The organism is Flavisericum labens (assembly GCF_045446075.1).
Taxonomy (GTDB): domain Bacteria; phylum Bacteroidota; class Bacteroidia; order Flavobacteriales; family Flavobacteriaceae; genus Flavisericum; species Flavisericum labens.
This window is the reverse complement of record NZ_JBJJBQ010000002.1, coordinates 504,003-561,673: the sequence shown is the minus strand read 5'-3', so window position 1 is coordinate 561,673 and position 57,671 is coordinate 504,003. Positions and strand designations below refer to the sequence as shown.

The 57,671-nt window shown below is 37.1% G+C and carries 49 protein-coding genes (2 of these 49 cut by a window edge); 16 read left to right on the top strand and 33 right to left on the bottom strand.

Annotated elements, in window-relative coordinates:
* The 10 genes from ACIEHO_RS06140 to ACIEHO_RS06095 all read left to right on the top strand — a co-directional run.
* Positions 1-2,344, top strand: partial view of a DUF4450 domain-containing protein gene (locus ACIEHO_RS06140; RefSeq protein WP_406969719.1) — the 3' portion only. It extends 1,097 nt beyond the left edge of the window; 2,344 of the gene's 3,441 nt are visible here — the last part of the coding sequence; its start codon lies off the left edge, out of view; its stop codon occupies positions 2,342-2,344.
* Between the two features lie 2 nt (positions 2,345-2,346).
* Entirely contained in the window at positions 2,347-3,423 is a 1,077-nt protein-coding gene (locus ACIEHO_RS06135; protein ID WP_406969717.1) for a glycoside hydrolase family protein, read from the top strand.
* Positions 3,424-3,438: 15 nt separating this feature from the next.
* A complete protein-coding gene (locus tag ACIEHO_RS06130; protein WP_406969715.1) occupies positions 3,439-5,604 on the top strand; it encodes a hypothetical protein in 2,166 nt (721 codons plus the stop codon).
* A 76-nt stretch (positions 5,605-5,680) separates the two neighbouring features.
* Complete coding sequence (locus tag ACIEHO_RS06125; RefSeq protein WP_406969713.1) at positions 5,681-6,553, top strand: AraC family transcriptional regulator; 873 nt, start codon at positions 5,681-5,683, stop codon at positions 6,551-6,553.
* Between the two features lie 148 nt (positions 6,554-6,701).
* Positions 6,702-7,484 (top strand): SDR family NAD(P)-dependent oxidoreductase, encoded by a 783-nt coding sequence (locus tag ACIEHO_RS06120; protein ID WP_406969711.1) that lies wholly within the window; start codon positions 6,702-6,704, stop codon positions 7,482-7,484.
* A 27-nt stretch (positions 7,485-7,511) separates the two neighbouring features.
* The gene (locus ACIEHO_RS06115; RefSeq protein ID WP_406969709.1) at positions 7,512-8,369 is read left to right on the top strand and encodes a fumarylacetoacetate hydrolase family protein; all 858 of its coding nucleotides are present in this window, start codon (positions 7,512-7,514) and stop codon (positions 8,367-8,369) included.
* A 9-nt stretch (positions 8,370-8,378) separates the two neighbouring features.
* Complete coding sequence (locus ACIEHO_RS06110) at positions 8,379-9,116, top strand: (Fe-S)-binding protein (protein ID WP_406969707.1); 738 nt, start codon at positions 8,379-8,381, stop codon at positions 9,114-9,116.
* 17 nt (positions 9,117-9,133) lie between these two features.
* Complete coding sequence (locus tag ACIEHO_RS06105) at positions 9,134-10,510, top strand: lactate utilization protein B (protein ID WP_406969705.1); 1,377 nt, start codon at positions 9,134-9,136, stop codon at positions 10,508-10,510.
* 3 nt (positions 10,511-10,513) lie between these two features.
* Entirely contained in the window at positions 10,514-11,104 is a 591-nt protein-coding gene (locus ACIEHO_RS06100) for a LutC/YkgG family protein (protein ID WP_406969703.1), read from the top strand.
* A 321-nt stretch (positions 11,105-11,425) separates the two neighbouring features.
* Positions 11,426-12,133: a hypothetical protein gene (locus ACIEHO_RS06095; RefSeq protein ID WP_406969701.1), complete on the top strand. Its 708-nt coding sequence runs from the start codon at positions 11,426-11,428 to the stop codon at positions 12,131-12,133.
* Between the two features lie 187 nt (positions 12,134-12,320).
* Here the strand turns inward: ACIEHO_RS06095 and ACIEHO_RS06090 are convergent, their stop codons facing one another.
* The 5 genes from ACIEHO_RS06090 to ACIEHO_RS06070 form a co-directional block, all read right to left on the bottom strand.
* On the bottom strand, positions 12,321-13,055 hold the full coding sequence (locus ACIEHO_RS06090; RefSeq protein WP_406969699.1) for a DUF6339 family protein: 735 nt from the start codon (positions 13,053-13,055) through the stop codon (positions 12,321-12,323).
* Position 13,056: 1 nt separating this feature from the next.
* Positions 13,057-13,905, bottom strand: a complete 849-nt coding sequence (locus tag ACIEHO_RS06085; protein WP_406969697.1) for a hypothetical protein — start codon at positions 13,903-13,905, stop codon at positions 13,057-13,059.
* Positions 13,892-14,626, bottom strand: coding sequence for a hypothetical protein (locus tag ACIEHO_RS06080; RefSeq protein ID WP_406969695.1), 735 nt, complete (start codon positions 14,624-14,626; stop codon positions 13,892-13,894). Before ACIEHO_RS06080 ends, ACIEHO_RS06085 begins: the two co-directional genes overlap by 14 nt.
* Positions 14,627-14,689: 63 nt before the next feature.
* The gene (locus ACIEHO_RS06075) at positions 14,690-15,865 is read right to left on the bottom strand and encodes a hypothetical protein (protein ID WP_406969693.1); all 1,176 of its coding nucleotides are present in this window, start codon (positions 15,863-15,865) and stop codon (positions 14,690-14,692) included.
* Positions 15,866-15,875: 10 nt separating this feature from the next.
* A complete protein-coding gene (locus tag ACIEHO_RS06070) occupies positions 15,876-16,103 on the bottom strand; it encodes a hypothetical protein (protein WP_406969691.1) in 228 nt (75 codons plus the stop codon).
* A 169-nt stretch (positions 16,104-16,272) separates the two neighbouring features.
* Between ACIEHO_RS06070 and ACIEHO_RS06065 the strand changes: the two genes are divergently transcribed.
* The gene (locus tag ACIEHO_RS06065) at positions 16,273-17,331 is read left to right on the top strand and encodes a DNA cytosine methyltransferase (RefSeq protein ID WP_406969689.1); all 1,059 of its coding nucleotides are present in this window, start codon (positions 16,273-16,275) and stop codon (positions 17,329-17,331) included.
* A gap of 280 nt (positions 17,332-17,611) precedes the next feature.
* On the opposite strand, the gene ACIEHO_RS06060 is transcribed toward ACIEHO_RS06065, so the two are convergent.
* The 25 genes from ACIEHO_RS06060 to rocD form a co-directional block, all read right to left on the bottom strand.
* Positions 17,612-17,953, bottom strand: a complete 342-nt coding sequence (locus ACIEHO_RS06060) for an L-rhamnose mutarotase (protein ID WP_406969687.1) — start codon at positions 17,951-17,953, stop codon at positions 17,612-17,614.
* A 3-nt stretch (positions 17,954-17,956) separates the two neighbouring features.
* Positions 17,957-19,273 (bottom strand): L-fucose:H+ symporter permease, encoded by a 1,317-nt coding sequence (fucP, locus tag ACIEHO_RS06055; RefSeq protein ID WP_406969686.1) that lies wholly within the window; start codon positions 19,271-19,273, stop codon positions 17,957-17,959.
* 44 nt (positions 19,274-19,317) lie between these two features.
* Entirely contained in the window at positions 19,318-20,109 is a 792-nt protein-coding gene (locus tag ACIEHO_RS06050; protein WP_406969684.1) for an SDR family oxidoreductase, read from the bottom strand.
* A 14-nt stretch (positions 20,110-20,123) separates the two neighbouring features.
* Positions 20,124-20,951, bottom strand: a complete 828-nt coding sequence (locus ACIEHO_RS06045; RefSeq protein WP_406969682.1) for an amidohydrolase family protein — start codon at positions 20,949-20,951, stop codon at positions 20,124-20,126.
* Between the two features lie 44 nt (positions 20,952-20,995).
* Positions 20,996-22,006, bottom strand: a complete 1,011-nt coding sequence (locus ACIEHO_RS06040; protein WP_406969680.1) for a zinc-binding alcohol dehydrogenase family protein — start codon at positions 22,004-22,006, stop codon at positions 20,996-20,998.
* 130 nt (positions 22,007-22,136) lie between these two features.
* The gene (locus tag ACIEHO_RS06035; protein WP_406969678.1) at positions 22,137-22,907 is read right to left on the bottom strand and encodes a cupin domain-containing protein; all 771 of its coding nucleotides are present in this window, start codon (positions 22,905-22,907) and stop codon (positions 22,137-22,139) included.
* A gap of 19 nt (positions 22,908-22,926) precedes the next feature.
* Positions 22,927-24,129, bottom strand: coding sequence for a pectate lyase (gene pelA, locus ACIEHO_RS06030; RefSeq protein ID WP_406969676.1), 1,203 nt, complete (start codon positions 24,127-24,129; stop codon positions 22,927-22,929).
* A 16-nt stretch (positions 24,130-24,145) separates the two neighbouring features.
* The gene (locus tag ACIEHO_RS06025; RefSeq protein ID WP_406969674.1) at positions 24,146-25,693 is read right to left on the bottom strand and encodes a family 43 glycosylhydrolase; all 1,548 of its coding nucleotides are present in this window, start codon (positions 25,691-25,693) and stop codon (positions 24,146-24,148) included.
* A 23-nt stretch (positions 25,694-25,716) separates the two neighbouring features.
* A complete protein-coding gene (locus ACIEHO_RS06020) occupies positions 25,717-28,263 on the bottom strand; it encodes a hypothetical protein (protein ID WP_406969672.1) in 2,547 nt (848 codons plus the stop codon).
* Between the two features lie 11 nt (positions 28,264-28,274).
* Positions 28,275-31,424, bottom strand: coding sequence for a DUF6298 domain-containing protein (locus ACIEHO_RS06015; RefSeq protein ID WP_406969670.1), 3,150 nt, complete (start codon positions 31,422-31,424; stop codon positions 28,275-28,277).
* A gap of 65 nt (positions 31,425-31,489) precedes the next feature.
* Positions 31,490-34,291, bottom strand: coding sequence for a T9SS C-terminal target domain-containing protein (locus tag ACIEHO_RS06010; protein WP_406969668.1), 2,802 nt, complete (start codon positions 34,289-34,291; stop codon positions 31,490-31,492).
* Positions 34,292-34,308: 17 nt separating this feature from the next.
* Positions 34,309-35,889, bottom strand: a complete 1,581-nt coding sequence (locus ACIEHO_RS06005; RefSeq protein WP_406969666.1) for a pectate lyase — start codon at positions 35,887-35,889, stop codon at positions 34,309-34,311.
* 17 nt (positions 35,890-35,906) lie between these two features.
* Positions 35,907-36,590: a LamG-like jellyroll fold domain-containing protein gene (locus ACIEHO_RS06000; protein WP_406969664.1), complete on the bottom strand. Its 684-nt coding sequence runs from the start codon at positions 36,588-36,590 to the stop codon at positions 35,907-35,909.
* A 187-nt stretch (positions 36,591-36,777) separates the two neighbouring features.
* Positions 36,778-37,827 carry an L-rhamnose/proton symporter RhaT gene (locus ACIEHO_RS05995; RefSeq protein WP_406969662.1) on the bottom strand — a complete coding sequence of 350 codons (1,050 nt, stop codon included), beginning with the start codon at positions 37,825-37,827 and terminating at the stop codon, positions 36,778-36,780.
* A 50-nt stretch (positions 37,828-37,877) separates the two neighbouring features.
* Positions 37,878-38,321: a MaoC/PaaZ C-terminal domain-containing protein gene (locus ACIEHO_RS05990; RefSeq protein ID WP_406969660.1), complete on the bottom strand. Its 444-nt coding sequence runs from the start codon at positions 38,319-38,321 to the stop codon at positions 37,878-37,880.
* Positions 38,322-38,347: 26 nt separating this feature from the next.
* On the bottom strand, positions 38,348-40,627 hold the full coding sequence (locus ACIEHO_RS05985) for an extracellular solute-binding protein (RefSeq protein ID WP_406969658.1): 2,280 nt from the start codon (positions 40,625-40,627) through the stop codon (positions 38,348-38,350).
* Between the two features lie 6 nt (positions 40,628-40,633).
* Entirely contained in the window at positions 40,634-41,770 is a 1,137-nt protein-coding gene (locus ACIEHO_RS05980) for a CaiB/BaiF CoA transferase family protein (protein ID WP_406969656.1), read from the bottom strand.
* Complete coding sequence (locus tag ACIEHO_RS05975) at positions 41,771-42,919, bottom strand: CaiB/BaiF CoA transferase family protein (RefSeq protein WP_406969654.1); 1,149 nt, start codon at positions 42,917-42,919, stop codon at positions 41,771-41,773.
* Between the two features lie 4 nt (positions 42,920-42,923).
* Positions 42,924-44,063: an ABC transporter substrate-binding protein gene (locus tag ACIEHO_RS05970; RefSeq protein ID WP_406969652.1), complete on the bottom strand. Its 1,140-nt coding sequence runs from the start codon at positions 44,061-44,063 to the stop codon at positions 42,924-42,926.
* Positions 44,064-44,095: 32 nt separating this feature from the next.
* Positions 44,096-45,256: a four-carbon acid sugar kinase family protein gene (locus ACIEHO_RS05965; protein WP_406969650.1), complete on the bottom strand. Its 1,161-nt coding sequence runs from the start codon at positions 45,254-45,256 to the stop codon at positions 44,096-44,098.
* Positions 45,253-46,281, bottom strand: a complete 1,029-nt coding sequence (pdxA, locus tag ACIEHO_RS05960) for a 4-hydroxythreonine-4-phosphate dehydrogenase PdxA (protein WP_406969648.1) — start codon at positions 46,279-46,281, stop codon at positions 45,253-45,255. Before pdxA ends, ACIEHO_RS05965 begins: the two co-directional genes overlap by 4 nt.
* Position 46,282: 1 nt before the next feature.
* Positions 46,283-47,431, bottom strand: coding sequence for an iron-containing alcohol dehydrogenase (locus ACIEHO_RS05955; RefSeq protein ID WP_406969646.1), 1,149 nt, complete (start codon positions 47,429-47,431; stop codon positions 46,283-46,285).
* A gap of 9 nt (positions 47,432-47,440) precedes the next feature.
* Positions 47,441-48,988, bottom strand: coding sequence for a sodium:solute symporter (locus tag ACIEHO_RS05950; RefSeq protein ID WP_406969644.1), 1,548 nt, complete (start codon positions 48,986-48,988; stop codon positions 47,441-47,443).
* Between the two features lie 26 nt (positions 48,989-49,014).
* Positions 49,015-49,863, bottom strand: a complete 849-nt coding sequence (locus ACIEHO_RS05945; protein ID WP_406969642.1) for a dihydrodipicolinate synthase family protein — start codon at positions 49,861-49,863, stop codon at positions 49,015-49,017.
* A gap of 158 nt (positions 49,864-50,021) precedes the next feature.
* Entirely contained in the window at positions 50,022-51,302 is a 1,281-nt protein-coding gene (rocD, locus tag ACIEHO_RS05940; RefSeq protein WP_406969640.1) for an ornithine--oxo-acid transaminase, read from the bottom strand.
* A gap of 249 nt (positions 51,303-51,551) precedes the next feature.
* Between rocD and rlmD the strand changes: the two genes are divergently transcribed.
* The 3 genes from rlmD to ACIEHO_RS05925 are packed head-to-tail and all read left to right on the top strand — an operon-like array spanning position 51,552 to position 54,299.
* On the top strand, positions 51,552-52,964 hold the full coding sequence (gene rlmD / locus ACIEHO_RS05935) for a 23S rRNA (uracil(1939)-C(5))-methyltransferase RlmD (RefSeq protein ID WP_406969638.1): 1,413 nt from the start codon (positions 51,552-51,554) through the stop codon (positions 52,962-52,964).
* 53 nt (positions 52,965-53,017) lie between these two features.
* Positions 53,018-53,560, top strand: a complete 543-nt coding sequence (locus ACIEHO_RS05930) for a DUF6452 family protein (RefSeq protein WP_406969636.1) — start codon at positions 53,018-53,020, stop codon at positions 53,558-53,560.
* Complete coding sequence (locus ACIEHO_RS05925; RefSeq protein WP_406969634.1) at positions 53,526-54,299, top strand: DUF6048 family protein; 774 nt, start codon at positions 53,526-53,528, stop codon at positions 54,297-54,299. Before ACIEHO_RS05930 ends, ACIEHO_RS05925 begins: the two co-directional genes overlap by 35 nt.
* A gap of 18 nt (positions 54,300-54,317) precedes the next feature.
* On the opposite strand, the gene cmk is transcribed toward ACIEHO_RS05925, so the two are convergent.
* The gene (gene cmk, locus ACIEHO_RS05920) at positions 54,318-55,013 is read right to left on the bottom strand and encodes a (d)CMP kinase (RefSeq protein WP_406969632.1); all 696 of its coding nucleotides are present in this window, start codon (positions 55,011-55,013) and stop codon (positions 54,318-54,320) included.
* Positions 55,014-55,255: 242 nt separating this feature from the next.
* On the opposite strand from cmk, the gene ACIEHO_RS05915 reads away from it, so the two are divergent.
* Both ACIEHO_RS05915 and ACIEHO_RS05910 read left to right on the top strand, forming a co-directional pair.
* Positions 55,256-55,588 (top strand): ArsR/SmtB family transcription factor, encoded by a 333-nt coding sequence (locus tag ACIEHO_RS05915; RefSeq protein WP_406969630.1) that lies wholly within the window; start codon positions 55,256-55,258, stop codon positions 55,586-55,588.
* Complete coding sequence (locus tag ACIEHO_RS05910) at positions 55,578-56,087, top strand: SRPBCC family protein (protein WP_406969628.1); 510 nt, start codon at positions 55,578-55,580, stop codon at positions 56,085-56,087. The genes ACIEHO_RS05915 and ACIEHO_RS05910 overlap by 11 nt, the downstream gene beginning before the upstream one ends.
* Before the next feature lie 159 nt (positions 56,088-56,246).
* Here the strand turns inward: ACIEHO_RS05910 and porQ are convergent, their stop codons facing one another.
* Together porQ and lon are read right to left on the bottom strand one after the other, a co-directional pair.
* Positions 56,247-57,266 carry a type IX secretion system protein PorQ gene (gene porQ, locus ACIEHO_RS05905; protein WP_406969626.1) on the bottom strand — a complete coding sequence of 340 codons (1,020 nt, stop codon included), beginning with the start codon at positions 57,264-57,266 and terminating at the stop codon, positions 56,247-56,249.
* Positions 57,267-57,379: 113 nt separating this feature from the next.
* On the bottom strand, positions 57,380-57,671 hold the 3' portion of the coding sequence (lon, locus tag ACIEHO_RS05900) for an endopeptidase La (RefSeq protein ID WP_406969624.1). 2,159 nt of this gene lie beyond the right edge of the window; the window shows 292 of its 2,451 coding nt (coding positions 2,160-2,451); the start codon falls outside the window, past its right edge; it ends in the stop codon at positions 57,380-57,382.

Genomic DNA, 57,671 nt, shown 5'->3' with positions numbered 1-57,671 from the left:
GCACACCCACTTTGAAAGCTACGGTAATTCTCAGGTTTTAGAACCAGAAACTGGGCCTGTGGTTTTAGATAGCTCCAGAAATTTTGCAAGACAAAAGGAAGTTCTGGGTACAGCCATGTTCAGTCGCGGTTATATCAGTCGCAATCCAAACAACAACACAAAAGCCCATCATTATGATATGAATTCGGTGTTTATAAACCAATTACTTCGTGGGTTTCAATGGACAGGCGATTTAGAATTCATGAAAAAAATGTGGCCAGTTGTAAAACGTCATATTACTTGGGAAAAACGAAATTTTGATGCTGATGGCGACGGACTCTACGATGCCTACGCTACCATTTGGGCCAGTGATGCCTTGCAATATTCGGGTGGGGGCGTTACTTATTCGTCGGCTTATAATTACTCTGCAAATCTTTTGGCTGCCAGTATTGCCAAACTTTTGGGTGAAAACCCACAACCTTATATTGAGGAAGCTAATCACATAAAATCTGCTATTGAAAATAATTTGTGGATTGAGAAAAAAGGTGTTTTTGCAGAATACAAAGATTTATTGGGAAATCAGTTGTTGCATGACAACCCGGGACTTTGGACTATTTATCATAGTTTGGATGAAGGCATCGCCGATAGCTTTCAATCGTACCAAGCCTTACGTTATGTAGATACCGAAATCCCACATATCCCTGTGAAAGCTGAAGGCCTACCTTTTGATGATTTAGAATTAGTTTCAACCAGTAACTGGCAACCTTATACGTGGTCGGTTAATAATGTGGCTCTTGCCGAAAATTTGCATGCTGCCCTAGCCTACTGGCAAGGCAACCGAAAAGAAAAGGCCTATAAACTTTGGCAAAGCGCACTAGTCGAAAGTATGTATTTAGGTGCTTCACCAGGGGGTTTTCAGCAATTATCTTATTACGACGCCATTCGTGGTGAACTGTACCGTGATTTTGCAGACCCTATTGGAATGGCTGCCCGGTCTTTGGTTGAAGGATTATTTGGTATTCAGCCAAATACGATTGAAAACACACTATCCATAAAACCTGGTTTTCCAGCGGATTGGAATATGGCTTCATTGGTAATCCCTGATATTTCAATAGATTTTAGTCAAAATGAAAAAGTTTCAACCTATATTATTGATTCAAAATTTAAACAAGAATTAAAACTTCATCTAGCGGTTGACGCCCGACTTGAAGGTATTGAGCAAATAACTGTTAACGGGAAAGACGCAAAATGGGAACTCGATAATAGTGCTATCGAAAATCCTAAAATCATTATTAAAAATTCTTCCAAAGAGCGTTACAAGATTGTTATCAAATGGAAAGGTTATGCCATAGAGAAGCCGCAATTCCAATTTGAAGGAGCATTAGGTGATAGATTTCAGTTTAAAACATCTAAAGCCGAAATCATAAAGGTTTATAATCCACAAGATGCTATTTCACTAATTGACTTAGCTTCAAAACAGTTGGATTTTCAGATAGATTCTGAAAAAGGAAACAAAACTTTTTTTATTCAATTGAAACAAAACGATATGCTTTGGTGGCAACCTATTCATTTGTATATCCTTGAAGAAGAAAAAAGTGCAAAATTCCATAATTGGGATATAAAGTTTCTAGAAAACACCAACTTTGAAACCATTGATTTACAAACAGTCTTCAATAGCAAAGTAACCAACATTTTTGAAGAAGAATACTTGAGTCCACGACCAACTTCCCCAACACTTCAACTTCCCACCCAAGGGATTGGCAATTGGTGCTATCCGTATGTAAAACCCGCAATCGACGATACGGGATTGCGCCAAAAATCTGGACAAAACAATAATACTATTTTAAGTGCACAAAACATTCCGTTTAAAACACCATCAGAAGCAGATAAAAACAATATTGCATTCGTTTCCCAATGGGATAATTTCTCAAAGGATATTGAAATCCCACTTTCGGGGAAGGCATCGCATGCCTTTTTTATTATGGCAGGAACCACCAACCCCATGCAAAGTAGGTTTGTAAATGGTGAAATTATTATTCATTATACTGATAATACTTCGGAAACTCTTCAGTTAAAAAACCCAGAGAATTGGTGGCCTATAGAGCAAGATTATTTTGTTGACGGTTTGGCATTTACAACCGATGCCCCAAAACTACCACGGATATATTTTAAAACTGGTGAAATTACTAGAAATTTTAATGATTTTACCAAAATAAAAGGTTACAGTGATTTTGGTGTTGATGGTGGTGCCGGAACTATTTTAGATTTACCTTTAAACCCCAACAAAACATTAAAAGCACTCAAATTAAAAGCCGTTGCAAACGATGTGGTTATTGGCCTAATGAGTTTAACTTTAGTAAGGTAAAAATGAACAGAAAAGAGTTTTTAGCATCAAGTGCATTGACCTCATTAGGCACATTACTCCCTTTAAATGCTTTTAATTTTTTAATTCAAAATCAACAGCCAAAAATTTCTGATTTTGAAAAAAAATTATCACCAGTCGGAAGAGCTTTAGAGTTTAAAGGTTATTATGTTTGGTGCAACAGCCCCATTGAAGGTCCCAATGGTAAAATACATGTGTTTTTTTCGAGATGGCCAAAAGCAAAAAGCATGAGTGGCTGGACGCACGCATCTGAAATTGCCCATGCCGTGGCCGATAGACCTGAAGGTCCTTATGAGTATGTCGACACAGTTTTAGCTCCTCGTGGCGAAGGCTATTGGGATGCCACCACGTGCCACAACCCCAGCATCCATTTTGTAGATGGAAAATATGCGTTGTTTTTTATGGGGAATTCCAACGGAAAATTGAATACACAACGTATTGGCTTAGCTACGGCCGATTCACTTTATGGCCCCTGGACACGACCCGATGAACCGTTATTACTACCTGGAAAAGCTGGCGAATGGGACGACCATTGTACAACAAATCCATCGTTTTTTAAACATCCAAATGGTGAGTATTGGTTATATTACAAATCATTTGATACTGAAGGCTATATTCATCCTAAATTTAAAATCAGGGGAAACCGTAAGTACGGATTAGCAACTTCAAAATCACTTTTTGGACCATATAAAAAATATGAAGGCAATCCCGTCATAGATTATCATCACATGGGAAATAACGAACAATGCGAAGATGCCTTTGTATGGTGTGAAGACGGAAAATTTAAAATGCTCACTAGAGATTTGGGCGTTTATGGTATTGATATGGGTCTATACATGGAATCCGATGACGGTAAACTTTGGTCAGAACCTCAAATAGGCTATCAGCAACTCCATGAATACGTTAATCAGCCACCAGCCCCCAAACATTTAAATCGCTATGGCAGAGCCGAAAGACCACAGATTCTATTTCAAAAAGGAAAACCTACATATCTTTTTACTGCCTCGCAGGGCGGAAAATACGAAACAGCATCAAGTTTTATTTTTAAAATCAATTCTTAAAACACACTCTAAATAATGAAAAAAACTAACCTTTATTTACTTTTACTCCTTACGTTTTCTACGATTTTTTCGTGCAATGAAAAAGAAAAAAAACCAGAAAAAGCAGAAAAAATTGATAGACATGCCGTGGTTACTAGGCATAACGTAAACATCACAGAAATAGACACCTTAGGCTCCTTAAACGTAGGTAACGGTAAATTTTCATTTACGGTTGACGCTACCGGACTTCAATCGTTCCCTGAGTTTTACGGAAACGGTGTGCCTTTGGGAACACAATCAGAATGGGGTTGGCATACCTCACCAAATACCGAAAATTTCAAACATTCCGAAACTCTAAAAAGTTATAATTTCAACGGAAACCCAAACAGTTTATATGCCATTCAGAACCGAGCAGATGAACGCGCAATGGCAGCAGCCGATTACTTCAGAGCCAATCCGCACCGACTTCAGTTAGGCAATTTTGGTTTACAAATTTTAAAGGAAGATGGTAGTTTAGCGACTACACACGATATTAAAAATATCAATCAGCAGCTTAATTTATGGACAGGTAACATAGAAAGTAATTTTACAGTTGAAGGTGATCCTATAAAAGTCACCACTTACTGTAATTCTAAAACTGATGCCGTTTCAGCCAAAATTGAATCCCCTTTGTTGGAGCAAAAACGCATCAAGTTGAAATTTAGATTTCCGTACCCTACTAACCAATTTTCAGATAGAGGCATAAATTATAACGACAGCGAAAAGCATCAAACCACAGTTGATAATGAAACAGGGAACCATTTCGTTTTCAGTAGAACGTTAGATAACGACCAGTATTTTGTATCAGCAAACCTGTCTTCGGACGGCGAAATTTCAAAAATCGAAGACCATTTTTACACGATTTCCCCTAATACTAAAGATAACTTTCAAGCTACCGTTCAGTTTTCAGAAACAAAACCTGAAATTACCTTGGAAAGCTTTGCCGCCGTTGAACAAAACAGCCAATTGATGTGGGAAACATTTTGGCAAACTGGTGCTGCTGTGGATTTTTCAGAATGTACTGATTCGAGAGCTTTCGAATTGGAAAGACGAGTAGTATTATCACAATATTTAACGCGCTCTCAATGCGCTGGAAACTATCCCGTTCAAGAAACTGGGTTGACTTATAATAGTTGGTATGGTAAGCCACACATGGAAATGTACTGGTGGCACGGGGCTCACTATCCGCTTTGGGGGCGAACCGACTTATTAGAAAACAGTATGCATTGGTATTTTGATGCTTTTGATGGCGCTAAAGAAATTGCCGAACGACAAGGCTACAAAGGCGTACGTTGGCAAAAAATGACCGACCACAAAGGCGGTGAGGCACCATCAAACGTTGGGTCATTTTTAATTTGGCAACAACCTCATGTTATTTATTTAGCAGAGTTAATATACAGAAACAACCCAACTCAAGAAAATCTGGAAAAATACCAAAAACTTATTTTTGAAACGGCGGAATTCATGGCATCCTTCCCAACTTACGATGAAGAAAATGATAGATATAACCTAGGTAAAGGTGTTATTCCCGCTCAGGAATGTTTTGATAAAACAGAAACTTTTAATCCACCCATGGAACTATCTTATTGGAAGTGGGCTTTGGAAAAGGCTCTAGAATGGCGAAAAAGATTGAATTTAGAACCTAAGGAAGATTGGCAAAAAATAATAAATAAACTATCGCCCATGGCACAAAAAGACGGCGTGTATTTGGTTGCTGAAAGTGTTCCTAATTCGTATTCTGAAACCGGCGAACATAAAATAGATCACCCAGCGGTTTTAGGAGCTATCAGCTATTTGCCACATAATAATTACATCGATATTCCAACCATGAACAGAACCTTTGATGTAGTTGATGAAGTTTGGACATGGAACCATACTTGGGGTTGGGATTTTCCTTTGGAAGCCATGGCGGCTACCCGTTTAAACCGACCTGAAGATGCCATTAAGGCATTGTTCCGTGACGAAACGACAAACACCTATTTACCTGGAGGGCACAATTACCAAACACCAAGGTTAACGTTATATCTTCCGGGAAATGGAGGCTACTTATCGGCCGTTGCGTTAATGTGTGCTGGTTATGATGGCAACACCATCGAAAATCCAGGTTTTCCAAAAGATGGTACATGGAACGTAAAATGGGAAGGATTAAACCCCATGCCCTAATCGATAATACTATTTTTGCTACGATACTGTTTTAATGTTATCTTTGGGCTAATAAAAAAGAATAGTGTTTTGACATATGAAACTCCATTTTTTAGATCGAAGCAATCTAAGTAATAGCTCATTTGCTACAAAAGTTAATGAGTACCCTTATTTTTTAAAAATATGGCACTACCACCCAGAATTGGAACTAGTCGTGGTTTTAAAAAGTGAGGGTACTTGTTTTATTGGCGATAGCGTTGAAAAATTTGGTATTGGGGATGTGGTTTTAATTGGAAAAAACTTGCCGCACATGTGGCAAAATGATGAAGGCTATTTTAAGCAAACTTCAAAACAAACCGCCAAAGCCATTGCCATTCATTTTAAACAAGATTATCTCGGGCCCAAATTTTTTGAAACACCCGAAATGATTCATATTTTAGAATTATTTGAGCGTGCTCGTTTCGGACTTAAGTTTCAAAATATTGAAAGAAAGCTCATTTCCGATATTCAAAACATGCTGGAACTAGAGGGCTTTGAAAAAACCATGGCTTTTTTGAATATTCTTAACGCATTGGCCAAACACAAAGAGACCAAACGACTTTCCAGTCAAGGGTTTGTAAATTCCTTTCAAGCTTCAAAAAGTGATACCCAAGATAATGTTCAGGCCTATATTTTTAAAAATTTCAATCAAGACATCACACTCGATAAAGCTGCCGAAATAGCCAATATGAATCCTTCAGCTTTCAGTAGATATTTTAAACGAGTCAACAAAAAAACATTTTCAAAATACGTTACCGAAATCCGTATTGGTTATGCGTGCAAACTATTGTTAGAAAACAAATTCAACATTTCAAATATTTGTTTCGAATCTGGATTCAATAACATTTCAAACTTCAATAGGCAGTTTAAATTGGTTATGAATTGTACACCGTCAGAATATCTCGAAAATCGAAGTAAAACCAGCGCTTAGATATGATTGAATTTGCTTAATTTTAAGCATAATTTCTATTAGAGCAAAAATAGTATCATATTCCATCAAATTTTAGGAAGTCTGGTGTTCTAATTACATGTAATTTTGTGATAGTCCTAAAACTGGACGGATTCTAAACTAAACATCAATGACAAAATTCAGTTTAAAAAATAAAGTCGCTGTTGTTACTGGCGGTGGCAGCGGTATTGGCGAGTCCATTTCTTTAACCTTTGCCGAACAAGATGCTAAAGTTCATATCCTCGATTTTAATTTAGAGGCAGCGCAACTAGTAGTTTCCAAAATAAAAAAACAAGGTGGGCATGCAGAAGCGCATAAATGTGATGTTGCCGACCAACAAAATGTTTTCGAGATTATCAATAAAATTTCTGAGAACGAGAATATCAGTATCCTAATAAATAACGCGGGTATTGCCCATGTTGGTAATGTGGAAAACGTTGAAGAAGCCGAATTAGACCGACTTTATAACGTAAACATAAAAGGTGTTTACAACTGTGTAAAAGCGGTTATACCTGGCATGAAAAGCCAAAAAAACGGGGTTATCCTCAATTTAGCTTCTATTGCTTCAACCGTTGGAATCAATGACCGGTTTGCATATTCCATGACCAAAGGAGCAGTTCTTACCATGACCTACTCCATCGCCAAAGATTACATAAAAGATGGCATTCGTTGCAATTGTATTGCACCAGGCCGTGTACATACGCCATTTGTTGACGGTTTTATAAAGAAAAATTATCCAGGAAAAGAGGAGGAAATGTTTGAAAAACTTTCAAAAACACAACCCATTGGCCGAATGGGAAGCACACAGGAAATAGCTGATTTGGTACTCTTTTTATGTTCTGATGAAGCGGCTTTTATCACGGGTTCAAACTATGCCATTGATGGTGGATTTGTAACCCTTAACGGAAATTAATAAACTAAAAAAATAACAATATTCAATATGAAATTAATACGATTTGGTGCTGTAGGTGAAGAAAAACCAGGAGTACAATTGGCAAACGGAACTAAAATAGATGTATCTGCTTTTGGCTCAGATTATAACGAAGCATTCTTTGGAAACAACGGCATTGAAAAACTTAAATCTTGGTTAGAAAACAATCATGATAGCTGCCCGGAAATAGACGATAATATACGTTTGGGTGCGCCTTTAACCCGTCCGTCAAAAATTGTTTGTATCGGACTCAACTATGCGCAACATGCCGCCGAAGCCGGCATGGAAGTACCTAAAGAACCCGTATTGTTCTTTAAGTCAACCACGGCTATGGTTGGCCCAAACGATGACATTATGCTGCCAAAAAACAGCACAAAAACAGATTGGGAAGTAGAACTTTCAATCGTTATTGGAAAAAAGACATCTTACATTGAAGAAGATGAAGTTTTCGATCACATAGCCGGTTATGTTTTACACAATGATGTGAGTGAACGTGCTTTTCAAATTGAACGCTCAGGACAATGGTGTAAAGGTAAAGGGTGCGACACCTTCGCTCCTGTCGGGCCGTTTATTGCCACAACCGATGAAATCCCCGATCCCAACAATCTTAATTTATGGCTGAAATTGAATGGTGAAATTATGCAGAACAGCTCTACTTCCGATTTCATTTTTAACGTACAACAATCCGTAAGTCACATTAGTCAATTTATGACTTTACTTCCGGGTGATATCATTTCAACAGGCACACCATTTGGTGTTGGTTTAGGTTTAAATCCGCCTGTTTATTTAAAAGCCGGTGATGTTGTAGAATTGGGTATAGAAGGTTTGGGAACTTCAAAACAAAAGGTAGTGCCTTTTAAAAAATAAAATATTTATATGAAAGTAGGCTTATTTATTCCGTGTTATATCAATCAACTGTATCCACAAGTAGGGAAAGCCACGCTTGAACTTTTGGAAAAGCTGAATATTGAAGTGGTTTATCCATCTGGGCAAACCTGCTGTGGGCAACCTATGGCCAATTCAGGATACGAATCTGAATCCATTGGAGCTTGCAACCATTTTGTAAACAACTTTAAAGACTTCGATTACATTGTAACACCTTCAGGAAGTTGCGCCTACCATGTTAAAAAACACTATGACATTATTCCGCAAACGGATGATGTTACCAAAGTTAGAAACAATGTTTACGAACTTTGTGACTTCATTTTAAACGTTTTAAAGATTAAAGATTTAGGCGCTTCATTTCCGCATAAAGTTGGGGTGCACAAAAGTTGTCACGGTTTACGAGGACTACGCCTAGGCTCTTGTTCAGAACGCGTTACACCTGAGTATTCATACATTGAAGAACTGCTGAAAGAAGTAAATGGTGTTGAGCTTATGCCCCTAAAACGAGGTGATGAGTGTTGTGGTTTTGGCGGAACCTTTGCGGTTACCGAAGAAGCTGTTTCGGTAAAAATGGGCAAGGACAAAATAAATGACCATTTAGAAAGCGGTGTTGAAGTGATAACAGCCACAGATACGTCATGCTTGATGCATTTAGAAGGCTTGGTAACCCGAAACAAACAGCCTTTAAAAATTCTGCATATTGCTGAAATTTTAAATAGTAATCTCTAAACCAAAGACCGAAAACTATGAGCCATCCGGAATTAGCAAGCATATTTAACAAGGACGAAAAGAAAGTCGATTGGCACGACAAAGCCTTATGGTTTGTACGCCATAAACGCGATAAGTCGGTGCATCATGTTCAGGGTTGGGAAGACCTCAGAAATCTAGGGCACGGCATCAAAGCACACATGCTTTCCAATTTGGATACGTATTTAGAAGAATTTGAAACTAACGCCAATAAAAATGGTGTTGAAGTGCATTGGGCTGCTGATGCGGAAGAGCACAATCAAATTGTTCATAAAATTCTAAAGGAAAACAATGCCAAAAAAGTGGTAAAAAGTAAGTCGATGTTGACTGAAGAATGCCACTTAAACCCCTATTTAGAAGCAGATGGCATTGAAGTCATCGACACCGATTTGGGTGAACGCATTGTGCAATTGGCAAAAGAACCACCCAGCCATATCGTACTGCCTGCCATACATAAAAACAAACATGAGGTAGATGAGTTGTTCCAAGAGCACTTAGGTACCAAACCATGTGACGGCGACCCGCAATATTTAACCGGTGAAGCCAGAAAGCACCTTAGGCAAAAATTTATTGAAGCCGATGCCGCTATTACGGGCGTTAATTTTGCCATTGCTGAAACTGGTGGTTTTGTGGTTTGTACCAATGAAGGAAACGCCGATATGGGTGCGCATTTAGCGCCCGTTCATATTGCCTGCATGGGGGTTGAAAAAATTATTCCTAAACAGGAGCATTTAGGAGTCTTTTTAAGGTTGTTGGCGCGATCAGCTACTGGGCAACCCGTTACGACGTATTCATCGCATTTTAAAAAGCCGAGTAAAGGCAAAAAAATGCATATCGTTATTGTGGATAACGGGCGTTCGGAACAATTAAGCCGACCCGATTTTAGAGCCTCATTGCACTGTATTCGTTGTGGTGCTTGCATGAATACCTGTCCTATTTACAGACGAAGTGGCGGCCATAGTTACGATGCTACCATTCCAGGGCCTATAGGTTCTATTCTTTCACCAGGTAAAGATTTAACAAAACATAGTTCCTTACCCTTCGCTTCTACTCTATGTGGCTCATGTAGCGATGTGTGTCCTGTTAAAATTGATATTCATGCGCAATTGTATAAATGGCGACAAATCATCACCCAAAACACACCGCAGCCTTTTATTAAAAAGAAATCGATGCAAATAATGGGTAGCATATTTGCCAAACCCAAACAATTTGAAAAAGTGGGCAAAATAGCGCGTTGGTCACTTCGAAATTTACCAAAATCGGTAATTAACTCGAAACCCAATGCATGGGGTAAAGCACGGGATTTACCTGAAGGGCAGAAACAGAGTTTTGATGATTGGTACAACGAAAGACAACAGAGTAAAAAAGACAATTAAGCCATGGGAAGCAGAGAAAAAATACTAACCAAAATAAAAGCAAACAAACCAGAACGTTTGAACTTACCTCATATCGACACGGCAATATTTAATGAAGGCTTAAATCTTGTTGAGGAATTCACCAAAAAAGTAGAAGTTGTTGGAGGCCATGTTTACCAAGCAAAATCTACTAAAGATATCATTACGCAAATAACGAAGATGTTGCCTGATACCAAAGTAAACTTTTCAACGCTAGAAGGCACATCAGATTTCAATACCGTAGATTTAAACAGTATTAAAAATCCTCATGAATTAGAAGACCTTGATATTCTTATTTTAGAAAGCCAACTGGCTGTTGCAGAAAATGGTGCTGTTTATGTGGAAGACCAGAGTTTACCTATGCGTGTGTTGCCGTTTATAACCAAACATTTGGTTTTAGTACTTTCAAAAGAAAACATTGAACCCTACATGCATCAAGCTTATCAAAAACTTGCCGATAAAACCACCGACTTCGGGGTGTTTATTTCGGGCCCTTCAAAAACTGCGGATATTGAACAATCTCTGGTTATTGGAGCCCATGGGGCGTTAAGTTTAACGGTATTTTTATTGGAATAAAAGAATTTCTTGAAACGAACTATCCTCGAGGCAGAGTCATAGAGGTATTTCGCTCGTTTCATTTTGACTTAAAGGTCAAAAACCGAAATTCTATTATTTGGATTCCTGTTTCCACGGGAATGACAATTTCAACGGAAGCCTAGACGCAGAGCGTCGAGGAATTCTTTTCGATTAATTATTTTAAACTAAACGCTCGAATTCTTAACTAGAGCTTCGGTGCTTTTGGTTAATTCCAATTGTTTCTTTTTACCTTTGCATGCTTAGTTCATGTATGCGTATTCATTTTTTGTTATCTTGTATTGACTCTTAATTTAATTGTCTATGCAAGAGAAAGCCCTTTTAACATCCGATTATAGAATCCGAAAACTCATTGGCACCTTGGGGTTTCTATTACCTATTATTTTGCCCGTCATAAAAGGTGAGTTTTTGGCATCCATAAGTCATTATTATTACGACAGGCTTACCTCGCAAATACTTATCATCATTCTTGCAACCTTTGGCTTGTTTTTAATTTCATACCGAGGTTATGTCATTGATAAAACCACGGAAAAAATTAGTGATGACGTATTGACCAATATTGGTGGTTTTGCAGCTTTGATTGTTGTTTTTGTTCCAACATCATGTTTTAATAGTGCCAGTACGGCAATCAATTTTTTATGCGAGAATTGCGATACCATTCCATTGCCTCTTTTTGGCCATACTTCCGAAACATTCAATACCATTCATTTTATTGCTGCGGGTATTTTTATTCTTTGCATGGGATATATGTCTAAGTATAAATTTACCCGTGATGAAAACGACCCTAACAACCCACTTTACAAATGGTGCGGAAATGCAGTTTTTGTTTCGGTAGGCCTCATCATCTTATTTGTTATTCTTGAAAAGTTCGCCCATGTTACCGTTCCTTTTAAAAACCATTATGTTTATATTTTTGAAACTACGTCCATTTTATCTTTTGGATTGTCGTGGTTGGTAAAGGGTGAAGCCCACAAAGATATTAAGGAGTTAACGGAGAAAATAGTGAAGTAATGACAAGTATCAAAAATATGTAGAAGTACTTATAGATTTTTTAACAGAAAAACGCGAACTTGCTTATCGTCTGATATAAGTCATTAAAACAGACGTATATCATTAAAGTTGGGATTCATACCGACCCACAAGCCCAAACTAAAAAACCAAAAGAACCGTTTCTTTCGAATGTTCGAAAGAAACGAAATTAAATTGAAGAAATTGAATTTGACACTTTTTCTAACTCGGACTTGAAAAAATATCGGTCGTAATATGAAATCGGTTTAACTCCACCTATGACATTCAGATGTTTTGTCACGAAACGGGTTTTGGCCTCGAATTTACTTTTAAATAAATCTTCATTCTCCTGGATAAATTCCAAAATACCCAGAACAGCTTCTTTATGGCGACCAAGTTTATAAGTTCCCAAAGTACGGGTTGGAAAATCTAATTGACGAAACAAAATTTTTGTTAACTCATACTTATTTTCCTTAGAATCGTCAATCGACAAAAAAACTGACCACCATAATCCAGCTAAAGCGTGCCTTAAAAGGCTACTTTGAGCAGAAGAATCTAAAAACCAATGGTCGGATATGTATTTCTTTGGGTTTGACGATTTCCCTTTATATACATCATCCCAACGTTTAACCAAATATGGGTACAAGTCCGCGTGTGCCAGATACAACCATAAACGACTATCTGATGCTTGAATCGGCTCTAATTTTTCAAAGGCTTGATATATTGCAATTGCAGTTTTAAAATCGTCTTTTTCATCCAATTGTCTTACTAAATCTGGAGTTTCTTCTATATTTGGCAACATCAAAACTTGCTTTTTGTCATAGACAAATTCATTCCCTTGATAAAATTCTAATGTATTACCCAAATCAAGGTCATTTTTCAGTTTTTGAACATATTTGTCTTTAAAAATCAGTTGTTTTCCCATATTATTCTTCGTTTTCGGATTCAATAATTACATTCAAACCCTCCAATAAGCGTTTGAATGGATTTCCTAAAAGTCTTTGAGCTATCTCGGGAATATTTTCTTTCTCGGCAATATCCAAAAATTTAAATTGCTTTTCTTCTTTTAAGCGATAATCTATCACTTTTGCCCATAGATAATCCTTATGTTCATCAAGATTGTACAAAGCCGTTAAAAGTGCATTTAACACTATTGAGGAGTGAAAAACCGGAACAAATTTTACATCTTGAGAGATAAAATCACTTCTGTAAATGTTGTACGTTTCTGTTGGAAGCTGTATTTCAATTTTATTTTTCTTTAAATCAAAATTTGTGAATTTCAAATCTTCATTTTCTACAATTTCCATAAAGGAAGAAACCGCTTTGAGCTTCTCGTATTTAATGTCTGCGTTAAACGAAAATTTTCCAAAATAAGCCAAAACATCCCCTTGGTCTAAATCAAAAGTATATCCGTAATAATCTGGATGAGCCTCTTTATTGGAATATTCGAATATATTTTTTTTAGTTACCAAAAGACAGATAAATTCCACTTTACCTTTAACCTCTTTTTTAGGTATTTCAAACTCTATTTTGCCTTTATTGCTTAAAAACAATTTTCGGAAAAGCGTGTTTGTGCAGGTAACTTCAAACAAAAATTCTGCTTTATCCTCAATAATTAGGGCTTTCAGGTCGTTATTATCGTGTTTGCAATTAATTTTTATCTCATAAACATCTTGCATAGAATTTATTTCTGGATTGCCCAAATCTACACTTCCAAAAATCGCGTCTCCCAACCCCAATACTGGATGCGGAAAACTTATATCATTGAATTTCATACGCCTTCATTTTTACGGTGTGTTTTAAATTATCTGCAAAACGTATAGCAATAAGGTTTCTTCCTAAATTTAGATTTACATTTTTCAATTTATTATTAGAAACATTGCCATTATTTGTTGACAAAATTTCAATACTATCGTCTCTGTCATTGTCCGAACCTACAAGCAGTTCCAACTCTGTGTTTTGAATATCACTTTCAGAATTTATAATCAAATGATGAAACACATTTCCATTTTCAACTTGTGAGGCGACTTTAAAACCTACTTTAATCAGGACTTTGCTTTCGGTTTGTTCATCTTTATTCGTTCCTTTTTCAATTTCATCAATAGGTCCAGGTGGTATTGGATGTGGTGGCCCATCTCCTCCACCTCCGCCTCCAGTAGTTATATCCAATTCCCCATCCTCATCTGGAATAACATCTTCTTCTTCCTGAACTTCCTGCTTTTGAGTGATAGTAGGTTTGATTTGTACTGGTTGATTATCGGTTGTTTGCAATCCTGTTTCATCATCGGTAACATCATTACTCATTTCTCCAGAAATATTATTGGTCAAATTACCCTCAAAATCAAATTCTTCTTCTTTTTCTAACAAATCTTCAGGAATAGATAAATATTCTTCTAATCCTTGAAACGCTAACTTTTTTCCAGTCTTAATTTTGGACAATGATTCAAGCGACCTAATAATAAAATCGCTGATTTCATTCTCGGCTTTCCGTGCCATTTTGTGTATTTTTCCTTCATTTTTGGGATGATTTTCCTTTTTCCATTCGTTATGAGCAGGGTTTTACATTAATCGAAGAATTTCATTTCCTCTTTCATTATCGCAAATAAATACAGCTGAATAACCATTTATCTTTCTTCGCGTTTGTTTATAAACTACCATTTTCGGCTTTCTAAAGTAAGAAGTTCGATTTGGCAAACCCTTTTCTAAATAAACGTACAGTTTTACAGTACCAACTGTTTTTAATTCTTCTTCAAATAGATGAAACTGGTCGGTGGATTGTGCATATTTTACAGCCTTTAGGTATGACTTTGGATTCCAACTTTCGATTTCGTTTGCGTTACCGCTTTCAAAACCATCAGAAGAAAAATATTCATCAATAATTTGCTCTAAATTATCTTTAGCTATTGTAACATCATCTACTTGAACGATTAATTTATTGTCGTGAATTGCCAACCAAAAATTATTTAGAACAGATTTAATCATTAGTCTTTTTCGTTTTGGTTCGTCCCATAAACCAATAATGTTTACGTCTGTTCCCGCTTCTGTTCTTTTAAAAAATTCTGGAATATTATCTTCTGACTGAACAGGTTCACCATTATTATTGTCATAATATCCGTATGCAGTCAGCTTATCGTTATCTCTATTTTTGTGAGTTGTCAAAATAGTTGAGCCTTCAAAAAAGAAATCATTAGAATTAGTTTGTGTAGAAACAATAATGGTTTTTATGGGAGAAAGTGTGTAATAAGCTCCTTTACCAAAGCCAAATGACCCTCCTGAACCTTGACTTTTTGCACTTACACCACCAGCTCGCAAAAAAGCATAAAAAGGAGATTTTGTATTATTTTCATCATACCTCATTCCAATCGTATTATAATCTGAAATTTTCAAGCAAGACAGATTTAGCCTTTTTTTTCCATCAACGTTACCATTGAGGTAGTACAACATATCTTTGAACAACCTTTCTGCATTGTCATTATCGTGATAATAAGACTTACATTGTTCTATATTTTTCTCTATATCAAAAAGATTGGGGTAGTCATATCTGTTTAAATCGAAGAACGAAAAGTCAACCTTAACTGGTTTGTTTTCATCATCAACAGCATCTAAAGAATTTTGAATAGCTTCCCTAACAATTGAATAGTAAGGTTGGCCTTTGAATTTCTCGTCAACCGGGTCGTTTGGCCCAACATCTCGACCACCTTCTGCTTTAAAATGCCATTTACATTGTTTTTCCATTGTGATAATTTTAAAAAGAAAATCCTCCTTTATTGTTTTTGTTAAGTTCTTTATCGTACAAAATTCTCGTTTCTTTTAAAGTCCTGTTGATTTCTTTAAACATTAAATCTACATCTTTTTGAGAGTACTCGTAATTATTTTTATTGGCACAATTACCGAGCAAGTTTAGGTAATCTATAACTTTTTGAACCCTGTTAGATGCTACTTTTTCAAATCTATCCCTGCGTTTTGAAGCCATCTTATATTTATTTAAATACAAATATAGGGTACATTTAATTTTAATACAAATAAAATTAACTATATAATTTTTATATAGTATATATTGGCGATATATAAAACACTGTTTAAAGCCAATAAAATTCAGAGAAATTCGTAAATTTGAGTCCAAGTTTCTTTTAAAATATTTAATGCAAAATAGTACGATAAAAGCAGTTGATTTTTTTTGCTCTGGAGGCGGTATGAGCTTCGGAATGCAACAAGCTGGCATAAAAGTTATCGCTGGAATTGATTTTGATGAAAGCTGTAATGAAACCTACGAATCAAATATAAAAGGTGCAAAATTTATTCACGCTGATGTTTTTGAGCTAAAGGAACAAGATTTAGAAAAAAATCTTTCTCTCAAAAAAAATGATGACAAACTTGTCCTTATCGGTTGTAGCCCTTGCCAATTTTGGAGCATCATAAATACTGATAAAACAAAATCTGCCAAATCCAAAAATCTTTTAGTTGAATTTTCTCGTTTTGTAAAGTATTTTAAACCAGGATATGTTGTAGTTGAAAATGTACCTGGAGTTTTGAGAAAGAAAGAAGACAGTGGGTTAAACGAATTTATTGAATGGCTTAAAGCAAACGGATACACAAACCCTCATTTTAAAGTACATAATGTAAACAATTTTGGTGTTCCGCAAAGTAGAAAGCGATTTACCTTAATTGCATCACGTCTAACCGAGGACGAAATTCAACCTATCGAAATAGAAGGAAAAAAGCTTACGGTAAAAGATGTATTGGGAGAAGAAAACGGGTTTCCAAAAGTTAAAGCAGGCCATAAAGACCAAACGACATTTTACCATAGTGTTCCGAGCATTAGCGATATAAATAAAAAACGGTTAAAAAAAGTAGCCAAAAACGGTGGCAACAGATTTGGTTTTGCAAATGACCCTGAATTGCAATTGGATTGTTTTGTAGGTAGAGATAATTCATTTAAAGATACTTTTGGTCGTTTATGGTGGAATAGACCTTCGCCAACCATAACAACAAAATTTTTCAGTATTTCAAACGGTCGGTTTGTACATCCGGAAGAAGATAGAGCACTATCAATAAGAGAAGGTGCTACTTTGCAATCTTTCCCGAAGGATTATATTTTCAAAACAAAAAGTATAGCAAAAACCGCACGAATGATAGGAAATGCTGTTCCACCCAAGTATGCAGAAGCGATTGGTAAGGCAATCATTAATTCCAACGCCTAAAGCCTTACACATTTGCAATTCGCTACAGCCAATGCGCAAGACAAAAATTGCAAAAGAGTATGTCTTTGCCAACGCTGACAAATAGAACGGAATAAAGTACGAAAACATACTGTATAAACGTAATGCTGGCGACAGTGCTAAATTTAAGCGAATTGAATATTAACGAACATATAGGCAAACCGAAAGTGAAACGCCATTAAATCCCGCACTACGCTTATACGTTACCGATAAGCAACCCCCCAATTGTTAAGCAAATATTACAAACCAAAAGATATACTTTTTAAAGCTTAAAAATACGCTCTAACGGAATCCATTTTTCACCATCTTTGGCCCATGGCAGTGCTTGTTGATAATCCCACATCAAGCTTTCCCATTCTTGAACTTTCGGATTTTCGGCGACCATTTTGGCTTTCTTTTCTGCACTAAACGTGTCATCAACCTCCATAATCATAAACATGCGGTTTCCTGTGAGATAAATTTCCATATCTACAATACCAGCACCCTTTATGCTTTTGTTGATTTCTGGCCATGTATTACCTTCAGCGTGGTGCTTTTTATATTCTTCAATGAGTTTGGAATCGTCTTTTAAATCGCAGGCGTAACAGTATCGCTTGGTTTTCATGAATCAGTTAAATTTGTTTTTATAAACGCCAATGCCATAGTACGCAATAACAACAAAACACAAAGCGGGCAATATAAATGAAAAGTTGACTTCGGGCACTCCTAATATAAGTGTATCTGTGTAACCAACACCTCCTAAATCTAAAATCATTCCCTGAAAAGTGGGCATCAAGGCACCACCAACAATAGCCATTACCAAAAACGCAGCTCCGAATTTAGCGTCTTCACCTTGTCCTTCTAAAGCGATACCGTAAATGGTTGGAAACATTATGGACATAAAAAATGAAATCCCTACCAAAGCATATAGCCCTACCATACCTGTTACAAACATTGTAGTAGCCGTACATACCAGTGCACCAATTGAAAAATAGAATAACAATTGACCACTATTTACATATTTTAATAAAGCGGTACCTACCCATCTTCCCGTTAAAAAGATGACCAAAGCGCTAATACCGTAAGTAACTGCTGATTGATTATCGATACCAATAGACTCCGCGTATTGGTACAAATACGTCCAACACATAATTTGAGCACCAACATAAAAGGCCTGTGCGATGACGCCCCAAACAAACTTTGGTGATTTAAATAATCTTGCGATTGAATTTCCAATATGAACCTGAGTCTCTTGTTCTTTATTTTGGGGCATTTTCATTAATGCAATTAGGACAAAAAAGCCAATAACCACCAAACCTAAAATCACATACGGATTACGGATAACTTGTAAATCGGATGTCCGCACAACGGTTTTTGCTGCTTCACTTAAGGTTTCATAAACGGAAGAGCCATCAGCATTTAAATCATCAGATTGTAAAGAGCCTAAGATGAATTTTTGGGCGACAATGAGTCCGCCAAGTGCACCAATAGGATTAAAAGCTTGTGCTAAATTAAGACGCTGGGTTGCTGTACTTTCATCACCCATAGATAGGATATACGGATTTGCCGTAGTCTCTAAAAAGGCTAAACCGAAGGTTAGGATATAAAGTGCCGCCAAGAAAAAACCAAAAGCTTCAAATGCAGCAGCAGGATAAAATAATAATGCACCAACAGCATAGAGCGCTAAACCTAATAAAATTCCCTTTTTATAAGAATAGCGGTTAACAAAAATAGCAGCTGGTAAAGCCATGGTAAAATACCCCCCGTAAAATGCTAACTGTACTAAAGAAGCCTGAAGGTTATCAAGTTCCAAGACTTTTTTAAATGCCGATACCATAGGGTTTGTAATATCGTTGGCAAACCCCCATAGGGCAAATAATGAGGTTATTAATATAAATGGTACTAAAACCGATTTGGCTACGACTGGTATTTTGGTTTTGTTCATGTTTGGTTGTTTAGTTTAGTTGTTGGTTAAATTTTAGATTATTTTTATTCTGTTAAAAGCGACCTATCTAGATGTATATACCCACCATCTACAGCAATAAACTGCCCCGTAGTGTGCGATGCTTTGTCTGAGATGGTAAACAGACATTGGTCTGCTATTTCCGCAGGTGTGGTCATTCTATTTCCCAATGGAATTTTTTCAACTATAGATTTTAGTTTTTCTTCACCATTGTCCAAAGTTTTTATCCAATTATCGTAGGCCGGTGTCCAGCTTTCCGCAATAACTATGGCATTACAACGAATGCCGTCTTTTATTAAATCGACCGCCCACTCGCGTGTTAAGCCGTAAACTCCACCTTTTGCTGCGGCATATCCAGACGTTCCTCCCTGACCTGTAATGGATACTTTAGAACCGATGTTCAAAATATTGCCCTTTACCTTTTTTATCATGGGCAAACAGTATTTGGTCATGGCAAAATAGCTGACCATATTGAGTTTTATAGAATACATAAAGTCCTCCATCGAGCTATCCAATCCGGTGCCATCGTTTACGCCAACGTTATTAATCAACGCATCTACCCTACCGTATTTTTCCTCTATCTTCTTTGCTGCTTTTTCAATTTGCTTGTACTCCGATAAATCAGTTTTAATAAATATGGAATCGATACCTCTCTCTTGAAGCTCTTTTTCGTAACCGTAGCCACGGTCATTTCTACATACGATTACAGGAATAGCACCTTCATTAGCCAAGTGCTGAACGATGGTTTCTCCAATGCTACCTTTTATCCCTGCGGCACCTGTTACCACAACTACTTTATCTTTTAAACCTAAATCCATTTTTGTTGTTCTATTTATAAATTGTAAAATTGAATGGCATTTTTCCCCATTATAGCCTCTTGCTCTGTTTTGGAAAAGCCATCAATAAAATTAGTAACAATAGTTTTTACTTCAAAATAGTTTCCGGCCACCAAACACACGGGCCAATCGGAACCAAACATAATCCGTTCTGTACCGAAAGCATTGAAAACCAAATCTAAATAAGGTTTTAACTGCTCTTCTGTCCAAGATTTATAATCGGCTTCTGTAATCATTCCTGAAACTTTGCAATAGACATTTTCCTGATTGGCTATTTCCTTCATCAAAACTGCCCAACCTTCATAAAACCCATCTTTTATATATGGTTTTGCAATATGGTCTATAACAAATTTTTGATTAGGGAAGCGCTTTACAAACTCTAAAACAGCACTCAGTTGATGTGGAAATACCAAAATATCATAAGCGAAGTTATGTTTCTCCAAAGCTTTTATTCCGTTTAAAAAATTAGCTCTTAAAAGGAAATTATGGTCGGGTTCCCCCTGTACCACATGCCTAAAACCTTTTAATTTTTTTGAAGTACTATATTTTTGAAGTACTTCTTCAATGTTGTTGGCGCATAAATCTACCCAACCTACAACGCCTTTAATAAAATCGTGCTTTGAAGCCAAATCCAATAAAAAATCGGTTTCTTCCAAAGTCTGGTCGGCTTGAACGGCTACACAGCCATCAATCCCATTTTCTTGATAGACCTTTTTTAAATCAGCAGGCAAAAAATCCCTTCGAATAGCTGCCATTTCATCGTCTATCCACTCATGTTTCACGGGTTCGTAGTGCCAAAAATGCTGATGCGAGTCTATTATCATTATTTAGTTTTTAGTTCTTAGTTTCTGGTTCTTGGCTCCTAAAATCAACTGAAGCTTACGGTTGCTTTTATAACACCTGTTTCTGGTTTTAACCAACTATCGAAATGTTGAATCATTTCGGTGAAATCGACCGCATGCGTTATAAACGAATCGGTTGGAAATTGATCAAGCACACTAATAACATGCTCGAAATCTTCAGTTGTGGCATTTCTACTGCACATTAAAGTCATTTCCTTGGCATGCACTGCTGGATGGTTATAGGTTAAATCGCCTTTTGAAAGACCCACCAAAACAAAACGACCTCCATGCGACATGTAACTCGGGCAAGCTTCCAAAGCAAACTTATTACCAGAGGCATCAAAAACCGCTGTACATAAATCACCATTCGTTATTTTTGAAATCTCTTCTATAGTTGCATCTCCGGCTTTAACAACATAATCAACCCCTATTTTATCTTTGGCGTAGGCCAATCGCTGTTCGTTCATATCGATAGCAATTACTTTTGCTCCTGCTATTTGTGCCAGTTTCATAATACCAATACCGATAGGTCCGCAGCCTACAACGGCAATGGTTTCGCCCTTTTGAATATTGGCTCTCCGAATGGCATGCGCACCAATAGCCAATGGTTCTACAATGGCCATTTCGTTGTCCGAAAGGTTATTTGCCGGCAATAAAATGTTATCTGGAACGGTAATTTGCTCTTGCATACCGCCATCGGCATGCACGCCTAAAACTCTGATATTCGTGCAGCAATTCGTTTTTCCATTGGCGCAAGCAATACACTCCCCGCAACTAACGTAAGGCATCACCACGACTTTATCTCCCGCTTTAATATCCTTTTCATTGTCGTCGATTTCAAGAACTTCGGAAGCCAATTCGTGGCCCAAAATTCTTGGATAGGTGAAAAATGCCTGGTTACCACCATAAGCGTGTAAATCAGTACCACAAATACCTACTTTTTTTATTTTTAAAAGGGCCTCTCCCTTTTTTCGTTTTGGAGCTTCTTTTTCTTTTAGAATAAACTCCCCTGGTTTTTCACAAACTATGTATTTCATTAATTGCTTTTAATTTTCTTTATATATTCTCAAAAATAGTTTTAGATTCCCGTCCCGATAGCTATCGGGATTACGGAAATGACAATTTCAACGCAAACCCCGACGCTGACCATCGTGGAATTCTTTTCGATTAATTCCACTTAAAAGCGAAATATTTACATGATTCATCACTAGCATTGCTAATGCCGTGTAACAATTCCGAATTTGCAAAATACAAATCCCCTGCTGAACCTCGATACGTTTTACCATCAATCATCATTTCTGTATTGCCTGATAAAACCAAAATAATTTCGGTTTCAATATGTTCATGCGGGTTATGGCTTGGTCCTTTTCTGTTTAATTCCGTAATGTGCATTTCGAAACGTTCACACATACTCGTCGCCTTATCAAAATAAGCTACACCTCCACCTTTATGACTTGGCTTATAAGTTAAATTTTTAGCGTTGTAAACCATTGACCCTCCATTCTGCAAACCTCTTTTGAAATTGATTGGCTTTTTCGAGCGGTAACTCATTATATAATAAGTGAGATTACTATCGCCTACGTTTTCAATACTGTGCACTTCGTTTGGCAAAAACAAAATTACACTTTCTGGCCCAACGATTTTACTTTTTCCTTCGATGGTCACTTTCATAAAACCCTCCTTAACAATTATAAGTTCTTCTAGATCTTTATTGGCATTAGGTTTGTTAGGTTTAGCACCAGGATATTGCGTCGTGGCATGAATTTCGAGATATTCAAAATGTGGCGAAGTGCCTTCTATGATACTTCTTGTTTCTCTATCCTCACTAAAATTGACTGGAAATTCAGACCAGTGATACGAGCCATCTTTTATCGATTCAGTTTGTGCCTTAACCACCAACGAAAAGGTTAAAACAATGCTTATTAATAGTGCTTTCATCTAAAATGTTTTTATGTCATTATTTTTGTTGTAAAACGTTATTGTTTGGTGCCCATTTATTTTGCCACTCTACATATTTATCTAAAGCGTTTTGTGGTTCATATGTATACCACGCATAACCGTTTCTCCTTTCAACGCTAACCTCTGCCATAGAGTATAAAAACTTACTGTTACGGTCACAAAACAATGGTATACCAGTTTCTAGTTCATAATAGCGTGTCCAAATAGGTGCTGCCGAAGAATCGATTACAACACGTCTATCCCTGCTAACGGTTTTAAATTTGGATTCGAAAGGCTCTATCTCAAAACTTTCAACTCTGGTATTATAAATTTTAGAATCTTCAAACCACTTTACAGCACTTTGAATAGATTGGATTATTTTTTCGCTAGGGTGGTCTATTTCCATTAAAAATAGAACTATCGGAACACTTTCTTTGTTACAAATACTTGGCGGCTCAAAAGCTCTTGCCCATGCGGGCGACAAATCTTTTTCGTCATGCTGTTGGCACCACGCAGTAAGCTTTCCTTTATTTTCAATTTGCATATTTAAAATACAGTCTAAACCTTTATTATATGCTTTTGTAACTTTTTCTTTTAGTTCATTATCAATAAACTGAAAGTTTGGATTGTTATTAATTATTTTTTTGAGCAACACCATTATACCCATGTAGGCTTCATCGTTAAAGGTAATATGTCTGCTATAATTATCTTGTAAAGGAGAATACTGTGGCCATCCACCATTTTCGTATTGTGCCTCTAAAACAAAATCGATTCCCTTTAAGCACGCATTCTTATACTTCTCAAGGTTGGTTAAAGTATAGACTTGAGCCAAATAAAATATATGAGGGAATGTTGTTGAATTATCAAAAGTTGTATACAAAACATCTTTAGAATTTACAACCCTTTTTATTTGTTCTGGTGTTAAAATAGCCCGCATATCATAATTCTTTGGCCATCCGCCATTGTTTCTTTGAAACAAAATTATATTATCGGCAATTTTAGTGTAATCTAACTCGTCATACCTCGGTTGATTTTCTATTGGGTCTACAAGACTGCGCTCATTTTTAATATTATACCAATGCCGAACACCATCAGCAAATGGTCGTGTGCTAATTCTTGATTTTTCACCTTTTTGTATTTGTGCATTTAAGTCATTACTAGAAAAATTAAGCACTGCAAAAAAAAGCACAACAATAGAGCAATTGATTTTTATATTAAACATTGGTTTAATTATTAGGTTAATTGAGCGTATTATATATGAAATTATCAAATTTTACACTACCATCACCAAATGCAAACAATCCCGCACGCAGACTTAAGAACTCACCAAATACATTGTGGTTAAACCCACTCGCCTCGATACTCCGTTCTACACGAATCCAGTTTTTGGCATCTTCACTAAAATAAAAACTGACTTCGTTTTCATCATTTAAAATTCTTAAATATCCGTGGTTTCCTAAGGTATTTTTTTCACTAATTTTTCTTCTTTGACGGTTATAAACAGTAAATCGGTCTTCTTGAACAGAAACATGCATGTTTGCCGTTTCGTTGTAGTATAGACAAAGCCCGATTTCAACATCACCTTCAAAAGTATATTCAACCTGAACGTCATATTTTCTATCGCCGCTGTTCACTAAAATTGGCGAGCTATCGGCAAACGATTTCCCTTCAGCCTTTAGCTCTAAAGTACCATCTTTAAAATCAATCCGTTCTGGGTTGTAATCTTTGTAAAATTGCCATTGCAGGTTTAACGTTTCGTTATCGAAATTATCGCTTAATCCATGGGCACGCTCTGAAGCCTCTAATTTAGGCGCTATAATATCATCGGAAGCTTTCACGCCATCAGGAACTTTAAACCAACCATCTTCTGTCCATTCAATAGGCAACATTAAAGTTTGTCGTCCCAATGTTTGAAAGTGTTTTTCATAACCATGGTACATAATCCACCAATTACCGCTTACATCGTCAACCAATGTGCCGTGCCCCTGGTTCCACCAACGTTCGCTCCTATCTTTGGTGTGGACTATGGGGTTATATGGTGAGTTTTCAAAAGGCCCGTAAGGCGATTTCGCTCTCGCTGAAACCACCATGTGAGCTGTTGCTGGACCTGCCGTACCGCCTTCGGCCGTGGTTAAATAATAGTAACCATCTTTAACAGTAGATTTTGGTGATTCCAAACAAAAACATTCTGTACTCCATTCTTTTGGAAATTCCCAGCCTTCATAGTTTTTAACGGGCTCTTCGGCAGTTGCCAAACCATCTTCGGTAAGTTTTACCACATAACCATGTGAGAGGTATAAATAACGGTTCCCTTCCTCATCAACCAAATGTCCTGGATCTATGTATCCACTTAAATTTAAATCGACTGGTTCACTCCAAGGGCCTTCTGGCGAATCGGCATAAACTACCCAATTCGTTCCTCCTGCCGGAAAGTAGATGTAATATTTGTTATTCACATAAACCAAATCTGGCGCCCAAACCGAACCCACGTTTTTTGTTAAACCATGAGAGATACGTTTCCAATTCACTAAGTCTGTGGAATGCCAAACTATCAATCCGGGGTAATAATTAAATGATGAATGTGTCATGTAATAATCGCTACCAACGCGAACTATTGATGGGTCTGGGTAGTCGCCTCCCAAAATAGGGTTTGAGAACGTCGATTCATCTATTTCAACTTCAACAGGTGATTTATCAGCTTGATTATTTTTGCAACTAGATAAGCATAAAAATAATACCAGTGCGCAACTGATTAGTAGGGTATTAATTAATCTGTTTGTTTTCATAGTTAGTTTAGTTTAAGAAGGCTTTATAGCCATTGAATTTTTAAATCTTTTATTAGTGTAGCCCCGCTTCGAACGGATCCTGTGTGCTGAAAGCTTACACCACCGTATGGGTTGAGAGTGATCTCCGTTTCTAAATTCACCTCATTAACAACTTCATTTTCATCATGTTTTGTAAAATATTCTGAAGTGTTTTCTGCACGTACTCTCAATTTATTGCCGACAACTTTAATACTAATTTTACAATTTGGACGATAGCATGATGCTGAAACCGGTTGGCTAATTGGTGTGGCTTTTCCGTTTTTGTATTTCATCAAAATAAAATCGACGGCATCGCTGTATTTGGTTGTTCTGATTAAACGTAGCGCATAGCCATTCATATTTTCAACATCCATTTTTATCCCGACGTCCATATATTGCATTCTGGCACTGCTAAAACCTTGGCCTGCCGTTTTGGATGGCAACGCAGTAAAACTGATTTTCATATCGCCAAAGTTATTGCCAACAGGCTTATAACGCATTCGTGCACCTTTTGTATTTTGCACGAATCCTTTTGTTCCAGCAGCCCCATTGATGCCCTCACCATAATACCATGGGTCGCGACTGTTATCTGCCTCCCAATTAAATTCTTTAGTATCGGCTGGCGCGAAACTATCGAGTGACCAAAAACCTGGTAAAACTTTTGGCTGGTATGTTGCCGACATATTTTCGAGATTTGGCACTAAGACATTGGGATTACCCTTGAAATCTTTTTCTTCGATTTTTTTGTTGAAAACAACAGACTTTGGTGGACCAGCATAACACCGTAAATGTTTAGGAGACACACTAGCTTTTATATAATAACCGATATCGCCTTCTGAGATTGTATATACTTTCATTGGGTTATCAAACCTTGAAACGGCAACTTCAATCGGGTTGTTCCCTTTGGCATCCTCGCACCGGTACCATGTTATAAGCGATTCGTCTTTAAAATTCATATCCAAAGTATAAGTCACCTGAAGCTCACCTTCTTTTTTACTGATTTGGGGAAGTCTAATAAATGAAGGCGGTACTAAAAATGATGGTGCTATATCTAGTACGCTTGCCGATTCTAAACCCGAAGCCGTTGATGCTGTAACAATGACTTGCTTGGTTTCATTTTTATTATTTGTTGGAATGACCCAACATGTTCCATCTGGATTTGCTCTAAGTTGAGCATAGGGCTGATATTCTTCCGCAATCGTCCATTTTATAGCTGTTCCAGTAACTTGAAAATTACCGAATCGATTTACCGTTGCTTTTAAGAGTAAGCTATCCTTTCCTGTTTCTAGCTTTTTTTGTGTGGGAGATATAATTAATTGTGTGGGAATTTTAGATAAATTTTTGCCGTTTTCTTTTTCAGCTTTTAACACAATTGGTTTTATGCCCATTGGGTCCCAATCGTCATTTCCCCGAAGCAAATTATAGGCATTGTATATCACCTCCCCTTTGTAGTCAAAGCGATAAGCCTTAAGCACAGGTTTGTTGGACATATCTACCGTTGCAAATGGATGTTTTTTTCCAATAAACAACGGTTCTTCATTTAAACTGACTCGGTATTGGTAATGTCGTGCCTCTAAATCGGGAGTATCACGCCATCCGATATAGCTTAAATTTTCGGCTGAAAACCGAGTATCGACAACAGCTATTGGGCCTCTTGCTTTTTCGAAATATTGATTACCTCTAGTAAACGATTGAATATCACAATTTAAAAATACCGACCCTGTTCCATCGGTTCTGTAAAAGGGTTTGGACGAATAAAAATCAAAGGTACTATTTAAATAGACTGCACTTCCGTTAAGGGCATCGTCAGTCATTTCAAAATGGCAACCTTCAAAAAGCGTGCGTTTGCTTCCCCAAAAAGGGCCTAAGTTCAAGCGACTAATAAACCTTGAATTACGTACAAAAACCTTATCGCCGTTAGAAAACACCAACTGAGCTTGTACAATGGCCGATCCTCTTTTCTTTCTATTTAGTTTAGGGTTTAATGGGTAAACCAAATCAATATTACAATAGTTTCCAAAAGTTATGTTTTCAGCTCGAGTACCGTTACCTTTAATATTTAGCATGGTAAAATTACCTTTTGCCCCCATAGTTTGCCCACGGTTAGAAGCGATAATCACATCTTCTGGGTTATCGGAAAGTCCATGAAATTTTAACCACTCACACGATATTTCTAACCCGAAAGGGACTGGATTACCAGTTTTTGGGAGGCGAATTTCAGGGTCGTCTGGGTTATCCACCCAATATACCCAAGGCACGATGTACAACACCATTGGCGAACCTTCATTACCATGTGTTAAATGCTTATTAGCCTCAATTACGGAATTATAAACATACTCATGTTTTGAAGCCTCTTCGTCACTCAGTTGTCCATCAATAAAAAATGCTTTTGGACCAAGCTCTATTTTTTTTCCTTTATAAACAATGTGGTCTCCATTAAACTCTAAATTCTTGTATAACTCCCCCTTATAGGATTGGCTGAAACATAAAGATACCGTTAGAAAAAGTATTGTCGCTAATATTGCATTTTTAGTTAGTTGGTTCTTTAACATGTTTAGCTGATTTATTCTTTTCGAAGCCAGGCCACAATAGGACCTTCTTCTGGTGAATTGATACTTTTTGTTGAATTATCCACAACCATGTTCGTCGGTATTACTTCACCTGTTTTTGGGTTAATCCAATACAAACGGTAAGCTCCATTATCGCTTTTTAAATCCAAATTAATCTTTTCGTTCTCAGTAAAAACAATATATCCCAACCCTTTTTTTCCTAAAACATACGATTTTGAATTATCGGTTTCGGTGGTATAACTTTCCATTTTAATGGCATCTTCAAGAAATTTGCTTTCTTTAATTTGCGGCATTGATGCCAATGATCCTCCTGCCATAAATGTTGCCCAGTTAGAAAAAGGAGCGCCTCGTTGAGAAAACACGATAGCTTTATAAGGAAACTTAGTTTTATATTCTAAAACAGCGTTATAGATTTGGTCAAAAGAGGTTTTACCCGGATTCATAATTCTTGCATATTGCCGCCCTGCCATGCTTACACCGCCCGGAGGTGCGTATAAGGTTCCATCGTCTCTATTTTTCCATTGAATGATATCAACAACATCAACCAATTTAGAGCGTTTTGCATCCGACAAAATAGCATCCTGCACGTCTTTAGTCCCTGGCAACATGACTAAAACATCTGTGTTGTTTTCCTTTTCCCAAGCTGAAATCTCATCCAACCAAAACTGGACAAAATGAACTGGACCTGTATATTCCCATCCTAAATGATGGATTATATTGGTATTGTCTTTAAACTCCTCAAGGCATTTACGAATGTATTGTTTGTGAAGTTTATTTCTAACCACATTAGTTGTATCATAAAACTCTTCTGCCATATAAATTCGTTTGTCACCAGCGTAATGGGGGTTTTCGGCAAACTGTGTATTGTTAATATTGTTTGCTGTTCGCCAGGGGTAATCAGCCCAGTGCGCGCCTTCTTCAATAATGTTATGCTGTAAATAGTGTTCTTGAATGAAAACCAATCCATTTGTATCGGCCAGGTTGGCAAATTGTTTTAACCTAGACCAATACCAAGTATTCCATTTAGTTAAGTCGTATTTACTCAATCTATCAAAAGCTTCTCCCTCACCACTACGACTAAAAGGTTGTTCATAAAATGGAGCCCATACGTCGGCATCGGCACGTCGTGTTCTAGCATGATCATCCCTTCTCCGTTCATACCAAAGGGATGGGTAATTCTGCATGACCGAAACATTTTTTTTGTGCATGTCTGCCACTAGAGTATCTAAATCGTCGGTCAACCCCCGTCCAACTCTCCCAGGAACAAACCGAACCAAATTTGGGCTTGGTCGTTTCAATTGTGACGGTCTAGTAGAACCTCGCCATAAAGATGTCCTATCTCTTCCTCCAGCAACCACTTTATTTCCAATTGTAATCTTTCCTTCTTTTAGCTGTACAGGAATAATTTCATTCTTTTCTTTATTTACATCAGATATATCGTCTTTGCTCCAAACTTTGGCTTCTGATGCATCTGATATAATAGGATATTTTTCAATCATTTTATCAATCCAAACATCCATTATTAAGTCAGGAGATTTAGACCGTTCACTATATTCTTTGGTTAATTCGGTAAACGGTGCCGTCGTACTACTCGAATCATAAATTAATATTTTATCTTCTTCAACGGATTTTTCACCTGTTCGTGCTTCTAATTGGGCATAAAACAAACTTTCAGGTTTAATGAATGTATGTTCTAATTCATGATGTCCTTTTCCGTAGCCTTGCGCCCAACTACCATAAGCCCAGTTTTGTGCTTCTGGTGGTTTTGATAAATAAATTTTTGCTGCCCTGGTTTGCCAACTGAAGGAATTGGCCGTACTCCATCCTCCACCTTGTCCGTCAACATCGCGATAGTCGAAACTTAAATTGCCACCATCAACCGTCATCTTATCAAATAAAATACCATTTGACCACCCACCAATAGCTCCGCTGAAATTATAAGGCATATAGGAATAGCACTGTACAAATGCATTTGGGCCGGGGGTTGTAAATCCTACCGTAAAAGCATGATAAGCATACTCAGCATAACAACGCTGAAAAAGTACTTGCTGACCTTGTGTTTGGAATGAATACCGACGATAGTTTCCGATTTCGCCAACGGGATTAAGCGATTTACAATCTTCAACCGTAATGCATTTTGCTGTATCCCAAATAGCCACAGCAGAACTTACAAAGTTCTTTGCCGTAACACGGCGCACCCAAGAATCATAAACATTTTCCATGGTTATGGCCATCCAACGGTGATTTTCATCCTTTTGGTTAGAGTTATCGAAGGTTGAAACACATTGCAGGTTTTCAATGCCAATATTATTTATTCGCCCATCCCAATTATATTTGGAAACGGTTGAAATTCCATATTTCGGGTCCAAACTATTGGTTAACGGTACATCAAGCGTTATGGAATTTTCACTAATGGCAACGACTTTCCTATCCCAATTAATATCGAAATCACCAGGTTCCCAAACCGTAAGTGGATAATCTACATAAGCACCTATTTTATCGGCACCAATGCTTTCAATCCATTCTTTAGTCGATGGTCGGTTTACAATAACCTTATCTCCGACATTAAAAGGATGTTTATTAGAGAAAGTTAATATGGAAGTGTTTACGGGAAAGTACTTTTCTTCTAATTCAACAGATTTTTTTAAAACTCTGTTGTTGGTACCAGCGATTCGTATTAGTGTCGCCCTATCTGTTCCCGTAGCTAAAAGTTTTGTCCCATTTTCCCCAGAGCCACTACCACGTAAAACCACACCACTTTTTGAGATTTTTAAACTTCCATTAATTTTGTAAACACCCCGTTTTAATAGAACTGTTCCTCGAAATCCGTTTTCATTTAAAGGCAAGTCAGAAACATAATCGATTGCCGATTGTATCAATAAGGTTGCGTCATCTTGTGTCTCTGGAATGACAACTTTAATTGGCACATTTGGAATTACAGACTCTGAAGCTTTATAACCACTATAAGAATAGTCTGGAACACGGTCGCCATTTGGTTCAATTTTATATTCCAGTTTACCATTTTTAGTTATGTGAATTGGCGAATTTTTTGTTGTTTTAAAGTGCACAAACGCTATGGAAGGACATGCCATAACCAGTAACAAAACATAGGGTTTTATATGTTTCGCCCATTCGATTTTCATAAGTTATTGTTCTCTTTTTAAAATATAAAGGCATTCGTTTATGAGAATGCCTTTATACTTATTATTTATTGCACTATTATTTTCTGGGTATGTAGTATTTGTTTTGATTTAGGCTCAATAAGCTTTAAAATAAATACTCCTTTAGTCTTAATTTTTAGTTCATGTACACCATTACCTACAATAATTCCTTTGGAAATTTCTTTTCCTAAGATATCAAATATTTTGTATTCAGATTTATCAAAGTCGCTTTTTAATCTGATTGAAAAAGTACCTTTATTTGGTATTGGCCAAACTTTTAAATCTTCTATTCTTTTTTCATCAATCGATAAAGTTAGGTCAAATCCATTAACAATATTTACGGTTCTGGTCATGCTATCACCTTCTAAATCGGTTACCGTAAAATCAAAAGACCCCAAACCAGTTGCCGATGGCGTGAACTCTAAAATATTTGCATTTAAGTTAGTTGAACCATTAATAACGTTAGAAATTTGATACGTTGGACTGTTTTCAAATCCTCTTGACAATCCTTGTAAATCAATGCTAATGATTTCACCACTCTCGGTACTGAAGTGCGGTAAAGACATCCATTGCAGGTAATAATCCAGATTGGTATAGCCGTCCATATTAGCATCGCTATTAGCATCCGAAAAATCACCTGCCGAAGAGTTTAGATTAGTACCAATAATGCTTTCATACCAGTTAGGTAAGCCATCGTTATCAGAATCCCAATCGTTTGGTCTAGTTATAAATGGGTAGTTTTCATACCCGCCAGAATCGGCTTCACGATCAGGGAATCCTTTTTTTCCAGTTACACTTCCCGTAACAGAATATGTTCCGGCTAGAGTTTCTGTTATCATTCTTTGGTCGTGTTCATCTAAAACCGGCTGAGTACATCCTACATCAGACAATACAATTTTATAAGCTTCATCTGCAGTATGTGTATTGACGTAAGATGGAAAAAATTCTGCATTAACAAAAGTTTCGTACTGCGTATTAGCACCATTAGAGTCTCTTGATCTTCTTCCGTACTCTTGGTTGGTTTCGTCAAAATAACCAGGCATTTTGTTACCATTAAAGAAGGCACGCTGCATCCCCATCCCTACATTCTCATGATCCATAGTAAACGCATAACGTTGCAATTGCATGCCTGGGCCTGGTTTATAATAATTGCCAACAAAGTTAACTTCTTTGGCTCCACCATCGGTAGTTCTGGACCCCCAGTTGTAAACCACATTATTGGTAATATCCAAATAACCTTTATAGAATCCACCGCCATCTAATCCACCTGCTAAACTCCAGTTTCTTCCATAGTTATGTGCCAATAAATTATGATGAAAGCTTCCTACACCACCACCTATGGAGGCGGCATAACCATGTTCTGTTCCTGAAGGATAATTTAAGTGATCAGCAGCATTTAAAGCTTCTGAAACTAAAGAGCGCTGAAAGGTCACATTACCAGCATCACGAGAACTAATAGCTTCGTCAACAGTCCAACTTATTGAACAATGATCTATAATATTATGGTCTCCTTTTAATCCCATGCCACCCATGTCAGCATTCCAGTCATATCCTAATCGCACCCTCATATTTTGTACAACGATATCATGACTTCCTAGACCTAAAGAACTTCCTTTAATTGTAATGCCTTTACCCGGTGCTGTTTGCCCTGCAATGGTTATATAAGGTGTATTACAAACCAATCGAGAATTAAGTTCTATAATCCCAGACACATTAAAAACAATTGTTCTAGGTCCTATATCGTTCTCAACAGCTGCTCTTAAACTTCCTGCTCCACTATCATTAAGGTTGGTAACAACAACAACTTTGCCTCCGCGACCACCGCGAGCAAAACGACCATAGCCCTCTGCTGAAAGGAATGCCAATTGCGCTGGACGAAAACGCCATACATTGCCTTTGGTTACCTCTCCGCCAGATGTTATTTGATCTATACGCCAAAAGTATGTTTCACCTGTGTACAAATCATTCACTTGGTAATCATTGTCTGAAGAGTCCTGATTGCCCATGTATTCTGAAGAAGAAGTATCAGCATCCTCAACAGCCATTTCATCAGTCCCAAAATATATATTCTGTGAAGCCGCATTATCAGCTGGTGTCCATTCCAATAAAACACCTCCTGAAGATAATTCAACATGCTCATTGTTATGGGCTGGAATAGGATCGGTTGCTTGAAAAAAGATGTTTGGTGTATTTAGCTCAAAACCATTAATCAATACATTTTTCACATCTTCAGTCCCAGAAGTTTCAGCTGAAAATAAAATAACTACATCGCTACCAGAAGTCGCATCAAAAGTTAAATAAGCCGAAGCTGAACTAGCAGGAGTTAATGCCCTTACTGTTGGTATAATATTATCCTCAACCAAATTTCCATCTATAGAAATATCTATTGGGCTATATGAAAAGGCATCACTACTTACTTGATTTAAAAAGACAAGCAACGAATGTGTTCCCGTTTCTAATCCACTAATCTGGAGTTCTATCTGACCTCCTTGGTCCGCTGTACCACCGCTTACTTTAGCACCGTCTCCAACCAACTTGGCATTGTTAGGGTCTTGAATTCCCTCTTTCCACCAACTCGTTCCTATTCCATCTCCGTTACTTCCAAATTTAGATACGGTAAAAGTTATTCCGTTTTCGATCATAGTGGTTGTGCTTGTGACAACCCATGGCTTGTAACCAGGGGCACCTACCTCAGATGTTTGTCTTCCTCCTTGGTCAAAATCTATTTTTACTACTGGATTTTGGGCTATTACCCCCAGAAAACATGTAGAAAAAAAGGATAAGAACAGATAAAGAAATGGTTTTGAAAACCAGTTTATTAATAATTTAGGGAAATAATTCATTTTCATTGCAATAATTATTTAATTTATTTTAGTTTAATATAGTTAATCAAGAGTTTCATGTTTCTGATATACGTTCCTGTTGAAATATATTCTTGATTGGTTGTATTTGGATATGGCGACGTATCGGTTTCATCCCCAACACGTGTTGTTGCATATTCGATTGTTGGCTCTGATTTTATTCCATCACCAATATACGGATTACTTATGTAAGCCCTGTTGGTAAGCCATCTACTTTTATCATCAATTTCATTTATTACCTCTTCAACCCTAGATTCGTCAACTCCAAAATTGAAAGCATGTCTATTTAAATCGTAATATTTCTGAGGTGTTTCATCATAATTAAAACTTTTGGGCGTAAACGGTGAATCTTTTACCACCTCTTCTTTTGACAAAGTCAAGACTTTTTTATATTCACTTTTTAGTTCTTCCAAACGAACGTAAGCTTTACCATAATAATGGGCCAGCAAATTTTTATCATTGTCATCTACATAGTAGCGTCCAAATTTCACATTGGAACCTTTTCGATGTACGTATATAGGCTTATGGGTTTCAGCATCTACAAAAGTGGGATGGGTTCTACGTCCTTCTTGTTTTTCTTCAGGAAGCTCATTGTCCTCCAACCATTTTATAGCTTTAGGAATTCCTTCGAGAAAATTTTTATTGCCTGTAAGCTTATAAAACTTAATTAAGAGCAAAGCGTTTTCGCAGGTAGCACTAGGAAGGAAAGCTGCTGGCTCATACGTTCTTGCACTTGCCGCTTTCATTTGCATGTTAACCTGTTGCCCCCAAGCGCCACAACTGTCTTGCGAAATTTTATAGAACTCCATACCTCTGTATATAGGGTCGAGAAAACGTTCCTCACCTAACACTAGATAGCATTGCTTTAAGAAACTAATGTTTTCCCAAATCACGTCATCATTAAATGTGTAAAACGATGTATAATCTGGAAAACCTTGTTTTTCAAAATCGTTTCTTAATGGATAGCGTTGCGGCCAACCCCCATTGGGATATTGACTATTAAGAATAAATTGAATAGCCTTATCTAGCGCTGGTTTATATGTTGGGTCCATTTTTTCTAGATACATACGCAATAAAAATCGCGCTGCATCAGTGGTAACGTCGTCATCGAAGGTTGAATTTCCATAATAATGCTGAAACTCTTCAAGTCGCCAACCGTTTTTTCCAATGGTATTATACCATTTTTTAAGAGACCTGTCTCCAGCAAAATCAATCATATAATTCCATCCTCCTTCATGGCTTTGCCCCCAAATGATTGCCCGAGCAGCTTTCTCCGCTGCACTATAATAATAGTCATCACTCGTTGCTCGGTATGCATCTAAAAACACATGGCCCATACTTATGGTTCCAGGATGCTGAAGCCAAACCATGGTTTTATAAGCTTCCATTTCACCCCACTGCCTTGATAAGTCAGGCATATAATACCAAACATAACCGCCATTATAACTAACTTCTTCCACCATAAACTCTGTTGCTTTGTACATCGTTTCTAAAACCTTCTCTTTTGAGATTTTAGATTGCGCAGCAACTGACCATTCCAAACATAGAATCGAAATAAAGAACAGTAAATGGTGAAAATGTTTCATTAATATTTAGTGGTATTTTATGACTTTAAATCAATAAACTCATTTGGCCTCAATTCTTTCGGTGTTATTTTTACTTTATAAATGCTTCCTTTAAACCAAGAACGCTTGTTTAAACGGACTCCTAAAGACGATTTTCCTGTTTGAATAGACTGAAACTTAAAAGTTTCATGCAACTCTTTTTTTCGATTAACGTAAGTACTTAGGCTGTTTGGAGTAACCACAAATGCAACGTGATACCATTTAGCCAAAGGGTGGATTAAGGTTGAATCTATCAATGCTTTTTTATTTTCTTTTGAAGCCACAAAACCATCAAAATACCACAGCCCATCTATTGCGCGAATTTCTAACAACATCCTATCGCCAGACACTTCGCCTATATGAACAATACGCTGTTCAAAATCACCATCTATGGCCGGCTTGAAAATCATTTCTATAGTAAATTCATTAAAGGACTCTAATGGGTTTAAGTCAAGAAAAAACGCATCATCTTCACCATCAAAATAAACGACTTTACCATAAGGAGAATCTGTTAGTTGTGGATTTCCACTAATCTTAAGCGCTTTTGAATTTTCTCCTAAAAAATCAGGCAGAATCCATTGCACACCTGTTTCACTTTGCTTAGTTTCTTTTAGGTTTTTACATCCTAAAAGCAAACACAAGCAAATAAAAACTCCTACAATTCCAGTGGTTAAATTTTTCACTAACTAAAAATAATGCAATCGATTACACAAAAATATCACAAAAAACACTACGCTCAAATTAAAAGATGTTAAATATGACTGTTTTGAGGTAAAAAGGTTTAATTAATGAATTAAAAATAATTTAAAGGTGATTTTTACCTAACCGCATCATTTTAACTTTAAAAAGGTCATAAATGCTCAGAATTGATTAATAGCTACCATAGCTCGTTATGCAAAACGATAAAATTAAAATAACCAACCCAATAATTAATACTATGTAAGTTTGCTTTTTAACATTTTTCCATTCTTTCATAATCACCCCAACAATGTAACTAAAGAAAATAAGCATCGACATGTGCAATACCCAACTTGCAAACTGGTAATCGCCCATTCTTACGTGACCTAAGCCATAAAAGAAAAACTGCATGCACCATAAAGTTCCTGTTAGTGATGAAAGCAACCAGTTCTTTAAAAGTCTATTATTAGTTTTATCATTTTCATCTTTATTGGGTAGAAATTCCTTTAGTGTTTTTTGTTTATACCCTGCTATAACATACCAAATAAAGTTCACGACAAAACAGCCAAATGTAGATACTACTAGTTTAGCATTTCCTTCAAAATGCCCAGCCCCATTTTCTGCCGCCATGTCTGCAATGGGCTGCCCGTATTCTAGTGACAAATTAAAAACACCAGAAAGCACACCTGCAACAATGGTTAATGCCAGCCCAAGCATCATGTTGAAACCAGTTTTATTGAGCTTTTCTTTAGCTAAGTCTTTCTCCTTTTTAAACCCTGCCCAACCGCAAATAGCAACGCCTAAAATAGATAACAACATTCCCAAAAGAACAATAGTGCCACCAGGTTTGTTGAAAAAATCACCCAAACCACCAAAAACGACTAGTGGCATTATGGTTCCAACAACTGCAGAAATACCAATGGCTAATGTATAAGTTAAAGAATAACCTATATGGTTAATAGCTTTTCCAAAAGACATACCTCCAAAACCATAGATACCTCCTAACAAAAATGCCATCCAAAATGGTTTTGAAGGCGCTTCTGTTATTATGGAAAAAAAATTAGGTACCGTAATCCATGCCAAAAGCAAAGGTACCACCATCCAGGCAAAAAGCGACTGAGTTAACCAATATGTATTCCATGACCAACCTTTTGTTTTAGTACTTGGCAAATAGCAACTTGCCGCTGAAACACCTCCTAAGGCATGAAGAAACGTACCTAGAATTGAATTTGGTGAACTCATTTTATTATTTTTTTATTTAATATTCGTTTAAAAAATTTAACTGGCCTATTTTATGACTTTCTTTTTACAAGGAGCAAATGATCACAAACCAAAACTACTTCTCCTTTTTGGTTTATGATTTCCACATGTTCTGTTACCGTTCCCATTTCAGGCCTTTTAGCATCTCCTTTAGCAGAGATTGTAATTTCTGAATGAATAGTATCACCTATATGTACTGGTTTCACAAAACGCATGCGGTCATAGCCTTTTGAGAAGGCTTCTGGATTAATCTCCGAAGCGGTTAAACCTATTCCAATACTAAAAATCATTGTACCATGAGCGATTCGCTGTCCGAAAGATTGAGTTTTACACCATTCTTCATCCATATGGTGCGGAAAAAAATCACCTGTATGCCCGGCATGTACAACAAAATCAGTTTCAGTTATTGTTCTTCCAAGCGTTATGCGTTTGTCGTCTAATTTATAATCTTCGAAAAATATTGATTTGAAATACATATTTTTTATCTATTTAATTTTTTTATTTATAATTCTGAAAGTGACACTCCTCCTTTTGAATCGCTTATGTAGCATGCTTCAACAACTTTCATGGTATCTAAAACATCCTGAACACTTGTATAAAGTTCTTTATCCGTTCCCTCTTTGAAACGCATCAAGTTAGACATGGTACCGATAAAGGCTTCTGGAAACCATGACCCTTCCAATTCAAGTGTTTTCCATTCTAGTTCTTTACCTTCTTCACTTATAACATATTCAAAGGTATCCGGTAATCCGTCTGGATAATTCATTAAAAGGCCCATTTTGGCTTTGATGGCTCCTTTAGTTCCTTCCCATTTGATATAACTTTCTTGATTTCTTGTACTAAAATCGTGGTCGTGATTGGTATTGATTTTCACGCTAATATTATCACCATAATCCATTATAATAGTTGAACGACAAGAGGATAAATCCTTTAACGGATGCTTCGTAGTGCGTGCCATAACACGTTCTGGATTACCCAAAAACGAACGGATGCAATCGATATAATGCACACTATGAAAAAGGATTTCTAAGCGTGGATGTTTTTTGATTACCGGAAAAAGTTCCCAAGGTGTTTTTACGGTAACCTTAAACTCCATATCATACAAATCACCTATTAAACCTTTATCAATCATATTCCTAGCAGCACTAACAAATGAAGCAAAGCGTAACTGGAAATTAATAGCTGCAACCAAGTTTTTTCGTTCGCAGACTTCAACAATCTCCTTAGCCTGCTTATAATCGTTACCCATTGGTTTTTGTATAAGTACTGCCGCTCCATCGGGTAATAGCTCTAATATTTCTACATATTGGTCTGGTAAAACAGTAATGTCGTAAACCGCATTATCTGGCGCATTCTTCACTGCATCGGCAACATTTTTAAATACATAAGGAATCCCATGGTCTTCAGCCATTTTATTAGCTTTAGAAACGGTTCGGTTTGTTATACCATATACCTTAAACCCCGCCATTTTATAAGCAGGTAAATGCGCATCTTTTACTATGCCACTGGCTCCAACTATAATTATGGGTTGCTCTGTTTCCGGAAGTAGCGGTTTGTACTCAAAAACCTCTTGAATTTGATTTTGCGTAGTTTTTAACAGTAACGGGGTAGGCACATGACTAGTTATAGCCTGCAAAACCATTTTATCAATAAGCTCTGCCACTTTTGGCCAAACCGGTGTTTGCGGTAACGTTAAAGCATTTTCATGCAGCATCCCCAATTTATGGTAATACGGTATGGTTTTATTTATTTCAGAATCATTCCAAGTTGATTTTCTGCACCCAATACCACCTTCATTGGTCAATAATTTATCACTTTCAGGTCTTGTAGCGAATCTCAAGAAATCGTAGGCCAAGGTTTTGTTTTTACTACCAGAACCAATGCTATAAAGCCAATATACATTAAGCGATGCTGAATTACAGTCTTCATTATGTGGCAACTCAGCAATATCTACTTTTCCTTTAACCTTAGAGGCTTCAATTACTTCGCACATAGAGGCAAAACCAAACCAGTTAATGGCCATAGCAGCCTCCCCTTTGGCAAATGTCATACCTGCTTCAATCGACTCAAAATCTTCAGATCCAGGATGGGTGGTTTTTTCATTTTTAACGATGGCTCTATAAAATTCTAAAGCTTTAATGGCCTCAGGAGTATTTATGTTTATATTTTTATTAGAATCTAACAACGATCCTCCACGCGTCCAAAGTTGTAATGAAAAGTCGAAAACCATGTTATGTGCATCTGGGTAATTGGCAAAAACACAACCATAAAGATTTTCGTCGGGTCTGTTGAAAAATTCTGCTATTTGAGTGAATTCCTGCCAAGTTTTAGGGGGGGTTAAGTCATAACCATATTGATTCTTAAAGTTTGTTTTTTCAGAAGCATCTTCAAACAAGTCCTTTCTGTAAATCAGGCATTCTGGACCATCATGAAATGGTAATCCATAAATATTACCATTCATTTCCTGTAAATGAAGCAGTGAATTATGCCATCCTTCGGGGAAATCTTGGGGCGGGTCTTGAGCGATTAAGGGAGAAAGGTTTTCAACAGCATTTGCATTAACAGCATCTAAAATCCAATCGGTATTAATGTGGGCTACATCCCAATCGCCATTTTGCAATCCTTTTTTGGTTATTATTTCTTCATACAATTCGTGAAGCTCCATCGGAATCATTTCTACCTCAATGTTTTGGTTGTTTTCTAAACAGAAGGCATCCCAAAGCTTTTTTAAGGTATTTTCAAAAGGCTCAAACTTTCTAACCGCTATTCTAAATTTTCCCATGACTTATTAGTTTATAAATTCCATTGTAATTTTTTCGTTATGCTCTCCCAATTTCGGTGATGCCTTTTTTGAAGTAAAGATTTTACCATCTATTTTTATTGGGCACCGGGTTGTTTCGTATGAATACCCATCGCCCATGGCTACTTTCTGAACAAAATCTAAAACCTTAAAACCTTCTTCTTGAAAAAGTTCTTGATAATTCAACACCTTAGCACACCAAATATCGGCAGGTTCTAGAATAGCCAACCAAAAATCGGTAGTTTGTGTTTTAAGGTGTTTTGCCAATACTTTTTTTATTTTATCCCGTTGGTCAAATTTATTTTCAGGAAATTTAAGCAATTCATCACACTTTAACAGTTCGGACAAAACAGGAATAGACCCCATGGCCAATGCCAAAAACCCATCCTTGGTTTTGTAAATACCATAGGGTGCCCCTAAATAGGCATGTGCATTGTTACTTTTGGTCCTTTCGGGAAGTTCACCTCCGTCGTTAAAAAACGTGGTTATGGTTTCAAATTGAAAATCGATTGCCGACTCAAGCATACTTACCTGAACCAAAGCACCTGTATCTTTTACTGTTTTTCTGTATAAACCCGCTAAAATACCTTGCGCTAAATGAGCGCCAGCCAACATATCAACAATAGAAAGCCCCATAGGTACCGGACCGTCATTTTGATTTCCAGTGAGCCAAGTTAAAGCAGTTAAAGATTGTAAAAGTAAATCTTGACCAGGTTTATCTACTAAGTCCGCGTGATTTCCGTAACCTGAAATTTCTGCATAAACCACTTTGGGGTTAATCTCTTTTACATCATCATAACTTAACCCAACACGCTCCATTACGCCCGGACGAAAGTTATGCATTACGACATCGGCTTTCTTAATTAGAATCTTTATTTTTTCTAAATCTTCGGTATTTTTAAAATCAGCAGCAAACGATTCTTTATTTCTGTTGATGGTATGAAATATGGACGATTCACCGTTCATTATTAAATCTGAAGTATAAAGTGTTCGGCAAATATCACCTGTTCCTGGTTTTTCAATTTTTATGACGCGCGCACCCAAATCAGCCAAGCGTAAACTCGCGGATGGACCAGAGAGAAACTGGCTAAAATCTATTATTAAATAATCTTCTAACGGCTTCATTTAGTCTTTTAAAAATTGTTCGTTAATTGCTAAATTATCTTCTCCAACCTGCGGAGCGGCTTTATCTTCTAAAATGATTTCTCCATCAATTTGAATAGGACTTCGCGTAGTAAATATGGTTTCACCTTTTGAATTGGTGACCTTTTGCTGTAATTGCAAATCTGCCATAAACGGCTGATGGTTTAAATCATCATAATTTAATACTTTTTCACACCAAAGTCCTTTCTCTCTTAAAACCTTTATCCAATGGTCTGAACTTTTTGTGATAATCTTTTTACTTAATATTTTTCTAATGGCCGCACGAGAACGGAACCATGTTTTTCTTGCAGAATATTTACCTAAATCTACCTCTAAAACCTCACCCATTAACAGTAAATCGCCCATGGCTAAAGCCAAGTAACCATCATTGGTTTCGTAAATGCCGTAGGGAGCACTTAAAAAAGCATGGGCACTTCCACGTACATTGCCTCTATCAGCCAATTTTCCGCCGTTATTCAAAAATATAGTAAGCGCTTCAAACTGAACGTCTAAAATAGACTCTAGTAAACTAACTTCAACCAAAACACCTTTTCTGGTTTTAGCACGTTTTAATAATGCCGCCAAAACACCTTGAACAAAATGGTTGCCACACATTAAATCGGCTACTGCCAAACCAAATGGCACAGGTCCTTGACTACTTTTACCGCTTAGCCAAGTCAATCCAGATAGCGACTGTACCAACAAATCCTGACCGGGTTTTTTCGCCCATGGGCCATCGGTTCCGTAGCCAGTGATAACTCCATAAATTATCTGGGGATTGATACCTAACACATCTTCAAAGGTCAAACCTATTTTTTCCATAACGCCTGGACGAAAGTTATGCGTCATCACATCAGCCTTGGCAATGAGTTTTTTAACTTTCGATAAATCGTCAGGGTCTTTCAGATTGGCTGCATAAGACTCCTTATTTCGGTTTATAGTATGGAATAACATACTGCTATCGTCAACAAATAAATCTTTAATGCTTAATTGTCGGCACGCTTCACCTTTTACTGGACGCTCAATTTTAATAACGCGCGCGCCCAAATCAGCCAATTTCAATCCAGCTGATGGCCCCGCCAAAAACTGTGAAAACTCTAGTACCAATAAGCCTTCTAATGGCTTTTCCATTTATTTAATGCGTTAAAGATTCTTTATAAATTGAATTCATTTTATCAACTGCAGATTCAATACTTATTTTTCCTGAAACTGCTTCATGAATAACAGGACTAGCTTCATCTTGAAAATGCATATAACCATAGTATTGCGGACGCATGGTAGCCTCATCAAGCGTTTGCAATGTGTCTTTAAAAAAGTTTTTACATTGGCTGTTTACTTCGTCGCTCAACCATGATCTTCGGTGCCCCGGTTGTCCTCCAAATTCAAAATACAATCCGGATTGTATTTTCTCCGAAGCGGTAAATTCAGCATATTTCATAGCTGCCTCGGCATGTTCGGTTTTGGCTGATACAGCAATACCAGCTCCACCCAGTGTTGAGCGTAATCTTTGTCCATTGAAGGTCACCAAACCTCCGGCCTTTAAACAGTGGTCGGCATAATTTTTTTTCGAATAGTTGGAGTAACCATAATTGAATGGACTATAAACTATCTCATTAGTGCGCGTCATGTGCTCAGCCATCTTTATTGGATTCATTTCCAGACAATAAGACGGTACTAAGTCTACCAATTCTTTATAGGTTTTAACGGCATCAATCATAACCTCTTGAGGCGCTACTTCAGTTTTACTGTCAAATACATTTCCACCCAAAGCTATGCACATCATGTAGTGATGCATCAAGGTATCAATGGGGATGGATGCGAAACCTACCTTTCCAGTTTTAGCCAGCTCCATCAATTCCTTCCAAGTTTTTGGAACCTTTATGTATTGTTGTTGCACCAAATCCTCACGCCAAGTGGCTATGGGTGTAGCCGCATCTGTTGCCAAAGTCCATTGTTGACCATTTACATTATAACTATCATTCGATTTTCCTACGCTGTTTTCAGCTAATTCTTTTAAGAAATCTGCACTCAAATAATCATCAAAAGGTAAAAGCACTTTGTCTCTTGCGGCGATTGAAACATGCGGATTGTCCATAATCAATAAATCGTAATTTGCTGTTAATTCGCTTAAAGTAGCATCAGCAAATGCCTGAAGTGAACGCTTTTCCCAAACAATCCTAACATCAGGATATAGCTCTTCAAACCGTTGTGCCGTAGCCACTACTGATGTAAAGCCGCGTGTATGGTTCCAAGCTATTCCTTTTAATATTTTCATTAACTATTCTATTTTTATAAATTATAAAACTATTAGTTTAAAAGCCTTTCTGGCCATTTATAACTACCTGGTTTTAAGGTTATGTGTTTGCTTTTATCTAAATTATATGCCATACGAACCACACCTTCGGCCAACGTTTCTTTAGGGGTAAAGGCGTTCCAGTTTAATTTTTTTAGAATATCGTAAGCGGTGGCGCCACCTTCAATAAATAATTCCTTAAAATTAATTTCAGTAAGAAGCTGCTGTAAAACCAAACTCAACCTATTTTTCAGGACCTTTGAGCTATTTTTAAACTGAATATTCTTATCTGAAATTCTAACAATAAGCTTCCTATTCTGACTATAAATTTGGACAATTTCTTCTGTAAATTTAACCAAATCGTTATCGCTAATAGTTTCCATTAATAAATGGTTTGGAAAAGTCACCAGCGGACACCCTTTTTTTTCCAAAGTCATGGCATAAGCCAAACTTTCGGGGTGTGTACTTCCCGAAACCAACACAAAATCTTGATTAAAATGAATTGTCTTGAATTTCTTTTTTGTTGAGGTTAGGTTTAACTTCTTTAAAAACTGTTCGAAAAATGCGGCACTTCCACCAATTAAAACATTCTCATTGTAAAGTTTTAAATTTCCGGCTAATTGGGCTTCGCTTTGAACATCAGGAATATAAATTCCCTCAGAAGAAATATGCTCCGGACAGCCAGTTTGTATTAGTAAAACATCTTTTTCCGAAGTTCTGCTTAAAAGCATTTCTTTTATTGAAGACACATTGGCTGGAAAATCAGGATCGGTTAAAAACCCAGTATTTTCAATTTTTTTATCATTTATAAAATAAACACCATTTTTAATGCAACGCTGCCCCTTGGGATTTGCAGGCTGCAACAAAACCAATTTTTTACCAGAAGCGCTCATCAAAGCCAATAATTCGGTTAAAACATGCCCGCGTAAAACAGAATCACATTTTTTATATACTACTTGATGGGCATTTTTTTTAAAAACTTTACGTGCTAATTGCTGATGCTGTTGATAGGCTTCTTCTTCGGTTAATGAACGAGAATCGGTTGCCACAATAACGACTTGCGATAACTGTTTTGGTATAGCGCCTATTCCAAATGAAACGTCAATGCCATAACCAATACAAACTCCTGCTATTTCTGCCGCCCCAGTTAAATCATCAGCAATCACTGTTATCATTGCGCTTTGTGTTTTGCCATAACAATAGCATAATCAATAGCAACGAGCATCGCATCGGCAGAAGCTATGCCTTGCCCTGCTATTTCAAAAGCTGTTCCGTGATCTACCGATGTTCTTATTATTGGTAAACCTAAAGTGATATTGACCCCTTTTACACTTTTCATGGTTTCCTTTTCGTTATCCCATTTAAAACCTTCCAACTTAAACGGAATATGACCTTGGTCGTGGTACATGGCCACGCAGCCATCAAACTTACCTTGAACTGCTTTTACAAACATGGTATCTGGCGGAAATGGCCCTTGGGCATCAATTCCTAACTTTCTAGCCTCTTCCATCGCTGGAATAATCTCTTCAACTTCTTCATCACCAAACAATTGATTTTCTCCAGCGTGTGGATTTAATCCTGCAACTGCAATACGCGGTTTAGCAATCCCGAACTTTTTACAGGCATCATCAAGAAGTGTAATAACTTCAAAAACACGGTCTTTTTTACATAAATCACACGCTTGACGCAATGACACGTGGGTACTGGTATGAATGACCCTGAAATTTTCATCAGCCAAAAGCATAGCGAATTTTTTGGTGTTCGTATAGTCAGCATATATTTCGGTATGCCCTGAATATTTGTGCCCAGCTTTATGAATAGATTCTTTATTAATTGGCGCCGTAACAGTGGCATCAATTTTATTATTCATAGCCAATTCTATATTTTTAATTACGGCTTCAAAAGCTGCTTTTCCAGCCATAGCTGTAACAACCCCTGGCTTCAAAGCACTATTGTCAACGTTGGTCAAATCGAAAACATCAATAATTCCACATTCAAACTTAGCATCCTCTACATTTTGAATACTGTTGATTTTTAATGAAGATTTTAATGCATTTACTTCGTTTTGCATCGTTTGGGCATCGCCAACAACCATTGGGCTACAACACTTATAAACATCTTTTAAAGCTAATGTTTTTATAATAATCTCAGGACCTATTCCGGCAGGATCCCCCATGGATATTCCAATTTTTGGTTTCATCCTATAATAATTTTTTATAAATATTTATGGCATCTTCTCTTGTGACTTCCCGAGGGTTATTTTTGAGTAAACGCGTTACTTTCATGGCAATATCTGCCAATTCTGGAACTACATCTTCGGTTATGCCGATTTCTGATAATTTCTGAGGAATTCCACACGCTTTTGAAAGCGCTTCAATTTTTTCGATACCTATGGAAGCAATGTGTTCATCTTTTCCATTCCATGTAATTCCTAATGCTCGGGCGACTTCGGCGTGTCTTTTCGGATTTGCCGATAAGTTAAATCGAAGTACTTCGGGCATTAAAATGGCATTTGACAATCCATGAGCCACATGAAACTTGCCACCTAATCCGTAAGAAAGGGCATGCACTGCTGATGTATTTACAGGCCCCAAACAAAGGCCTCCATACATTGAACCCAATAATAAAGCCGAACGGGCCTCTATATCGTTTCCGTTTTCATATGCTTTTTGAATATTATCAGATATCAGTTGAATACCTCTTAAAGCATACGTATCGACCGCTGGATGGGCAAATTTATTGGTATAAGCTTCAACACAATGTGACAAGGCATCAATGCCTGTTTCGGCCGTTAACTTGGGGGGTAGACTAACGGTTAAAACCGGGTCTAGATAACAAGCATCCGGTACCAAAAACGGACTGATAATACCACTTTTGGCTTGGGTTTCTTCATTTAACAAAATAGCGTTAGGTGATACTTCACTACCAGTACCAGAGGTTGTAGGAACGCAAATCAGTTTTATGTCCCTTGCTTTTAAAAATCCGATACCAACAACATCTTCCAGTTTTTGTGTATTGTTAATCAATGCCGCTAATAACTTAGCGCAATCTAAAACGCTGCCCCCTCCTACACCAATTACACAATCTGGATTGAATGCCTGATGATTTTCCAATAGTTGATTGAATTGCGCAAAAGTAGGCTCCCCAACAAACCTGTATTCAACTAGGTTAACTTCCTTGTTATTAATTTGAAGGCTTTTTACTGTGTGCTCAACTGCATTCAAAATTGGTGTGGCCACCAAGAACAAAATCCGTTTTGAACCTTCTAAAATAGCATCAGTTGCAAGCTCATTGATTGTATTTTCACCAAACACGATTTTTTGTGGCTGCAAGAGCGTAATTGAATTCATTTAAAATATTTAATTATTAGTTTTTTCTTTTAATTTAAGGTAACCATAAATAGTCAATTCGTCCTTTACAGGCTCCGATTTGAAAAATAAACTCGCCACATAGCCCACAACCAATACAATTAAATGGCTATAAACACCCAACATGTATTTGTGGTGCGGGAAATTAAGATTGCCAAAATCAAGTATTAAAGAACCATTGATTTCGGTTGTGGTTAAAATGGCATAAGCCGTAAACAATATACAAGCAAAAATACCAATATGCAAACCTTGTCTGTTCGCTTTTCTAGAAAAAAGTCCTAACATAAAAATCCCCACTATACCTGCTGAAAATATGGCGTATAATTTAAAAACTACACCCAAAACACCTTGTCCGTCCCAAGCCGCATAAAGCAAGGCTACGATAGACATGGCAATTCCTGAAAACAATACCAGCAAACGGCCAACCATTAAGCGTTGTTTGTCAGTACAATCTGGATTGAAACGTTGATAAAAATCTTCAACACCAATGGCCGCTAAACAGTTCATATCAGAGTCTAAACTAGATACTGCCGCAGCGATAAGTGCGGCAAGAACCAAACCTACAGCCCCCACAGGCAATTCGGTTCCTATAAAATATGTGAATACTTGATCGGCCTTTAATCCTTCAGGCAAAACAGCTCCACCTGAATGATAAAAAACAAACAAAAGCGAACCAATTAACATAAATAAGGCCCAAACTGGCACACTGGCCAAAACCCCAATGTAAGCTGCCTTTTTAGCATCTTTATCCGTTTTTGCAGTCAAATAACGCTGTACGATGGTTTGGTCTGTTCCGTATTTTTGTAAAGCATAAAATGCCCCATTAATAACCAATACCCAAAATGTAAGTTCAGTAAACGTGAAATCATATGGACCGAAATCTATCTTTTTCATCGCAAAGGCTTCATTTATCATAAAACTAGGACCTCCTTCGGCTCTAAATAATAATACCCCAATACAGAATAGTCCACCTCCAATAAGCAGAAATCCTTGAATTACATCCATCCAAATTACCGCTTCAATACCACCCAATAGTGTAAGAAGCAAAATAACTATGGTTAAACAAATTATGTACGTTGTAACATCAATTCCGGTTAGTGTTGCTAAAGCTAAGCTCACTAAATAAAGTACGGTTCCCATTTTTGAAAAATGCGTTAAAATAAACGCAATAGAACTATACATGCGGGCAAACGGGCTGAAACGACGTTCAAAATATTCGTAGGTACTTAAACGAATTACTTTTCTAAATAAGGGGACAATAACCCAAATGAGCCCAATTAGAACTATAGGTACCATTAATCCCTGAACCAATAATATCCAGTTGGATTTATAAGCTGCAGCAGGGTACGCCAAAAAGGTAACACTACTAATTAAAGTGGCAAATATGGAAATACCAATTGCCCAAGCCGGAATGTTTTTACTTCCCGCAAAATATTGATCGGAACTCTTTTGGCGATGTGCAAAGTAAAACCCGGCACCCAAGGTAAAAGCTACGGAAATAACGACAATAACAATATCAATCCAGTGAATGTTAAGCATAATAATTTAGATTAGTTGGTAAGTGTTTAATCCACCTCGGTTAATGGTGGCATCATGGTTTTATTGCAAAGTCCTTTTTCTTTCATCAATGCCTTTAAAACGGCTAAAGACTCTCCTAAAGTTCTATCTTTTTGGTATTGTTGCGCTACGGCATCGGTTTCTTTTTGCCATTTTTCACATTCAGCCCAATCGGCATTTAAAGCCGCTTTATATAATTTTTTATACATCTCAGGCACATAATTTCCTGTACTCGGCACAATACCATCAGCACCCATTTTTAGGCTTCCGAAACTTTGAGCACCCCATCCGCAGAAAAACGAAAAACTTTCGTTATTTCCGTAACGGTCAATACAAATTTGCATGCGTTCTACATCGCGTTCAGAATCCTTTAAACCCCAAATATTATCGTGGTGAGATAAAGCTTCAACTACTTCTAGAGGGATAGACATTTGGGTGGTAGCCTTAATATTATACATCATAACAGGCCCCGAAATACTATCAGCCAAGGTTGTATAAAACAAGGTCATTTGCTGCGGCGCTAACCCATAATACGATGGCAAAGTAGCGACCACACAATCGGCACCTAAATCTATATATTTTTGTCCACGTAAAATCAAATCGTCCACTTGGTTTCCAACCAATCCAGCATAAATACACTGACCTTCACCTTTTGCTTTAACAGCAGCTTCAACTAATTTAAGGCTCTCCTCTTCATTTATTGAACTCGATTCACCTGTAGTACCTAAAACCAACGGATGTATACTATTTTCAGAAAAACGTTTCACTATCTTTTCAACAGCCAAAACATCTACCGTAAAATCAGCATTCAAAGGAGTAACCATGGGTACTACGACACCCGAAAAACGTTTTTGCATAAATCAGTTTTTAAAATTGCAACATGCAATATGTTTAATTAAAAAATATTACGGTGTTATTTTTGCTCGACGAACGATTTTATAAACGACACAATAACCCAAAAAATAAGAGCACCAAAATAATGCTCTCACTCTATTTATTCTTGACGACGTTGAATCTATTCTTCAAATGACTTTAATGTTTTTGTAATGATATCGACACAATCCAACATTTGTTCTTCATTCATGACTAAAGGTGGTGCAAAACGAATAATATTGCCATGGGTAGGTTTTGCTAAAAGTCCGTTATCGCGTAAGGCCAAACAAATATTCCATGCTTTATCACTGTCTTCATCGTCATCAATAACTATGGCATTAAGCAAACCTTTGCCCCTAACCAAATTAACGATATTGCTCGTTTCAATATACTTGCTCATTTCACCTCTAAAAAGTTCTCCTAAAACCTGAGCATTTTCAGCCAAATTTTCGTCACGAACAACTTCTAATGCAGCCATGGCAACGGCTGCTGCAACTGGGTTCCCTCCAAAGGTACTGCCGTGATTACCAGGTTTAATAACATTCATGATACCATTGTTGGCCAAAACGGCCGATACGGGATAAACACCACCACTAATAGCTTTTCCTAATATCAAAATATCGGGTTTTACTTCTGGAGCCGTGGAGCAATTTTTATGCTCACAAGAGCAATTACCGCAAGAGGCCAATAACCGACCCGTACGTGCGATACCGGTTTGTACTTCGTCTGCAATAAACAAAACGTTGTATTTTTCACAAAGCGCTTTTGCTTTTATGAGGTAATCGTCACTCGGCACATATACGCCTGCTTCACCCTGAATGGGCTCTACCAAAAAACCAGCTACATTAGGATTATTTTTCAGCGTAATCTCTAAGGCTTCTAAATTATCGTATTCAATTTTTATGAAACCTTTAGTATATGGACCAAAATTCTTTCGAGCCACTGAATCGTTTGAAAATGAAATAATAGTAGTAGTTCGGCCATGAAAATTATTTTCACAAACTATAATTTCAGCCTCATTTTCATCAATTCCTTTTACTTCATAAGCCCATTTTCTACAAATTTTCAATGCGGTTTCCACGGCCTCAGCACCCGTGTTCATGGGCAATAACTTATCAAAACCGAAAAATTCGCAGGCGAACTTCTCAAACTTACCCAAGATATCGTTATAAAATGCACGGGAGGTTAATGTGAGCGTTTGGGCTTGTTGCGTCATGGCTCCCACAATCTTTGGGTGACAGTGCCCTTGGTTTACGGCCGAATAAGCCGATAAAAAATCGTAATATTTTTTGCCTTCTACATCCCAAACATATACACCTTCGCCTTTGGCAAGTACAACGGGTAATGGATGGTAATTGTGAGCACCGTATTTGTTTTCTAAATCTATCGCTTGTTGCGAAGTTAATTGGTCTAAAACAGCCATTTTAAAATAATTTTGAATTGATAAAATAACCATTCCTTCTATACCTTTATTCTTTCGGAATCCCAATAATTATCGGGACGAAAAAGCAGCGTGGGAGAGAAATCATCCTTAAGAAGCTGCAAATTAGTAAATATTACGTTCTTGATAAAATGTTTTGACGATTGTCTAATTTTAATGGACTGTTGAATTACTCAAAAAAATCATAATTCGTTAATCGTAAATAGTAAATCCTTTCATTACTTTTGCAGCATGTCTAGAAAAAAAACCAAAAAGATAATTTTTGAAAATATAGAAGTCATTGATGCTGGCGCCAAAGGAAAAACCATTGCCAAGGCCCCAGATGGCAAAGTGATTTTTTTATCTAATGCCGTACCAGGCGATGTGGTAGATATACAAACCTTTAAAAAGCGAAAATCTTATTACGAAGGTAAAGCCACCGTTTTTCATGAGCATTCCGATAAGCGTACAGAACCCGTTTGTGAACATTTTGGTACTTGCGGCGGATGCAAATGGCAAAACATGACCTATGGGCAGCAATTGTATTATAAGCAAAAAGAAGTAACCAATAATTTAACACGTATTGGTCACATTGAGCTCCCAGAGGTCACCCCTATTCTAGGATCTGAGAAACAATATTTCTACAGAAATAAAATGGAATTTTCATTTAGTGACAGCCGTTGGCTGACCCTTGATGAAATTCAATCTGATAAAGATTTAGGTGACAAAAATGCACTGGGTTTTCATATTCCGGGAATGTGGGATAAAATTCTAGATGTGAAGAAATGTCATTTACAAGAAGATCCATCCAACGCCATAAGAAATGCTGTAAAGCGATTTGCCGTTGAAAACGATTTGGAATTTTTCAACACCCGTAACCAAACCGGGTTGCTGCGTACTATGATGATTCGAACATCTACAACGGGTGATGTTATGGTACTCATTCAGTTTTTTAAAAGCGACACAGCTAAACGTGAGCTATTACTTGATTTTATATCTGAAAAATTCCCGCAGATTACCTCATTGCTTTATGTTATAAATAGCAAAGGCAACGACACCATTTACGACCAAGATGTGATTTGCTATAATGGCAACGACCATATTTTTGAAGAAATGGAAGGGCTAAAATTTAAAATTAACGCGAAATCGTTTTACCAAACCAATTCTGAACAAGCTTACGAGCTTTATAAAATTACAAGAGATTTTGCCGGTTTAACCGGAAACGAACTGGTTTACGATTTGTACACGGGAACAGGCACCATTGCCCAATTTGTAGCTAAAAAGGCTAAAAAAGTAGTTGGTGTTGAAGCCGTACCCGATGCTATCGCTGCTGCCAAAGAAAATGCACAATTAAACAACATTAACAACGTTGATTTCTTTGTGGGCGATATGAAACATGTGTTTAACAGCGAATTTATTAATAAGCATGGCCAACCTGACGTTATAATTACCGATCCACCAAGAGATGGCATGCACAAAGATGTGGTTCAACAAATATTGAACATAGCACCTAAACGCGTTGTATACGTGAGTTGCAATAGCGCCACCCAGGCACGCGATTTAGCGTTAATGGACGGTCAGTACAAAGTGGCAAAAACACAAGCTGTTGATATGTTCCCTCAAACGTTTCATGTTGAAAACGTCGTGCTTTTAGAACGCCGATAATCAGTAATAAACAAAATACTATTCCGATAAACTCGGAATCTATTTCTAATAAAATGAAATACTTTAAAATTCTATTCATTCCGGTGCTATTGATAGTTGTAATGTCAATTAGTTGTGAACGTGATGATATTTGCCCAGAAAGCACGCCGACTACACCGCGCTTGGTCATCGATTTTTTAGATGCCAACAACTCCGACAACAAAAAAAATGTTTTCGACATTGTCGTTGCAGGTGTAGGAAACGAAAATATTTTAGATGATTATAATTTTGTCAGTGCCTCAACACTTTTACTCCCGCTGAAAACCACCGAAAACTCTACCCAATTTGTCGTTTTTAAAGAAGCCGACGTTAATGACAATGGCACGCCTGACGACAGTAGTGACGATTTCGTTGATGGCAACCAAGACGTCATAACCATAAATTACAGCCGGGAGCAAGTTTTTGTATCTCGAGCTTGTGGATATAAAACTATTTTTAAAAACGTAACCCTCACCATTGAACCAGACGGCGATAACTGGATGCTTTCCAGACAGCCTTTAACCGATAACCAATCTGTAGAAGATGAAACAACAACGCACTTCAATATTACGCATTAGCAGCCTTTTGGCATTTATACTACTAAATGTTTCTGTTAGCGCCCAAAATGACAGTATTGCAAGCGTTTCAGCGGATACAACTAGGGTAAAACTCAAATATGGCCTTAGGGTTGGTGGTGATATTGGAAAACTCATACGGTCTTCTCTTGATGATAATTATGCTGGTTTTGAAATTCAGGGTGATTATCGCCTAAAAAAAGACCTTTACGTTGCTGGGGAAATTGGTTTTGAGGAAAAAAACAATGCGACAGATTATCTTGACATTACCAGTAAAGGCTCATATATAAAAGCCGGTATTGATTATAACATGTATGAAAACTGGCTGGATATGGACAACATGATTTATGCTGGTTTCAGAATTGGCGCAGCTACCTTCAGTCATGATTTAAACAGCTTTACTGTTTATAACACCAATCAATATTGGGAACAATTAACGATAAATGAAAATGAATCATTTAGTGGTTTAACGGCGCTTTGGGCAGAAATTATTTTAGGAATTAAGGTAGAATTACTTAACAATCTTTATCTGGGCCTTAACGCTCAACTGAAGCTTAAAGCAAACGAAACCGAACCCAATAACTTTCAGAATATTTACATTCCCGGCTTTGGGAAAACTTATGACAGCACGGGTATTGGTGTAGGGTACAGTTATTTTTTATCATACAGAATTCCGCTTTACAAGAAGTATAAAAAAGTTGAAAAACCTAAAATTCAGACCGAACCTGAAACGGAAAATTAATTCTCTTTGAACGCGTGATTATTCGCAATCTTCAATAGTCATTTTAACTAATCGAAGGATTTTTTCAAACTGTTCATCCAATGTCATATTTGAGTTATCAATTTCAATGGCATCTTCAGCCTTTACTAGTGGAGAATCTTCTCTATTGGAATCAATGTAATCGCGTTCCTTAACGTTTTTCAATACATCATCAAATTTTACTTTATCGCCGCGCCCAATAAGTTCATCAAAACGTCGTTTTGCACGAGTTTCGGCCGAAGCCGTCATAAATAATTTAAGTTCGGCATCTGGAAAAACTACGGTACCAATATCCCTTCCATCCATAACAACCCCTCTATCGGCACCCATTTTTTGTTGCTGTTCAACCAATTTTTGGCGCACTTCCGAAATGGCAGCAACTTTACTAACAAAACTGGAAACTTCCAAGCTTCTGATTTGTTTCTCAACATTAACGCCATTCAAATAGACTTCTGCAAACCCCAAATCTCTATTAAATTTAAAACTGATATTAATTTCTGGTAATTGGTAAATTAATGCTTCCTTATTAAAATCTTCGGAATGTATCAGTCCGTTTTGCATGGCATAAAGTGTAACCGCTCGGTACATGGCGCCAGTATCTACATAAACATAGCCCAAATGTTTGGCCAGTTGTTTAGCAACTGTACTTTTTCCTGTTGATGAAAACCCGTCTATGGCTATGGTAATTTTTTGCATGCTTTGTTTTTGAAGGCTAAAAATACTTAAAATGCATAACGTGTAAAACAGATAAGACATGTTTAAAGTAAATTCAACTAATAATACTTTATTTTCAAAATAGTTATTTATTACTTAATAAAAAAGCATACCTAATCACATCAACAAAACCGACTATATCTTCTACTTCTAATTAAAAAAAAGCGAAAATTATTTGTGTAGCTAAATAACTTCACATATATTTGTAGCCAAATAACTTCATAATGAAATTAAGAAGAGACATATTTCAAGCAATTTCCGACCCAACAAGACGAGCGATTTTAGTACTACTTACCTCACAGACAATGACAGCAGGAGCTATTGCTAATAAATTTGATGCAGCAAGGCCTACCATTTCAAAGCACATCCAAATCTTGAACGAATGTGACTTATTAGAAGCAAACCAACAAGGCCGAGAAATTTATTATAAGCTTCAAATCGAGAAAATGAAAGAAATAGATAAATGGCTGGAACAATTCAGAAAAATTTGGGAAAACCGTTTTGAGCAACTTGACAATTTATTATCAACAATTAAGAACAAAGAGAATGAAAAATAACTTATTATTCGATTTTAAAATCAACAAAGAAAACAATACGGTAAATGTAGAACGTGAGTTTGTTGCAAACCTCGATTTAGTTTGGGATGCTTGGACCAAACCAGAACTACTAGACCAATGGTGGGCACCAAAACCCTACAAAGCGGTTACAAAATCAATGGACTTCAAAGAAGGTGGAACTTGGCTGTATTATATGCTTAGCCCAGAAAACCAAAAACATTGGTGCAAGAACGATTATCAAAAAATAGAACCAAGGAAAAGTTTTACGGGCTTAGATGCCTTTTGTGATGAAAATGGCTCGGCCAATGAGGCGATGCCAAGAACTAAATGGGCCAATACCTTTACCAGAATTGAGGACGACCTAACATTGGTTTCTGTTGTGTCAACCTATGAGAAACTTTCCGATTTGGAACAAGTCATTAACATGGGCTTCCAAGAAGGATTTACCACGGGATTAAATCAACTGGATGATTTATTGGCAACATTAAAAAATAAATAAACACAAAATCATTTTTGGATAACCACTTCCATCAAAAAGATGATGGAAGTGGTTATACCCATGGACACACTTGCATTTACCTACCAATGCTATAATATGGGTACAAACCCTTAGGTTGGAGTATTAGCAAATAACTAGGATTCGCTTACTAGCACTTTACTACTGCAAATCAATTTGCAAGCCGAAAAAGTTTGAATTGGCTGCACTCGTGTATTTGGCGTGCGTATAACTAAAACGCATTTTATTCATTTTAATTGAAATACCAGCTGAAAGCCCCGAAAAGTTGCGTTGGTCCTGAATTCTCAAATCTTCACCCCTTCTGAAATTGTATCCAACTCGGATGTTAAAGCCACCTTCTGGAAAAACTTCTGCACCAACAATAGCATGGCGAATCACTTGACCGATAAACCCAATTTTTTCGGTAGTTTGGTTGCCACTTAGATCACTGGTTGTCCTTGCCGGATTAGGCCTAGATATGGGCCATTGCTGTAAGTTTTCTAAAGTAACATGCCAACGGATAGGAACGTTTTCCAATCGTTGAGACATCCCTAAGGCTACTTCAAAAGGCAAAGATTCATTTAAACCGGCATACGTTGTGATTTGAGAACCAAAGTTTCTCACCACTAGCGCTGCATTGAAATCCATATCTTCATTGATGTAAAGCAAACCTAAATCTATCGCTGCTCCAAAAGAACCGTATTGTTCTAGCTTTGAGGTTATCAGTTTTAGATTTCCACCAAAATAAAAATCGGAATAACCAATTTGAGTAGCATAACCTAATGAAAGTGCCGTTTCACTTCCGCTAAATGTCCCAGTAGAATTCCCATCTTCATCATAGCCATCAAAAGAACCATAATTTATATAAGTTATCCCACCATGAAAGGTTTGCGTATGCCTATCAACTGTATAAGCATATGCGGCAGTTCCATAACCAATTCCGCCTAAATAACTGGTGTAGTTTAAGGCCAATTGATTATCCATTTCAACATTTATTGTTGCCGGATTGAACAAGGCTTGGGTAACATCGTAATCTACATTGGTGAGCACTTTTCCTCCTAAAGCAGCTTGACGTGGAGAAGATACCAAGTTTAAAAACTGATAGGTATGCTCTCCACCAACCTGAGCCATAGTCAAAGTTGTAAGGGCAAGAAAACAAAATGGGAGAATCTTTTTCAGCATATTTACGAACACAAAGAAAGTAAATCTATCTTAAAACGGTAGCAAGAGTTATTTATTTTAAATCACAAAAAAACCTCGAAAACTTTTCGAGGTTTCTTATAACTATATTTTATTTATATTTTTTTGGCGTTTTTAACTTTTTGATTAGTGAGCGCCAATTTAATAACATCGCTCATATCTGTTACATAATGGAATGTTAGCCCTTTTAAGTATTCTGGCTTAATTTCCTCAATATCTCGACGATTGTCTTCACAAAGTAAAATCTCTTTTATCCTGGCACGTTTTGCGGCCAAAATCTTTTCTTTAATACCTCCAACTGGAAGCACTTTTCCACGAAGCGTGATTTCACCTGTCATGGCTAAACTTTTCTTTACTTTTCTTTGTGTGAAAAGCGATACCAATGAC

Excerpts from the sequence above, each read along its gene's own strand:
- ACIEHO_RS05930 (WP_406969636.1), top strand. The coding sequence starts at position 53,018 with ATGAAATACTTTAAAATTCTATTCATTCCGGTGCTATTGATAGTTGTA.
- ACIEHO_RS05910 (WP_406969628.1), top strand. The coding sequence starts at position 55,578 with ATGAAAAATAACTTATTATTCGATTTTAAAATCAACAAAGAAAACAAT.
- ACIEHO_RS06080 (WP_406969695.1), bottom strand. The coding sequence starts at position 14,626 with ATGGCACGGAAAGCCGAGAATGAAATCAGCGATTTTATTATTAGGTCG.
- ACIEHO_RS06110 (WP_406969707.1), top strand. The coding sequence starts at position 8,379 with ATGAAAGTAGGCTTATTTATTCCGTGTTATATCAATCAACTGTATCCA.
- ACIEHO_RS05975 (WP_406969654.1), bottom strand. The coding sequence starts at position 42,919 with ATGGAAAAGCCATTAGAAGGCTTATTGGTACTAGAGTTTTCACAGTTT.
- ACIEHO_RS06065 (WP_406969689.1), top strand. The coding sequence starts at position 16,273 with ATGCAAAATAGTACGATAAAAGCAGTTGATTTTTTTTGCTCTGGAGGC.
- ACIEHO_RS05990 (WP_406969660.1), bottom strand. The coding sequence starts at position 38,321 with ATGTATTTCAAATCAATATTTTTCGAAGATTATAAATTAGACGACAAA.
- ACIEHO_RS05925 (WP_406969634.1), top strand. The coding sequence starts at position 53,526 with ATGAAACAACAACGCACTTCAATATTACGCATTAGCAGCCTTTTGGCA.
- ACIEHO_RS06100 (WP_406969703.1), top strand. The coding sequence starts at position 10,514 with ATGGGAAGCAGAGAAAAAATACTAACCAAAATAAAAGCAAACAAACCA.
- ACIEHO_RS06045 (WP_406969682.1), bottom strand. The coding sequence starts at position 20,951 with ATGATAATAGACTCGCATCAGCATTTTTGGCACTACGAACCCGTGAAA.
- pelA (WP_406969676.1), bottom strand. The coding sequence starts at position 24,129 with ATGTTTAATATAAAAATCAATTGCTCTATTGTTGTGCTTTTTTTTGCA.
- ACIEHO_RS06035 (WP_406969678.1), bottom strand. The coding sequence starts at position 22,907 with ATGAAAGCACTATTAATAAGCATTGTTTTAACCTTTTCGTTGGTGGTT.
- ACIEHO_RS05915 (WP_406969630.1), top strand. The coding sequence starts at position 55,256 with ATGAAATTAAGAAGAGACATATTTCAAGCAATTTCCGACCCAACAAGA.
- ACIEHO_RS06105 (WP_406969705.1), top strand. The coding sequence starts at position 9,134 with ATGAGCCATCCGGAATTAGCAAGCATATTTAACAAGGACGAAAAGAAA.
- ACIEHO_RS05980 (WP_406969656.1), bottom strand. The coding sequence starts at position 41,770 with ATGAAGCCGTTAGAAGATTATTTAATAATAGATTTTAGCCAGTTTCTC.
- pdxA (WP_406969648.1), bottom strand. The coding sequence starts at position 46,281 with ATGAAACCAAAAATTGGAATATCCATGGGGGATCCTGCCGGAATAGGT.
- ACIEHO_RS06040 (WP_406969680.1), bottom strand. The coding sequence starts at position 22,006 with ATGAAATACATAGTTTGTGAAAAACCAGGGGAGTTTATTCTAAAAGAA.
- ACIEHO_RS05945 (WP_406969642.1), bottom strand. The coding sequence starts at position 49,863 with ATGCAAAAACGTTTTTCGGGTGTCGTAGTACCCATGGTTACTCCTTTG.
- ACIEHO_RS05955 (WP_406969646.1), bottom strand. The coding sequence starts at position 47,431 with ATGAATTCAATTACGCTCTTGCAGCCACAAAAAATCGTGTTTGGTGAA.
- ACIEHO_RS06010 (WP_406969668.1), bottom strand. The coding sequence starts at position 34,291 with ATGAAAATGAATTATTTCCCTAAATTATTAATAAACTGGTTTTCAAAA.
- ACIEHO_RS06020 (WP_406969672.1), bottom strand. The coding sequence starts at position 28,263 with ATGTTAAAGAACCAACTAACTAAAAATGCAATATTAGCGACAATACTT.
- ACIEHO_RS06060 (WP_406969687.1), bottom strand. The coding sequence starts at position 17,953 with ATGAAAACCAAGCGATACTGTTACGCCTGCGATTTAAAAGACGATTCC.
- ACIEHO_RS05965 (WP_406969650.1), bottom strand. The coding sequence starts at position 45,256 with ATGATAACAGTGATTGCTGATGATTTAACTGGGGCGGCAGAAATAGCA.
- ACIEHO_RS05995 (WP_406969662.1), bottom strand. The coding sequence starts at position 37,827 with ATGAGTTCACCAAATTCAATTCTAGGTACGTTTCTTCATGCCTTAGGA.
- ACIEHO_RS06125 (WP_406969713.1), top strand. The coding sequence starts at position 5,681 with ATGAAACTCCATTTTTTAGATCGAAGCAATCTAAGTAATAGCTCATTT.
- ACIEHO_RS06070 (WP_406969691.1), bottom strand. The coding sequence starts at position 16,103 with ATGGCTTCAAAACGCAGGGATAGATTTGAAAAAGTAGCATCTAACAGG.
- ACIEHO_RS06075 (WP_406969693.1), bottom strand. The coding sequence starts at position 15,865 with ATGGAAAAACAATGTAAATGGCATTTTAAAGCAGAAGGTGGTCGAGAT.
- ACIEHO_RS06090 (WP_406969699.1), bottom strand. The coding sequence starts at position 13,055 with ATGGGAAAACAACTGATTTTTAAAGACAAATATGTTCAAAAACTGAAA.
- ACIEHO_RS06025 (WP_406969674.1), bottom strand. The coding sequence starts at position 25,693 with ATGAAAACAAACAGATTAATTAATACCCTACTAATCAGTTGCGCACTG.
- ACIEHO_RS06050 (WP_406969684.1), bottom strand. The coding sequence starts at position 20,109 with ATGGATTTAGGTTTAAAAGATAAAGTAGTTGTGGTAACAGGTGCCGCA.
- porQ (WP_406969626.1), bottom strand. The coding sequence starts at position 57,266 with ATGCTGAAAAAGATTCTCCCATTTTGTTTTCTTGCCCTTACAACTTTG.
- ACIEHO_RS06135 (WP_406969717.1), top strand. The coding sequence starts at position 2,347 with ATGAACAGAAAAGAGTTTTTAGCATCAAGTGCATTGACCTCATTAGGC.
- ACIEHO_RS05970 (WP_406969652.1), bottom strand. The coding sequence starts at position 44,063 with ATGAAAATATTAAAAGGAATAGCTTGGAACCATACACGCGGCTTTACA.
- ACIEHO_RS06120 (WP_406969711.1), top strand. The coding sequence starts at position 6,702 with ATGACAAAATTCAGTTTAAAAAATAAAGTCGCTGTTGTTACTGGCGGT.
- ACIEHO_RS06015 (WP_406969670.1), bottom strand. The coding sequence starts at position 31,424 with ATGAAAATCGAATGGGCGAAACATATAAAACCCTATGTTTTGTTACTG.
- ACIEHO_RS05985 (WP_406969658.1), bottom strand. The coding sequence starts at position 40,627 with ATGGGAAAATTTAGAATAGCGGTTAGAAAGTTTGAGCCTTTTGAAAAT.
- rlmD (WP_406969638.1), top strand. The coding sequence starts at position 51,552 with ATGTCTAGAAAAAAAACCAAAAAGATAATTTTTGAAAATATAGAAGTC.
- ACIEHO_RS06005 (WP_406969666.1), bottom strand. The coding sequence starts at position 35,889 with ATGAAACATTTTCACCATTTACTGTTCTTTATTTCGATTCTATGTTTG.
- ACIEHO_RS06095 (WP_406969701.1), top strand. The coding sequence starts at position 11,426 with ATGCAAGAGAAAGCCCTTTTAACATCCGATTATAGAATCCGAAAACTC.
- ACIEHO_RS06085 (WP_406969697.1), bottom strand. The coding sequence starts at position 13,905 with ATGAAATTCAATGATATAAGTTTTCCGCATCCAGTATTGGGGTTGGGA.
- fucP (WP_406969686.1), bottom strand. The coding sequence starts at position 19,273 with ATGAACAAAACCAAAATACCAGTCGTAGCCAAATCGGTTTTAGTACCA.
- ACIEHO_RS05950 (WP_406969644.1), bottom strand. The coding sequence starts at position 48,988 with ATGCTTAACATTCACTGGATTGATATTGTTATTGTCGTTATTTCCGTA.
- rocD (WP_406969640.1), bottom strand. The coding sequence starts at position 51,302 with ATGGCTGTTTTAGACCAATTAACTTCGCAACAAGCGATAGATTTAGAA.
- ACIEHO_RS06115 (WP_406969709.1), top strand. The coding sequence starts at position 7,512 with ATGAAATTAATACGATTTGGTGCTGTAGGTGAAGAAAAACCAGGAGTA.
- cmk (WP_406969632.1), bottom strand. The coding sequence starts at position 55,013 with ATGCAAAAAATTACCATAGCCATAGACGGGTTTTCATCAACAGGAAAA.
- ACIEHO_RS06130 (WP_406969715.1), top strand. The coding sequence starts at position 3,439 with ATGAAAAAAACTAACCTTTATTTACTTTTACTCCTTACGTTTTCTACG.